Origin of the sequence: Thermobifida cellulosilytica TB100 (genome assembly GCF_001517975.1) — a bacterium.
In the GTDB taxonomy this organism is placed as follows: domain Bacteria; phylum Actinomycetota; class Actinomycetes; order Streptosporangiales; family Streptosporangiaceae; genus Thermobifida; species Thermobifida cellulosilytica.
Genome location: NZ_KQ950181.1, coordinates 18,023 through 75,693 on the forward strand (window position 1 = coordinate 18,023; position 57,671 = coordinate 75,693).

The 57,671-nt window shown below is 71.4% G+C and carries 52 protein-coding genes (1 of these 52 cut by a window edge); 34 read left to right on the top strand and 18 right to left on the bottom strand.

Annotated features, from left to right (window positions below):
* The 5 genes from AC529_RS06385 to AC529_RS06405 all read left to right on the top strand — a co-directional run.
* The coding region (locus AC529_RS06385) for a glycosyltransferase family 4 protein (protein WP_068754640.1) at positions 1-810 on the top strand (810 nt) is incomplete at its 5' end.
* A 294-nt stretch (positions 811-1,104) separates the two neighbouring features.
* Positions 1,105-2,118 carry a TerC family protein gene (locus tag AC529_RS06390; RefSeq protein WP_068754642.1) on the top strand — a complete coding sequence of 338 codons (1,014 nt, stop codon included), beginning with the start codon at positions 1,105-1,107 and terminating at the stop codon, positions 2,116-2,118.
* Positions 2,119-2,403: 285 nt separating this feature from the next.
* Positions 2,404-5,241 (top strand): excinuclease ABC subunit UvrA, encoded by a 2,838-nt coding sequence (gene uvrA, locus AC529_RS06395; RefSeq protein ID WP_068754644.1) that lies wholly within the window; start codon positions 2,404-2,406, stop codon positions 5,239-5,241.
* A gap of 201 nt (positions 5,242-5,442) precedes the next feature.
* Entirely contained in the window at positions 5,443-6,078 is a 636-nt protein-coding gene (locus tag AC529_RS06400) for an RDD family protein (protein ID WP_083948006.1), read from the top strand.
* An 88-nt stretch (positions 6,079-6,166) separates the two neighbouring features.
* Positions 6,167-6,583, top strand: coding sequence for a Rieske (2Fe-2S) protein (locus AC529_RS06405; protein WP_232306618.1), 417 nt, complete (start codon positions 6,167-6,169; stop codon positions 6,581-6,583).
* 14 nt (positions 6,584-6,597) lie between these two features.
* On the opposite strand, the gene AC529_RS06410 is transcribed toward AC529_RS06405, so the two are convergent.
* A complete protein-coding gene (locus AC529_RS06410) occupies positions 6,598-7,731 on the bottom strand; it encodes a mechanosensitive ion channel family protein (protein WP_068754651.1) in 1,134 nt (377 codons plus the stop codon).
* 187 nt (positions 7,732-7,918) lie between these two features.
* Here AC529_RS06410 and uvrC point away from each other — a divergent pair, with 187 nt between their 5' ends.
* The 13 genes from uvrC (at position 7,919) to AC529_RS06475 (ending at position 22,017) form a co-directional block, all read left to right on the top strand.
* Positions 7,919-9,916 (top strand): excinuclease ABC subunit UvrC, encoded by a 1,998-nt coding sequence (gene uvrC / locus AC529_RS06415; RefSeq protein ID WP_068754655.1) that lies wholly within the window; start codon positions 7,919-7,921, stop codon positions 9,914-9,916.
* On the top strand, positions 9,913-10,797 hold the full coding sequence (gene rapZ / locus AC529_RS06420; RefSeq protein WP_083948007.1) for an RNase adapter RapZ: 885 nt from the start codon (positions 9,913-9,915) through the stop codon (positions 10,795-10,797). Before uvrC ends, rapZ begins: the two co-directional genes overlap by 4 nt.
* Positions 10,798-10,870: 73 nt before the next feature.
* Positions 10,871-11,860: a gluconeogenesis factor YvcK family protein gene (locus AC529_RS06425; protein WP_394326433.1), complete on the top strand. Its 990-nt coding sequence runs from the start codon at positions 10,871-10,873 to the stop codon at positions 11,858-11,860.
* 172 nt (positions 11,861-12,032) lie between these two features.
* Positions 12,033-13,013 carry a DNA-binding protein WhiA gene (gene whiA, locus AC529_RS06430; RefSeq protein WP_068754659.1) on the top strand — a complete coding sequence of 327 codons (981 nt, stop codon included), beginning with the start codon at positions 12,033-12,035 and terminating at the stop codon, positions 13,011-13,013.
* Positions 13,014-13,424: 411 nt separating this feature from the next.
* The gene (gene gap, locus AC529_RS06435) at positions 13,425-14,432 is read left to right on the top strand and encodes a type I glyceraldehyde-3-phosphate dehydrogenase (protein ID WP_068754661.1); all 1,008 of its coding nucleotides are present in this window, start codon (positions 13,425-13,427) and stop codon (positions 14,430-14,432) included.
* A 105-nt stretch (positions 14,433-14,537) separates the two neighbouring features.
* A complete protein-coding gene (locus tag AC529_RS06440) occupies positions 14,538-15,725 on the top strand; it encodes a phosphoglycerate kinase (RefSeq protein WP_068754663.1) in 1,188 nt (395 codons plus the stop codon).
* 7 nt (positions 15,726-15,732) lie between these two features.
* Positions 15,733-16,518: a triose-phosphate isomerase gene (tpiA, locus tag AC529_RS06445; RefSeq protein ID WP_068754665.1), complete on the top strand. Its 786-nt coding sequence runs from the start codon at positions 15,733-15,735 to the stop codon at positions 16,516-16,518.
* A 226-nt stretch (positions 16,519-16,744) separates the two neighbouring features.
* Positions 16,745-16,981, top strand: coding sequence for a preprotein translocase subunit SecG (gene secG, locus AC529_RS06450; RefSeq protein ID WP_068755873.1), 237 nt, complete (start codon positions 16,745-16,747; stop codon positions 16,979-16,981).
* Between the two features lie 162 nt (positions 16,982-17,143).
* Positions 17,144-17,467 (top strand): RNA polymerase-binding protein RbpA, encoded by a 324-nt coding sequence (locus AC529_RS06455; protein WP_068754667.1) that lies wholly within the window; start codon positions 17,144-17,146, stop codon positions 17,465-17,467.
* Between the two features lie 224 nt (positions 17,468-17,691).
* On the top strand, positions 17,692-18,642 hold the full coding sequence (locus AC529_RS06460) for a ring-cleaving dioxygenase (protein WP_068754669.1): 951 nt from the start codon (positions 17,692-17,694) through the stop codon (positions 18,640-18,642).
* A 3-nt stretch (positions 18,643-18,645) separates the two neighbouring features.
* Positions 18,646-19,275, top strand: a complete 630-nt coding sequence (locus AC529_RS06465) for an alpha/beta hydrolase (RefSeq protein WP_068754671.1) — start codon at positions 18,646-18,648, stop codon at positions 19,273-19,275.
* Positions 19,276-19,570: 295 nt separating this feature from the next.
* Entirely contained in the window at positions 19,571-20,794 is a 1,224-nt protein-coding gene (locus AC529_RS06470) for an allantoate amidohydrolase (protein ID WP_068754673.1), read from the top strand.
* Between the two features lie 122 nt (positions 20,795-20,916).
* Positions 20,917-22,017 (top strand): GNAT family N-acetyltransferase, encoded by a 1,101-nt coding sequence (locus AC529_RS06475; protein WP_068755875.1) that lies wholly within the window; start codon positions 20,917-20,919, stop codon positions 22,015-22,017.
* Positions 22,018-22,026: 9 nt separating this feature from the next.
* Here AC529_RS06475 and AC529_RS06480 read toward each other — a convergent pair whose 3' ends face one another.
* The 3 genes from AC529_RS06480 to AC529_RS06490 form a co-directional block, all read right to left on the bottom strand.
* Positions 22,027-23,502, bottom strand: a complete 1,476-nt coding sequence (locus tag AC529_RS06480) for an amino acid permease (RefSeq protein WP_068754675.1) — start codon at positions 23,500-23,502, stop codon at positions 22,027-22,029.
* Between the two features lie 170 nt (positions 23,503-23,672).
* Complete coding sequence (locus AC529_RS06485) at positions 23,673-23,915, bottom strand: hypothetical protein (RefSeq protein ID WP_068754677.1); 243 nt, start codon at positions 23,913-23,915, stop codon at positions 23,673-23,675.
* A 224-nt stretch (positions 23,916-24,139) separates the two neighbouring features.
* The gene (locus AC529_RS06490; RefSeq protein ID WP_068754679.1) at positions 24,140-24,421 is read right to left on the bottom strand and encodes a zf-TFIIB domain-containing protein; all 282 of its coding nucleotides are present in this window, start codon (positions 24,419-24,421) and stop codon (positions 24,140-24,142) included.
* Positions 24,422-24,616: 195 nt separating this feature from the next.
* Between AC529_RS06490 and AC529_RS06495 the strand changes: the two genes are divergently transcribed.
* Entirely contained in the window at positions 24,617-26,884 is a 2,268-nt protein-coding gene (locus AC529_RS06495; protein WP_068754681.1) for a rhamnogalacturonan lyase family protein, read from the top strand.
* Between the two features lie 266 nt (positions 26,885-27,150).
* Positions 27,151-27,534 carry a hypothetical protein gene (locus AC529_RS06500; RefSeq protein WP_068754683.1) on the top strand — a complete coding sequence of 128 codons (384 nt, stop codon included), beginning with the start codon at positions 27,151-27,153 and terminating at the stop codon, positions 27,532-27,534.
* A 339-nt stretch (positions 27,535-27,873) separates the two neighbouring features.
* On the opposite strand, the gene pgl is transcribed toward AC529_RS06500, so the two are convergent.
* The 6 genes from pgl to tkt form a co-directional block, all read right to left on the bottom strand.
* Complete coding sequence (pgl, locus tag AC529_RS06505) at positions 27,874-28,662, bottom strand: 6-phosphogluconolactonase (protein WP_068754684.1); 789 nt, start codon at positions 28,660-28,662, stop codon at positions 27,874-27,876.
* On the bottom strand, positions 28,659-29,585 hold the full coding sequence (locus AC529_RS06510) for a glucose-6-phosphate dehydrogenase assembly protein OpcA (protein ID WP_068754687.1): 927 nt from the start codon (positions 29,583-29,585) through the stop codon (positions 28,659-28,661). The genes pgl and AC529_RS06510 overlap by 4 nt, the downstream gene beginning before the upstream one ends.
* Before the next feature lie 106 nt (positions 29,586-29,691).
* Positions 29,692-31,221 (bottom strand): glucose-6-phosphate dehydrogenase, encoded by a 1,530-nt coding sequence (zwf, locus tag AC529_RS06515; RefSeq protein WP_068754689.1) that lies wholly within the window; start codon positions 31,219-31,221, stop codon positions 29,692-29,694.
* Positions 31,222-31,324: 103 nt separating this feature from the next.
* The gene (locus tag AC529_RS06520) at positions 31,325-32,959 is read right to left on the bottom strand and encodes a glucose-6-phosphate isomerase (protein ID WP_068754692.1); all 1,635 of its coding nucleotides are present in this window, start codon (positions 32,957-32,959) and stop codon (positions 31,325-31,327) included.
* A 154-nt stretch (positions 32,960-33,113) separates the two neighbouring features.
* On the bottom strand, positions 33,114-34,220 hold the full coding sequence (gene tal / locus AC529_RS06525) for a transaldolase (RefSeq protein WP_068754694.1): 1,107 nt from the start codon (positions 34,218-34,220) through the stop codon (positions 33,114-33,116).
* A gap of 60 nt (positions 34,221-34,280) precedes the next feature.
* On the bottom strand, positions 34,281-36,401 hold the full coding sequence (tkt, locus tag AC529_RS06530) for a transketolase (RefSeq protein ID WP_068754695.1): 2,121 nt from the start codon (positions 36,399-36,401) through the stop codon (positions 34,281-34,283).
* 517 nt (positions 36,402-36,918) lie between these two features.
* Here tkt and AC529_RS06535 point away from each other — a divergent pair.
* Positions 36,919-37,896: a heme o synthase gene (locus AC529_RS06535; RefSeq protein ID WP_068754698.1), complete on the top strand. Its 978-nt coding sequence runs from the start codon at positions 36,919-36,921 to the stop codon at positions 37,894-37,896.
* Positions 37,897-38,085: 189 nt separating this feature from the next.
* The gene (locus tag AC529_RS06540; RefSeq protein ID WP_068754700.1) at positions 38,086-38,721 is read left to right on the top strand and encodes a class I SAM-dependent methyltransferase; all 636 of its coding nucleotides are present in this window, start codon (positions 38,086-38,088) and stop codon (positions 38,719-38,721) included.
* A gap of 21 nt (positions 38,722-38,742) precedes the next feature.
* Here the strand turns inward: AC529_RS06540 and AC529_RS06545 are convergent, their stop codons facing one another.
* From AC529_RS06545 to AC529_RS06555, 3 genes are all read right to left on the bottom strand, one after another.
* The gene (locus AC529_RS06545; RefSeq protein WP_332307042.1) at positions 38,743-39,609 is read right to left on the bottom strand and encodes an SAM-dependent methyltransferase; all 867 of its coding nucleotides are present in this window, start codon (positions 39,607-39,609) and stop codon (positions 38,743-38,745) included.
* 302 nt (positions 39,610-39,911) lie between these two features.
* Complete coding sequence (locus AC529_RS06550) at positions 39,912-41,087, bottom strand: acyl-CoA dehydrogenase family protein (RefSeq protein WP_068754702.1); 1,176 nt, start codon at positions 41,085-41,087, stop codon at positions 39,912-39,914.
* A 5-nt stretch (positions 41,088-41,092) separates the two neighbouring features.
* A complete protein-coding gene (locus AC529_RS06555) occupies positions 41,093-42,619 on the bottom strand; it encodes a long-chain-fatty-acid--CoA ligase (RefSeq protein ID WP_068754704.1) in 1,527 nt (508 codons plus the stop codon).
* A gap of 219 nt (positions 42,620-42,838) precedes the next feature.
* Between AC529_RS06555 and AC529_RS06560 the strand changes: the two genes are divergently transcribed.
* Positions 42,839-43,516 carry a TetR/AcrR family transcriptional regulator gene (locus tag AC529_RS06560; RefSeq protein ID WP_068754706.1) on the top strand — a complete coding sequence of 226 codons (678 nt, stop codon included), beginning with the start codon at positions 42,839-42,841 and terminating at the stop codon, positions 43,514-43,516.
* Positions 43,517-43,597: 81 nt separating this feature from the next.
* Positions 43,598-44,920 (top strand): PrsW family intramembrane metalloprotease, encoded by a 1,323-nt coding sequence (locus AC529_RS06565; RefSeq protein WP_068754708.1) that lies wholly within the window; start codon positions 43,598-43,600, stop codon positions 44,918-44,920.
* Here the strand turns inward: AC529_RS06565 and AC529_RS06570 are convergent.
* Positions 44,877-45,932, bottom strand: coding sequence for a COX15/CtaA family protein (locus AC529_RS06570; protein WP_068754710.1), 1,056 nt, complete (start codon positions 45,930-45,932; stop codon positions 44,877-44,879). The two genes, AC529_RS06565 and AC529_RS06570, sit on opposite strands and share 44 nt — an antisense overlap.
* 258 nt (positions 45,933-46,190) lie before the next feature.
* Between AC529_RS06570 and AC529_RS06575 the strand changes: the two genes are divergently transcribed.
* The gene (locus tag AC529_RS06575; RefSeq protein ID WP_068754713.1) at positions 46,191-46,640 is read left to right on the top strand and encodes a helix-turn-helix domain-containing protein; all 450 of its coding nucleotides are present in this window, start codon (positions 46,191-46,193) and stop codon (positions 46,638-46,640) included.
* Between the two features lies 1 nt (position 46,641).
* Entirely contained in the window at positions 46,642-47,196 is a 555-nt protein-coding gene (locus AC529_RS06580; protein ID WP_068754715.1) for a PIN domain-containing protein, read from the top strand.
* Between the two features lie 44 nt (positions 47,197-47,240).
* Here the strand turns inward: AC529_RS06580 and AC529_RS06585 are convergent, their stop codons facing one another.
* A complete protein-coding gene (locus AC529_RS06585; RefSeq protein WP_068754717.1) occupies positions 47,241-48,143 on the bottom strand; it encodes an EamA family transporter in 903 nt (300 codons plus the stop codon).
* Between the two features lie 134 nt (positions 48,144-48,277).
* On the opposite strand from AC529_RS06585, the gene AC529_RS06590 reads away from it, so the two are divergent.
* Both AC529_RS06590 and argF read left to right on the top strand, forming a co-directional pair.
* Positions 48,278-49,498, top strand: coding sequence for an arginine deiminase (locus AC529_RS06590; protein WP_068754719.1), 1,221 nt, complete (start codon positions 48,278-48,280; stop codon positions 49,496-49,498).
* Positions 49,499-49,585: 87 nt separating this feature from the next.
* Positions 49,586-50,587 (top strand): ornithine carbamoyltransferase, encoded by a 1,002-nt coding sequence (gene argF, locus AC529_RS06595; protein WP_068754721.1) that lies wholly within the window; start codon positions 49,586-49,588, stop codon positions 50,585-50,587.
* Between the two features lie 89 nt (positions 50,588-50,676).
* Here argF and AC529_RS06600 read toward each other — a convergent pair whose 3' ends face one another.
* The 3 genes from AC529_RS06600 to AC529_RS06610 are packed head-to-tail and all read right to left on the bottom strand — an operon-like array spanning position 50,677 to position 52,786.
* A complete protein-coding gene (locus tag AC529_RS06600; RefSeq protein ID WP_068754723.1) occupies positions 50,677-51,015 on the bottom strand; it encodes a hypothetical protein in 339 nt (112 codons plus the stop codon).
* Between the two features lie 53 nt (positions 51,016-51,068).
* Entirely contained in the window at positions 51,069-51,857 is a 789-nt protein-coding gene (locus AC529_RS06605) for an ABC transporter permease (protein ID WP_068754725.1), read from the bottom strand.
* Positions 51,857-52,786 carry an ABC transporter ATP-binding protein gene (locus AC529_RS06610; protein ID WP_068754727.1) on the bottom strand — a complete coding sequence of 310 codons (930 nt, stop codon included), beginning with the start codon at positions 52,784-52,786 and terminating at the stop codon, positions 51,857-51,859. Before AC529_RS06610 ends, AC529_RS06605 begins: the two co-directional genes overlap by 1 nt.
* 290 nt (positions 52,787-53,076) lie before the next feature.
* Between AC529_RS06610 and AC529_RS06615 the strand changes: the two genes are divergently transcribed.
* The 6 genes in view from AC529_RS06615 to AC529_RS06640 are tightly spaced (at most 17 nt apart) and all read left to right on the top strand, a layout consistent with a single transcriptional unit that may run on beyond the window.
* Positions 53,077-53,850, top strand: coding sequence for a helix-turn-helix transcriptional regulator (locus tag AC529_RS06615; protein WP_198156330.1), 774 nt, complete (start codon positions 53,077-53,079; stop codon positions 53,848-53,850).
* The gene (gene sufB, locus AC529_RS06620; protein ID WP_068754728.1) at positions 53,850-55,262 is read left to right on the top strand and encodes a Fe-S cluster assembly protein SufB; all 1,413 of its coding nucleotides are present in this window, start codon (positions 53,850-53,852) and stop codon (positions 55,260-55,262) included. The genes AC529_RS06615 and sufB overlap by 1 nt, the downstream gene beginning before the upstream one ends.
* 2 nt (positions 55,263-55,264) lie before the next feature.
* Entirely contained in the window at positions 55,265-56,425 is a 1,161-nt protein-coding gene (gene sufD / locus AC529_RS06625) for a Fe-S cluster assembly protein SufD (protein WP_068754729.1), read from the top strand.
* Positions 56,418-56,750 carry a non-heme iron oxygenase ferredoxin subunit gene (locus AC529_RS06630; protein WP_068754730.1) on the top strand — a complete coding sequence of 111 codons (333 nt, stop codon included), beginning with the start codon at positions 56,418-56,420 and terminating at the stop codon, positions 56,748-56,750. The genes sufD and AC529_RS06630 overlap by 8 nt, the downstream gene beginning before the upstream one ends.
* A gap of 17 nt (positions 56,751-56,767) precedes the next feature.
* The gene (gene sufC / locus AC529_RS06635) at positions 56,768-57,529 is read left to right on the top strand and encodes a Fe-S cluster assembly ATPase SufC (protein ID WP_068754733.1); all 762 of its coding nucleotides are present in this window, start codon (positions 56,768-56,770) and stop codon (positions 57,527-57,529) included.
* Positions 57,530-57,531: 2 nt separating this feature from the next.
* Positions 57,532-57,671: the 5' portion of a cysteine desulfurase gene (locus tag AC529_RS06640; protein ID WP_068754736.1), read on the top strand. 1,138 nt of this gene lie beyond the right edge of the window; the window shows 140 of its 1,278 coding nt (coding positions 1-140); the start codon lies at positions 57,532-57,534; its stop codon lies beyond the right edge, outside the window.

The following is a 57,671-nucleotide window of genomic DNA, read 5'->3' on the forward strand; positions in this document are numbered from 1 at the left end:
CTGGCCGCGCTGAGCCGCCCGGCCGCGCCGCTGGTGGCCACCCTGCACAACGCCCCGCCCGCGGGGGTCGGGGCGTGGCTGTTCGGGGTGCTGGAGCGGATCCTGGCCCGCCGCGCCGACCTGGTGCTGGGTGTCTCCGGCGACCTGGTGGAGCGGTCGCGTGCGCGGGGGGCGCGGCGGGTGGGGCGGGCCCTGGTGCCCGCGCCCGCCGCACCCCCCGCGGAGCGCAGCCCCGACCAGGTGCGCGCCGAGCTGGGAGTGGGGCCGGAGCGGCCGCTGCTGGTGACCGTGGCCCGGCTGGCCGAGCAGAAGGGACTGCCCCTGCTGCTGGACGCGGCCCGGGTGTGGGCGCGGCGCACCCCGCCGCCGCTGGTGGCGGTCGCCGGGGAGGGGCCCCTGCGCGGGCGGCTCGCCGCGCGGATCGCCGCGGAGCAGCTCCCGGTGCGGCTGCTGGGGCGGCGCGACGACGTGCCCTGCCTGCTGGCCGCGGCCGACGTGTTCGTCCTCGCCAGCGTGTGGGAGGGGCAGCCGCTGGTGGTGCAGGAGGCGCTGCGGGCCGGGACGCCCGTGGTGGCCACCGACGTGGGAGGCGTCGCGGAGCTGGTGGGGGACGCCGCGGTCCTGGTTCCTCCGGGGGACGCCGCCGCGCTGGCGGAGGGGGTGGCGCGGGTCCTGGACGACGCCGCGCTCGCCGCGCGGATGCGGCTGCGCTCCCGGGCCGCGGCGGCCGTGCTGCCGCAGCCCGGAGCCGACTGCGACCAGGTGGTCGGCTACTACACGGAACTCGTGGACCGCGGTGCGTGCCGGTGAGGCTAGGCTCACTCTGCGGAAGGACAGGAATGTCGGAGGCGATGGTTCTCCGCGCTCCGAAGCGGTGGCATCATAGAGCCGGTGCCGAAAGGCGGAATTTTTTCGGTTTCGCCTCGTTGCACCTTTCGGTAGGGGAGTATCCCTTCGCGGCGGCGTCGTCACCACGGAACGCAACGGCGCGGTCCCGGTGCCGTCGGTCCACGACCTGCGGGTTCGTGGGCGGGAGAGACCTCCGGTTCCTGACGTGTCCGCGCACAGAGAGCGGCCGCCGCAGCCGGAGGAGAGGATCCCCAAATGGACGTGCCCCTGTGGGTCTGGGTGGCGACCATCGTCGGCATCGTCGTTGTCCTGGCGGCCGACCTGGCCATCGTCGACCACCCGTGGAGCAAGAAGCGAGAGCCCAAAGAGCTCTCGATGAAGGAGGCCACCTGGTGGTCGGTCTTCTACATCGCCCTGGCGATCGCCTTCGGGCTCGGCATCTGGTACTTCGCCGGCGGGGAGAAGGCCGGTGAGTACTTCGCCGGGTACGTCACCGAGAAGAGCCTCAGCGTCGACAACCTCTTCGTCTTCTACCTGATCCTCACCTCCTTCGCGGTGCCCAGGAAGTACCAGCACGAGGTGCTGCTGATCGGGATCGTGCTGGCGCTGGCCATGCGCGGCGTCTTCATCGCCGTCGGCGCGCAGGCCGTCAACGCCTGGAGCGAGGTCTTCTACCTGTTCGGCGCGTTCCTCATCTACACCGCGGTCAAGATCGTCCGCGACAACATCAAGGGCTCCGAGGAAGAGGAGACCGACTACACCGACAGCTTCGCGGTGCGCATGGTCCGCAAGGTCTGGCCGGTCACCGACGGATACCACGGCTCCCGCCTGACCGCGAAGATCGACGGCCGCCGCCACGTCACCCCGATGCTCATGGTCATCGTCGCCGTCGGCGTCACCGACCTGATCTTCGCGGTCGACTCGATCCCGGCGATCTTCGGCCTCACCCAGGACGCCTACCTGGTGTTCACCGCCAACGCCTTCGCGCTGCTGGGCCTGCGGGTGCTGTACTTCCTGCTGGCCGGGCTCATGGACAAGCTGGCCTACCTCAGTTGGGGGCTGGCCGCGATCATGGTGTTCATCGGCGTCAAGATGCTGCTGCACGCGCTGCACGAGAACGGCGTGGCGGTCCCCGAGATCGGCATCGGCCTGTCGTTGACCGTCATCCTCGGTGTGATGACCGTCACGGTTGTCGCCAGCGTGCTGAAGTCCCGCAGCGACGCCAGGCGGCTGAAGTCCCGCACGGGCAGCATCGCGCCCGGCGAGTGATCGGGACACCCGGCCAGCGAAAGCACAACAATCGAACACGCGTACCCATAGAATGGGGTCCCGGTCGGAATGCCGCCGGGACTCCGCTGGTTACCGTGGACAGACCCCCGGCGGCGCGCGGAGCGGACAGGCGGCGCGCACCTGCGTACCTCCGACCCGCCCGAAGCAGCACCACAGGCCCGCGGCGCGGACACGACACGCACCGCCGCGGCCCGCACACCCCTCGACGAGGAAGGATGGAGCGCACCGGCGCCGGGGCGGCCCGGCGGCCACGCGCGAAGAGACATGGCCGATCGTCTGGTGATCCGCGGGGCACGCGAGCACAACCTCAAGAACGTCTCCCTGGACCTGCCCCGTGACTCGATGATCGTGTTCACCGGGCTGTCCGGCTCCGGCAAGTCCTCCCTGGCCTTCGACACCGTCTTCGCCGAGGGGCAGCGCCGCTACGTGGAGTCGCTCTCGGCCTACGCCCGCCAGTTCCTCGGGCAGATGGACAAGCCCGACGTCGACTTCATCGAGGGCCTGTCCCCGGCGGTGTCCATCGACCAGAAGTCCACCAGCCGCAACCCGCGCTCCACGGTCGGCACCATCACCGAGGTGTACGACTACCTGAGGCTGCTGTGGGCGCGCATCGGCAAGCCGCACTGCCCCCGCTGCGGGCGCGAGATCGCCCGGCAGACCCCCCAGCAGATCGTGGACCGGGTGATGGAGCTGCCCGAGGGCACCCGCTTCCAGGTGCTGGCGCCCGTGGTGCGCGGACGCAAGGGCGAGTACGCCGAGCTGTTCAAGAACTTGCAGGCCAAGGGCTTCACCCGGGCCAGGGTGGACGGCGCGCTGGTGCGGCTGGACGAGGCCCCCGAACTCAAGCGGTACGAGACGCACGACATCGCCGTCGTCGTCGACCGGCTCAGCGTCAAGGGCTCGGCCGTCAAGCGGCTCACCGACTCGGTGGAGACCGCGCTGCACCTGGCGGGCGGCACCATCCTGGTGGAGTTCGTGGACCTGCCCGAGGACGACCCCGAGCGGGAGCGCATCTACTCCGAGCACCTGTACTGCCCCTACGACGACCTGTCGTTCGAGGAGCTGGAACCGCGCTCCTTCTCCTTCAACTCGCCCTACGGGGCCTGCCCCGAGTGCACCGGACTGGGCACCCGCCTGGAGGTCGACCCCGACCTGGTGGTGCCCGACCCCGCCCGGACCCTCGCCGAGGGCGCCATCGCCCCGTGGAGCGGGAGCAGCCCCAGCGAGTACTTCATCCGCCTCGTGCAGGCGCTGGGCGAGGCGATGGGCTTCGACCTGGACACCCCCTGGGAGAAGCTGCCGAAGAAGGCGCGCAGGGCCCTGCTCGAGGGCTACGACGACCAGGTCCACGTCAGCTACCGCAACCGCTACGGCCGCCAGCGCGCCTACTACACCGACTTCGAGGGCGTGCTCAACTGGGTGCGCCGCCGCCACGCCGAGAGCGAGAGCGACTTCGTGCGCGAGAAGCTCGAAGGCTACATGCGGGTGGTGCCCTGCCCCGCCTGCCAGGGCAGCCGGCTCAAGCCGGAGGTGCTGGCGGTGACCGTCGGCGGGCGCTCCATCGCCGAGGTCAGCGCGCTGCCCCTGAGCGAGTGCGCGGAGTTCCTCGCCACGCTGGAGCTGTCCGAACGCGACCGGACCATCGCCGCCCAGGTGCTCAAGGAGATCAACGCCCGGCTGGGCTTCCTGCTGGACGTGGGACTCGACTACCTCAGCCTCAGCCGCGCCGCCGCGACGCTGTCCGGCGGCGAGGCGCAGCGCATCCGGCTGGCCACCCAGATCGGCTCGGGCCTGGTCGGGGTGCTCTACGTGCTGGACGAGCCGTCCATCGGACTGCACCAGCGCGACAACTTCCGGCTGCTGGAGACCCTGCGGCGGCTGCGCGACATCGGCAACACCCTGATCGTCGTGGAGCACGACGAGGACACCATCCGCGCCGCGGACTGGGTGGTCGACATCGGCCCCGGGGCGGGCGAGCACGGCGGCCGCGTCGTGGTCTCCGGAACGGTCCAGGAGCTGCTGGACAGCCCCGAGTCGGTCACCGGCCAGTACCTGTCGGGGCGGCGCGCGATCGAGGTGCCCGCCCGGCGGCGGCCCCGCGACCCCAAGCGGCAGCTCGTGGTCCGGGGGGCACGCGAGAACAACCTGCGCGACTTGGACGTCGCCTTCCCGCTGGGCGTGTTCACCGCCGTCACCGGCGTGTCCGGCTCGGGCAAGTCCACGCTGGTCAACGAGATCCTGTACAAGGCGCTGGCCAAGGAGCTGCACGGGGCGCGCGACGTCCCCGGACGGCACACCCGGATCAACGGCGTGCACCACGTCGACAAGGTCGTCCACGTCGACCAGAGCCCCATCGGCCGCACCCCGCGCTCCAACCCCGCCACCTACACCGGCGTCTTCGACCACATCCGCAAGCTGTTCTCGCAGACCACCGAGGCGAAGGTGCGCGGATACCAGCCTGGCCGCTTCTCCTTCAACGTCAAGGGCGGCCGCTGCGAGGCGTGCGCGGGCGACGGCACGATCAAGATCGAGATGCAGTTCCTCCCGGACGTCTACGTGCCCTGCGAGGTCTGCCACGGCGCCCGGTACAACCGGGAGACGCTCGACGTGCACTACAAGGGCAAGACCATCGCCGACGTGCTCGACATGCCGATCGAGGAGGCGCTGGAGTTCTTCGAGCCGATCAGCGCGATCCGCCGGCACATGCAGACCCTCACCGACGTGGGACTGGGCTACGTGCGCCTCGGTCAGCCCGCCACCACCCTGTCGGGAGGCGAGGCCCAGCGGGTGAAGCTCGCCGCGGAACTGCAACGCCGCTCCACCGGGCGCACCGTCTACATCCTGGACGAGCCCACCACCGGCCTGCACTTCGCCGACATCGAGAAGCTGCTGCACGTCCTGGGGCGGTTGGTGGACGCGGGCAACACCGTCATCGTCATCGAGCACAACCTCGACGTCATCAAGACCGCCGACCACATCATCGACATGGGGCCCGAGGGGGGAGCGCGCGGCGGCACGGTCGTGGCGACCGGCACCCCCGAGGAGATCGCCGAGCATCCGCAGAGCCACACCGGGCAGTTCCTCCGCAAGATCCTCAACTAGGACGGCCCCCAGGCCGGTCGGGGCGGCCGGTCGTGGCCACTGTGGGACACATCGGCGGGACGGGGCGGACGGAGGCCGCCCCCGACGGCGCCCCTCCGTAGGATCGGCAGCGGACGAATGGACAGCGGAACCCCGCGCAGCGCCCCGGCCCGCGTTCCGGGGCGCTGCGCGGCGTCCGTACCGACCCCGGAGGCCTCCCCCATGACCCACCCCCCGCCGTGGGACCCCCGAACGACCGTGACGCGCGGCCCCGGGCGGTGGCCGGTGCCACCGCCCCAGCCACCGCCCCGGCCGGGCGGCACGTTCCCGGCGCCCGGCCCGCCTCCCGGGCCGGGACCGTACCGTCCGGCCTCGTGGGGCCAGCGGGCCCTGGCCCGCCTGCTCGACTCCTTGTTCGTGAGCATTCCGCTGGGCACGGTCCTGTTCTTCGCCTGGCTGTTCTGGCTCTTCTTCGCGGTGCTGGCGGGCCGGACCCTGGAGGGGGCGGACACCGGCGCCATGATCTTCGCCAGCGTGTGCGGGTTCCTGGTCTGCACGGCCTACGACGCGGTCTGCCTGCGTGTCTGGGGGCGCACCCCGGGCAAGATGATCGTCAAGATCGTGGTGGTGCCCGACCCCGCGCCGGGACGGCCGGAGCGGATCCCCCTCGACGCGGTCATGGTCCGCGCCGCGCTGTACTGGCTCCCGCTCCTGGTCATGTGGACGCCCCTGTGGGTGCAGGTCCTGGTCAACGGAGTGTGGCTGGTGCCGATCGCGCTGTGGCCGCTGTGGGACCTGCCCAAGCGGCAGGCCGTCCACGACAAGATCGTCCGGACCGTGGTGCTGCGACGGGACTGAGTCGGCACCCCCACCCTGCGACGATCCACTCCCGCACCCGTACTACATTGCGTAGTAGTCCTGTTCGACCATTCCAGGGAGCCTTCTCATGACAACGGAGCCGTCACCGCGCGTCTGCCGGATGAGCCGCCGCACGATGCTGGCGGGTACGGGGGCCGCGGGAGCGGTGGCGCTCACCGCCGCGGCCTGCACCGCCGCACCGAAGCCGCAGGACGCGCTGCGCGGACAGGTGGTGGCGCAGACCACCGACGTCCCCGAGGGCGGCGGTCTGCTGGTGATCGACGCCAAGCTGGTGATCACCCAGCCCGAGCCGGGGAAGTTCCAGGCGTTCAGCGCCACGTGCACCCACGGGGGCTGCACCGTGCAGGAGGTCACCACCGAGATCCTCTGCCTGTGCCACCACAGCAAGTTCGGGCTCGACGGCGAGGTGCTCCAGGGGCCGGCCGTCGACCCGCTGGAGCCGTTCGAGGTGCGGGTGGAGGGCACCGACATCATCCTGGTCTGAGCCCGGCGGAGGGCTCAGCCGGACTCCGCGGTCTCCTCGCCGTTCCTGCGGGAGACGGGGGAGCGGCGGAACGCCGAGGCGGGCCACATCGCGGCGTACTGCTGCTCCTCGTCCATCCCGGTGAACTCGGTGCGGTTGCGCGGCAGCGCCTGGGGGAAGTTCTCGCGGATGTAGCCGAGCATGTGCTCACGCAGCTCGACCGTGAGCTTCCACCGGGCGCTGGAGTCGGCGGCGCTCACGGTCGCGCGCAGCTCGATCAGCCCGGAGTCCAGCATGTCGGTGACCTCCAGCGCCCAGTTGCGGCCGTCCCACAGGGGGTGGTTGGTCACGAACGACTCGACCTCGGCGCGCAACTGCTCCACCGGGACCTCCCAGTCGACGCGGAACATCACCACCCCGGTGATGCTGCTGCCGTGCTTGGTCCAGTTCTCGAACGGCCGGGTGGTGAAGTAGGACACGGGGAAGACCAGGCGGCGTTCGTCCCAGGTGCGCACGGTCACGTTGGTGAGCGTCAGCTCCTCGATGCGGCCCCACTCTCCCTCCACGACCACCACGTCGTTGATGCGCAGCGAGTCGCTGAACGCCAGTTGCAGGCCGGCGAACATGTTGCCCAGCGTGGCCTGCGCCGCCACACCGGCGATGATGCCGATCAGACCGGCGGACGCCAGGATCCCGGCGCCGAGCGCGGCGACGGCGGGGAAGGTGAACAGGATCGCCGCGACCGCCAGCAGGCCCAGCAGCGTGGCCGCGACCCGTCGCAGCAGCCGCACCTGCGTTTGCAGGCGGCGGGAGCGCCGGTCGGCGTCGCCGTTGCGCACCGACAGCCGGGCCAGCACGGTGTCGGTGACGGCGTAGGCCACGGTCAGCCCCAGCCAGGTCAGCGAGGCGATCATCGCGATGCGCATGCCGTGCTGGAAGATGGGGTACCAGAAACGGGGGTTCTCGAATCCGCTGGCGTTGGGAAGCGCGAGGTTCACCCCCAGTACGGTGGCCGCCGCGTACGCCGAATAGCGGCAGCGCCGGACCAGGTGCTCGGCTGCGCTCCACACCTTGGACAACTGGTGGGTCAGCAGCCAGTGCAGCACCGTGACCAGGAGCACCGAGACCGCGACGGCGACGCCCACCGCGATCCAGTTGCCGATCGACATCACTGGAGAGTCCCCCTTGCACGGAGTCGGAAGCGGAAAGTGGTGCAACGCAGATACAGGGACAACCTAGAACATCCCGCTACCGGACCGTGACGCTTGCGGAGGTGAGGAAGCGCATGGCCAGGAAGGCCCGGCCGGGCGTCCGGTGCTGGCACGCACTGTCCGATCCGGCGACCACAATGGGACCATGACCGTCCGCCCCACCCTGCGCCCCGAACCCGGATCGATCCCCACCGACCCCGGGGTCTACCGCTTCCGGGACGAGCACGGCCGCGTGATCTACGTTGGAAAGGCGAAGAACCTGCGCGCCCGGCTGTCCTCCTACTTCCAGGACTTCAGCGCGCTGCACCCGCGGACCCAGACCATGGTCTCCACGGCCGCCGAGGTGGACTGGACGGTGGTGGGCACCGAGGTGGAGGCCCTGCAGTTGGAGTACTCCTGGATCAAGGAGTACTCCCCGCGCTTCAACGTCCGCTACCGCGACGACAAGAGCTACCCCTACCTGGCGGTCACGCTCAACGAGGAGTTCCCCCGGGTCCAGGTGATGCGCGGGGCGCGGCGCCGCGGGGTGCGCTACTTCGGCCCCTACTCCTACGCCTGGGCCATCCGCGACACCGTGGACCTGCTGCTGCGGGTGTTCCCGGTGCGCACCTGCTCGGCCGGGGTGTTCAAGCGCGCCCGCTCCAGCGGTCGGCCCTGCCTGCTCGGCTACATCGACAAGTGCTCCGCGCCCTGCGTGGGGCGCGTCGACGCGGCCGAGCACCGCGCGCTCGCCGAGGACTTCTGCGCCTTCATGGCGGGCGAGACCGGCCGCTTCCTGCGGGCGCTGGAGGCCGAGATGAAGCAGGCCGCCGCCGAGCAGGAGTACGAGCGTGCCGCGCGCCTGCGCGACAACATCCAGGCGCTGCGCACGGTCATGGAGAAGCAGGCTGTGGTCCTCGGCGACGGCACCGACTGCGACGTCATCGCCATCGCCGAGGACCCGCTGGAGGCGGCCGTCCAGGTGTTCTACGTGCGCGGCGGGCGCATCCGCGGCGAGCGCGGCTGGGTGGTCGACAAGGTCGAGGAGGTCTCCACCGGCCAGCTCGTCGAGCAGTTCCTCGCCCAGACCTACGGCGCGGCCGAGGGCACGTCGGCCATCCCCCGCGAGGTGCTGGTCTCGGCCGAGCCCGCCGACCTCCCCGCCGTCACCGCCTGGCTGGCCGAGCGCCGCGGCGCGGCGGTGGACGTGCGGGTGCCCCGGCGCGGCGACAAGCGCGCCCTGATGGAGACCGTCGCCAAGAACGCCGAGCAGGCGCTGGCCCGCCACAAGAGCCAGCGCGCCTCCGATCTGACCACGCGCTCCCGGGCGCTCTCGGAGATCGCCGAGGCGCTGGGCCTGGCGGAGGCCCCGCTGCGCATCGAGTGCTTCGACATCTCCACCCTCCAGGGCGAGCACGCGGTGGCGTCCATGGTGGTGTTCGAGGACGGCCTGGCCCGCAAGTCCGAGTACCGGCGGTTCAGCATCCGCGGGGCGGCGGGCGCCGAGCACAGCGACGTCGCGGCGATGCACGAGGTCATCACCCGCCGCTTCACCCGCTACCTGGAGGAGAGCCAGCGCTCCGGAGAACTGGACACGCTGGGCGAGAGCGGCGCCCCGCCCGCCGCGGGCCGCGCCGCGCGGGGCGCCGCACCCCGGTTCGCCTACCCGCCCAACCTGGTGGTGGTGGACGGCGGCCGCCCCCAGGTCGCGGCCGCCCAGCGGGCGCTGGAGGAGCTGGGGATCGAGGACGTGGCCGTGTGCGGGCTGGCCAAGCGGCTGGAGGAGGTGTGGGTGCCCGACGAGGAGGACCCGATCATCCTGCCGCGCGCCAGCGAGGGGCTCTACCTGTTGCAGCGGGTCCGTGACGAGGCGCACCGGTTCGCGATCTCCTACCATCGACGCAAGAGGGCCGGGGCGCTCACCGCCAGTGCTCTGGACGACATTCCCGGCCTGGGGCCCGCCCGGCGCGCCGCGTTGATCAAGCACTTCGGGTCGGTGCGCCGCCTGGCGCGGGCCACGGTCGCCGAGATCGCCGAGGTGCCCGGGATCGGGGAGCGGATCGCTCGGACGGTCCACGAGCGGCTCGGCGGGGCCGGGGAGGAGCAGGGAGGGTCGGACGGCAGCGGTCCGGACAACCGAGAGCACAGGGGGAAGAAGACGTGACGACCAGTCGGGTAGACGGCCTCCCACCGGAGATCGTCGTGGTGACAGGCATGTCGGGAGCGGGGCGCAGCACCGCGGCGCGGGCGTTGGAGGACCTCGACTGGTTCGTCGTCGACAACCTCCCGCCGGGGCTGCTGCCCACCATGATCGACCTGGCCGGACGCACCCAGGGAGCGGTGTCGCGGGTGGCTGCCGTGGTGGACGTGCGCAGCATGGCCTTCACCGAGGACCTGCTGTCTTCCGTGAAGGATCTGCGCGGTCGCGGTATCGTCGCCCGCGTGGTGTTCCTGGAGGCATCGGACGAGACCCTGGTGCGCCGCTTCGAGAGCGTGCGGCGCCCGCACCCGCTCCAGGGTGAGGGGCGGCTGACCGACGGGATCAGCCGCGAGCGCGGTCTGCTGCGCTCCATCCGTGGCGAGGCCGACCTGGTCATCGACACCTCCCAGCTCAACGTGCACCAGCTCAAGGCGAAGATGGTGGGGTTCTTCGGGAAGGCCCGGGAGGCCCACCTGCGCGCCAACGTGGTCTCCTTCGGGTTCAAGCACGGCCTGCCGATCGACGCCGACCTGGTGCTGGACTGCCGGTTCCTGCCCAACCCGCACTGGGTTCCGGAACTGCGTCCGCTGACGGGGCAGGACGACCCGGTGCGCGACTACGTACTGGCCCAGCGCGGAGCCAAGGAGCTGCTGGACTCCTACACCGAGGTGCTGCGGCTGCTGGTCGCCGGGTACCAGCGCGAGGGCAAGCACTACATGACGCTCGCGGTGGGCTGCACCGGCGGCAAGCACCGCAGTGTCGCCATGTCCGAGCAGCTCGCCGCCCGTCTGCGCGACGAGGGGGTGGAGGTGAACATCATCCACCGCGACCTGGGGCGCGAATAGGCGGCGCGGGCCGCGGCACACGCCCCGGGACGTCCGGCGGACCGGGGGAGGGGAATGAGGGACGCGTAGACCGATGGCGGGTTACGAGGACTCTTGGGAGAGACCGCGCGGAGACGACGGGACCGCGCCGCCGCGCGTGGTCGCGCTGGGCGGAGGACACGGGCTGTACGCGTCGCTGTCCGCGCTGCGCCGGGTCACCACCGACGTGACCGCGGTGGTGACGGTGGCCGACGACGGCGGCTCCAGCGGGCGGCTGCGGCGGGAGCTGGGCGTGCTGCCGCCGGGCGACCTGCGGATGGCGCTGGCGGCGCTGTGCGGTGACGACGAGTGGGGCAGCACCTGGAGCGAGGTGGTGCAGCACCGGTTCCGCTCCGGGGGCGAGCTGCACGGGCACGCGGTGGGCAACCTGCTCATCGTGGCGCTGTGGGAGCTGCTGGGCGACTCGGTCGCGGCACTGGACTGGGTGGGGCAGCTCCTCGGCGCGCACGGCCGGGTGCTGCCGATGTCGTCGGTCCCGCTGGACATCGTGGCCGAGGTGGAGGGCGCCGACCCGGACCGTCCCGACGAGGTGGTGACCGTGCGCGGCCAGGTGGCCTGCGCCAGCACCCGGGGGCGGGTGCGGTCCATCTCGCTGATCCCGGACCGGCCGCCGGTGCCCAGCCAGGTGATCCGGGCGGTGCACGAGGCCGACTGGGTGGTGTTCGGCCCCGGGTCGTGGTTCACCAGCGTGCTGCCGCACCTGCTGGTTCCGGATCTGGCGCGGGCGCTGGTGACGACGCGGGCGCGGCGGCTGGTGGCGCTCAACCTGTCCCCGCAGCGGGGGGAGACCGACGGGTTCGCCGCGCACACCTATCTGGAGGTGCTCGCCGACCACGCGCCCGAGCTGCGGGTGGACGTGGTGCTGGCGGACCGCAAGGGCGTGGAGGACGCGGTCAGGCTGGAGCGGGTGGCGGCGGGGCTGGGAGCCCGGCTGGTGCTGGCCGACCTGGCCGTGGACGACGGGTCGCCGCGGCACGACCCGGACCGGTTCGCGGAGGCGTTCGATCAGGTATTCGCGGATTGAGCGGACCCGGCCGCAAAGGTTCGGGAAAGCGCCGGGCTGCCGGACCGGTCAAGGCAGCGGACACACGCTCGCGCGGCATGGAGTTGGCCGCGCGGGCAAGTAGTCTGCCACGAAGGGCGCTGCTTGGCCGCGGCGCGCAGTGTGCGTTCTACTGGGGGAAGGGGCCGCATCCATGGCGATGACCGGCGTGGTGAAGGACGAGTTGAGCCGACTGACCGTTCTCAAGCCATGCTGCCGCAAAGCGGAAGTCTCGACGATTCTGCGTTTCACCGGCGGACTGCACCTGGTCGGCGGGCGTATCGTGATCGAGGCCGAGCTCGACACGGGAGCGGCCGCACGCCGACTGCGCAAGGACGTCTCCGAGGTGTTCGGACACGAGTCCGAGGTGGTGGTCCTGGCCCCCAGCGGTCTGCGCAAGGGCAACCGCTACGTGGTCCGGGTCATCAAGGACGGCGAGAGCCTGGCCCGCCAGACCGGACTGATCGACAACTACGGCCGCCCGGTGCGCGGCCTGCCCCGCCACGTCGTGGCGGGCGGGGCGTGCGACGCGGAGTCGGCGTGGCGCGGCGCGTTCATCGCGCACGGCTCGCTCACCGAGCCCGGGCGGTCCATGTCGCTGGAGATCACCTGTCCGGGGCCGGAGGCGGCGCTGGCCCTGGTGGGCGCGGCCCGGCGGCTCAAGGTGCACGCCAAGGCCCGCGAGGTGCGCGGGGTGGACCGTGTGGTGGTGCGCGACGGCGACTCCATCAGCGCGCTGCTGACGCTGCTGGGCGCCCACCAGAGCGTGCTGGCCTGGGAGGAGCGGCGGATGCGCCGCGAGGTCCGGGCCACCGCCAACCGGCTGGCCAACTTCGACGACGCGAACCTGCGGCGCAGCGCCCGGGCCGCGGTCGCCGCGGGGGCCCGGGTGGAGCGCGCCCTGGAGATCCTCGCCGACGACGCTCCCGAGCACCTGGTGGCCGCGGGCAAGCTGCGCCTGGAGCACAAGCAGGCGTCGCTGGAGGAGCTGGGACAGCTCGCCGACCCGCCGCTGACCAAGGACGCCATCGCGGGCCGGATCCGGCGCCTGCTGGCCATGGCGGACAAGCGCGCGGCGGATCTGGGCATCCCCAACACCGAGGCGAACCTCACGCCTGACATGCTCGTTCCATGACGTGAGGAAGATCACAGAATGTGGCGTTCGGTGACCGTGCCGGAGCTGCGAGTCCGGGTTGGGGCACCCGGAGGCGGAGTCGGTGCCGCTGGTGCGCCAACAGCCCTCGTTAATGCGCTCGTAATAAAGTGTGAACGGTTCTCCCAAGGTGTCCACACTTTCACGAGCTGCGGAAACGATGGTGTGAGGGAGCGAAAAATACGGTCTAATGGTCTATACCTCTGGTGTGTAGAAGTGCCAGTATTGGCATCGGTGGGACAGCCCGCGCGCCGTGGCCGATCCGGCTCCGGTGGCTGAGGGCGCGGACGGTAGGCTCGCCCCAACCCAACGCACACTGTTTTCCGCATCCGGCGCGTGTTGCGTCGGAGCCAGCGTCGACGACGCAGACGACACGTGAGGAGAATGGTTTCCGTGACCATCCGCGTAGGCGTGAACGGATTCGGACGAATCGGCCGCAACTTCTGGCGGGCGGTCCAGGCCGCCGGAGGCAGCGACGTCGAGATCGTGGCCGTCAACGACCTCACCGACAAGGCGACCCTGGCCCACCTGCTCAAGTACGACACCGTCCTGGGCACCCTGCCCGGCGAGGTCGAGGTCGGCGAGGACAGCATCACGGTCGGCGGCACCACCATGAAGGCGCTCGCCCAGCGCGACCCGGCCCAGCTCCCCTGGGGCGACCTGGGCGTCGACGTCGTCATCGAGTCCACCGGCTTCTTCACCAAGGCCGAGGACGCCAAGAAGCACCTCGACGCCGGCGCCAAGAAGGTCATCATCTCCGCCCCGGCCAAGGGCGAGGACCTGACCGTCGTCATGGGCGTCAACGACCACAAGTACGACCCGGCCAACCACCACATCCTGTCCAACGCCTCCTGCACCACCAACTGCGTGGCGCCGATGGCCAAGACGCTGCTGGAGAACTTCGGCATCGTCAAGGGCCTGATGACCACGGTGCACGCGTACACCAACGACCAGGTCATCCTGGACTACCCCCACAAGGACCTGCGTCGGGCCCGCGCCGCCGCGCAGAACATCATCCCCACCACCACCGGTGCCGCCAAGGCCACCGCGCTGGTGCTGCCCGAGCTGAAGGGCAAGCTCGACGGTCTGGCCATGCGGGTCCCGGTGCCCGACGGCTCCGTCACCGACCTGGTGGTCACCCTGGAGCGCGAGGTGACCAAGGAAGAGGTCAACGCCGCGTTCAAGGCCGCCGCCGAGGGGCCGCTCAAGGACGTCCTGGTCTACACCGAGGACCCCATCGTGTCCTCCGACATCGTCGGCACCCCGGCCTCCTGCACCTTCGACGCCAGCCTCACCATGGCCTTCGGCAGCCAGGTCAAGGTCGTCGGCTGGTACGACAACGAGTGGGGCTACTCCAACCGCCTGGTCGACCTGGTCAAGCTGGTCGGCTCCAACCTCTGAACCGCGCCGCCCACGGCACCGGCGACGCCCTCGCACCCGGCACCTCCGCGCCGGCAGGGGGCGTCGCCGCCCATGTAGACCGCTTCCAGAAAGAGAAGTAGAGACATGCGGACGATCGAGGACCTCGACGTCGCGGGCAAGCGTGTTTTTGTCCGGGCCGATCTCAACGTGCCGCTCGACGGTGAGCGCATCACCGACGACGGCCGCATCCGGGCCAGCCTGCCCACCATCACCAGGCTTCGCGAGCGGGGCGCGCGCGTGATCGTCGGCGCCCACCTGGGCCGCCCCAAGGGCAAGGTCGACCCCGCCTACTCGCTGCGCCCCGTCGCCGCCCGGCTGGGCGAGCTGCTGGGCACCGAGGTGCGCTTCGCCACCGACACCGCGGGCGAGTCCGCCCTCGCGGTCAGCCGCGAACTCGCCGACGGCGAGGTCGCCCTGGTGGAGAACCTGCGCTTCGAGCCGGGCGAGACCAGCAAGGACGACGCCGAGCGCGGCGCGTTCGCCGACCGGCTGGCCGCGCTGGCCGAGCTGTACGTCGGCGACGGCTTCGGTGCGGTGCACCGCAAGCACGCCAGCGTCTACGACCTGCCCAAGCGCCTTCCGCACGCCGCGGGCGGACTGGTGTTCACCGAGGTCGACGTGCTGCGGCGGCTGACCGAGTCCCCGCAGCGCCCCTACGTGGTGGTGCTGGGCGGCTCCAAGGTCTCCGACAAGCTGGGCGTCATCGACAACCTGCTCAACACCGCCGACCGCATCCTCATCGGCGGCGGCATGGCCTACACCTTCCTCGCCGCCAAGGGCTACGAGGTCGGCAACAGCCTGCTGGAGCGCGACCAGATCGAGACGGTCAACGGCTACCTGCGCCGCGCCGAGGAGCGCGGGGTGGAGTTCGTGCTGCCCGTCGACGTGGTGGCCGCGGAGAAGTTCGCCGCCGACGCCGCCCACGACGTGGTCAGCGTCGAGCAGATCCCCGCCGACCGGATGGGCCTGGACATCGGCACGGCCTCGGCCAAGCTGTTCGCCGAGAAGCTGGCCGACGCGGCCACGGTGTTCTGGAACGGCCCGATGGGCGTGTTCGAGATGGAGCCGTACGCCAACGGCACCCGCGCGGTGGCCCAGGCGCTGGCCGACTCCGACGCCTTCACGGTGGTCGGCGGCGGCGACTCGGCGGCGGCCGTGCGCGCGCTCGGATTCGACGAGAAGGCGTTCGGGCACATCTCCACCGGCGGCGGCGCCAGCCTGGAGTACCTCGAAGGCAAGACCCTGCCCGGTATCGCGGCACTGGAGGACTAGGACGACCATGGCAACCGCCGAACGCAAGCCGCTGATCGCGGGCAACTGGAAGCTGCACAACAACCACCTCGAGGCCATCGCCCTGGTGCAGAAGCTGGCCTTCGCCCTCAACGACGCCGACTACGACGCGGCGGACATCGCGGTGCTGCCGCCGTTCACCGCCATCCGCAGCGTGCAGACGCTGGTGGAGGGCGACAAGCTGCGGATCGCCTACGGCGCCCAGGACATCTCCCAGCACGAGAAGGGCGCCTACACCGGCGAGGTGTCCGGCCCGATGCTGGCCAAGCTCAACTGCTCCTACGTGCTCGCCGGGCACTCGGAGCGGCGCGAGTACCACCACGAGGACGACGCGATCGTCAACGCGAAGGTCCGGGCGGCCTTCGCCAGCGGCATCACGCCGATCCTGTGCCTGGGCGAGGGGCTGGACGTCCGCCGCGAGGGGCGCCAGGTCGAGTACACCCTGGCCCAACTGGAGGGCGCGCTCAAGGGCGTGACCGAGGAGCAGGTCCGCGAGCTGGTCATCGCCTACGAGCCGGTGTGGGCGATCGGCACCGGGGAGGTCGCCACCCCCGAGGACGCCCAGGAGGTGTGCGCCGCGCTGCGCGGCCGGATCGCCGGGCTGTACTCCGCCGAGGCCGCGGGGCGCACCCGCATCCTCTACGGCGGCTCGGTCAAGAGCGGCAACGTCGCGGCGATCATGGCCCAGCCGGACGTCGACGGCGCGCTGGTGGGCGGGGCGAGCCTGCAGGCCGACGAGTTCGTCGCCCTGATCCGCGCCGCGGTGCAGGGCTGAGTCCCGGTTGTCGGCGGGCTGCGCCGGAGGCGGCGGCCCGCCGACACGCGGTTCCGGGGGTTTCGCTCAGGAGCGGCTCTGGGGCCTACTGTGTCGGGGGTAAAATCAGGTAATGTTCCCGATACCCTGTCCGGGTTCTCGCTTTCTCGCAGGTGTGCGGGTCTGGACGGGAGTTCTGGTCGTTCGGATTCCCCCTCGTCGGGGTTGAGTGACGGGTGAGCGTGTGATTATCGTCGGTCTTTCCATTGCCCTGATGATCGTCAGCGTCCTGATGATCATGCTGGTGCTGCTCCACAAGGGCAAAGGCGGTGGCCTCTCCGACCTGTTCGGCGGCGGCGTCACCTCCTCCCTCGGAGGATCCTCGGTGGTCGAGCGCAACCTCGACCGGCTGACCGTTGCCACCGGTCTGGTGTGGACCGTCGGCATCGTCGCGCTCGGCCTGCTCATCCTCCGTCAGGGCTAGTCCACAGCATCGCGATCCTGCGCCCGCAGGCCCCGGGCATGCGCGCTCGGTGCTGTGCGTTCCGCGGAGCGTGCGACAGCGTCCCCGGGGCACATCACGCTGAAGGAGTTTTTCGTGGGTAGTGGCAGTGCCATCCGCGGTAGTCGTGTCGGTGCCGGCCCGATGGGCGAGGCCGAGCGCGGTGAGGCGGCGCCGCGGATTCGTGTCGCGTTCTACTGTGCCAACAAGCACGAAGTGGTTCCGAGCTTCTCGCACGAGGCTCAGGTCCCGGACGAATGGGACTGCCCCCGTTGCGGTTTCCCCGCGGGTAAGGACCCGGAGAACCCCCCGGCTCCCCCGAAGACCGAGCCCTACAAGACCCACCTGGCCTACGTGAAGGAGCGGCGCAGCGACGCCGACGGCCAGGCCATTCTGGAAGAGGCGCTGGCCAAGCTGCGTGCCGAGCGAGCCGCGATGTCGGCCGCCTTCAAGCCTCTGAACGACTGAAGCTCCGGTGAGGAAGCCCTCGCCGGAGGGTGACGGCCCGGGCGGCCTGCCCGCCTCCCCTCCCGCGTGGAGCACAGCACCACGGCGAAGCCCCCGCGTATCGGACGCGGGGGCTTCGCCGTGTCCGGAGCCGGTCACGGGAGGGGTGGAGCATTGCCGGAATAAAGTTTAAATTTCAACTGTTTGTGCGGTGTAGACAGGCCGCCCGGACCAGGAGGAGCGCCATGAGCGTACGCCCCGCAGGAATCCACCACGTCACCGCGATCGCCGGAGACCCGCTCGCCAACGCCGACTTCTACCGCAACGTGCTGGGCATGCGGCTGGTCAAGCAGACGGTCAACTTCGACTCGCCCGACACCTACCACCTGTACTACGGCGACCGCGCGGGCAACCCGGGCACCGTCATGACGTTCTTCCCCTGGCCGGAGGCGCCCCGGGGACGGCTCGGCGCGGGCCAGGCCACCGTCACCTCCTTCTCCGTGCCCGAAGGATCGCTCGGCTGGTGGCAGCGGCACCTGGCGGCACTGGGGGTGCCCGCCAGCCGTCCCGCCGAGCGGATCGGGGAGGACGTGCTGAGCCTGCGCGACCCCGACGGCCTCGTCCTCGAACTGGTGGCCAGCCCCGACCACCACGACACCGACCCCTGGGACGGCGGCGGCGTCCCGGCCGAGCACGCCGTCCGCGGCATCCGCGCGGTCACCCTCACCGAACGCAACCCCGAGCCCACCGCCGCCATGCTCCAGGAGCAGCTCGGCTTCACCCTGACCGAGGAGGAGGGCGACCGCCTGCGCTTCCGCACCGGCGCCGCGGGGGAGGCCGTCGGCACCGTCCTGGACGTCGTCGCCGCGCCCACCGCCCGCATCGGGGAGGTCGCCGTGGGCACCGTGCACCACGTCGCCTACCGCGCCCCCGACCAGCAGGTCCAGCTCGACTGGCGGCGGGAGCTGCTGGAGGCGGGCGTGCGCGTGACCGAGGTACGCGACCGCTCCTACTTCACCTCGATCTACTTCCGCGAACCCGGAGGGGTGCTGCTGGAGATCGCCACCGACGGCCCCGGGTTCGACTACGACGAGCCGCTGCTGGAGCTGGGCCGCAGGCTCCGGCTGCCGCCGTGGCTGGAGCCCCGGCGCGACCAGATCCTGCGGGCCCTGCCCGAACTGACGATCCCGGAGTGACCGTTGACCGATCTCGGCTTCACCCACGTGTTCCGCCCGGCAACGCGGCCCGGCGCGCCCACCCTGCTCCTGCTGCACGGCACCGGAGCCGACGAGTACGACCTGCTGGGCCTGGGACACTCCCTGGCCCCCGGCGCTGCGCTGCTGTCGCCGCGCGGCCGGGTCGACGAGAACGGCGCCGCCCGCTGGTTCCGCCGCCTGCGCGAGGGCGTCTTCGACGTCGACGACGTCGTCGCCCGCGCCGCCGAACTGGCCGGTTTCGTGCGCGCGGCCACCGCCGCCTACGACCTGGACCCCGCGTCCGTGACCGCCGTCGGCTTCTCCAACGGGGCGAACATGGCCGCGGCGACCCTGCTGCTCCACCCGGGCCTGCTGCGCCGGGCGGCCCTGTTCGCGGCCGCCGCGCCGTTGCAGGGACGCCCGCTCCCCGCGGCCGACCTCACCGGTGTCCAGGTGTTTCTCAGCGCGGGGGCAGCCGATTCCCTCACGCCCCTCGAACAGGCTCGCCTCTTGGCCGAACAACTGCGACAATGCTCAGCGGTCGTGCAGATGCACGAGCACCCGGGTGGGCACGGCCTCCCCCCGGAGGCTCTGCACCGGGCCCGGCAGTGGTTCGCCGCGACCACGAGGTAGACCTTTCTCACACTGTGCGTGTCCGTCCCACGCACACCGGCGGGCGCCCACCGAATCCGTCCTGGTGGGCGCCCGCCGCGCTGCGGGGCACGGAGCCGGGGAGGGGAGTGCGGCAGTGCGCCTCGCAAGGCGAGGTGCTACGACTGGAGGGGGGCGCCCGAAAGAGCGGAGAACCGTAGCGGCGCGGCCGGTACGGGAGCTCGCTTTCCCGGAGTGACCGGTTCGGGAGACTTGGGGAGGCGGTGCACGCCGCCCAGCCCGACAGTCAGAACCCAGTGACGATGAGGAGCGACCCGTGAGCGACACCTTCGACCGGTTGTGGGCCGGTCTCGCCCCGCTGGGACGCGACCGCACCACAGGCGGCTACCGGCGCCTCTCCTGGACGCCGGTCGACGCCGAGCTTCGGGCCTGGTTCGCCGGAGAGGCCGACGCCCGGGGGATGACCGTGGAGACCGACCGCAACGGCAACCTGTGGGCCTGGCTGGGCGAGCCCGGCCCCGACGCCGTCGTCACCGGGTCGCACCTGGACTCGGTCCCCAACGGGGGAGGATTCGACGGCCCCCTCGGCGTGGTCAGCGCACTGGCCGCCGTCGACGAGCTCAACCGGCGCGGACTGCGCCCCCGGCGCCCCCTGGCCATTGTCGTCTTCGTCGAGGAGGAGGGCGCCCGCTTCGGCGTGCCCAGGCTCGGATCGCGCCTGCTCACCGGGGCCATCACCGCCGACCGTGCCCGCGGCCTCACCGACTCCGACGGCGTCACCTGGGCGCGGGCCATGGCCGATGCCGGCCTGGACCCCGACCGCATGGGCGCCGACCCCGACCGCCTCTCCCGTATCGGCGTCTTCGTGGAGCTCCACATCGAGCAGGGGCGCTCCCTGGCCCGCCACGGCGCCCCGGTGGGGGTGGCCGCCACGGTCTGGCCGCACGGCCGGTGGCGCCTGGACTTCTCCGGCCAGGCCGACCACGCCGGGACCACCCGCATCGCCGACCGCAACGACCCCATGCTGCCGTTCGCGGAGACGGTCGCCGCGGTGCGCCGCGCCGCCGTCGAGCACGACGCCGTGGCCACCATCGGCCGGGTGTGGCTGAGCCCCAACACCAGCAACTCGATCCCCTCCAGGGTGCGCGCCTGGCTGGACGCGCGCGCCCCGCAGGAGGCCGCACTGCGCGCGGTCGTCGCCGGGGTGGACACGGCGGCCCGCCTCGCCGCGGCCCAGCACGGGGTCAGCCTGAGCAACTTCCAGGAGTCCTTCTTCCCCCGCGTGGACTTCCCCCGCGACCTGTGCCACCGGCTGGCCGCCCTCGTCGGAGGGGAGGACACGCCCGCACCCCTGCTGTCCACCGGGGCCGGACACGACGCGGCCATCCTCGCCTCGGCGGTGCCCGCCACCATGCTCTTCGTGCGCAACCCCACCGGCATCTCCCACGCCCCCGAGGAGCGCGCCGACCCCGCCGACTGCCATGCCGGGGTCACCGCGCTCACCGAGGTCCTCGCCGACCTCACCGACGCCAAGAGTTGACGGCCCCCGTCGGCGGGCGCGCAGCCGAGCTTCGCCCGCCTCTTACACCCGTGTAGTGCGTCGGAAACATCCGCTGCCGAGACTGGGCGACCGAGGCTGGAAGGGTCCAGGGGGTGGTGGAGATGAGTCTGTGGCGCATCCGCGTGGCGGTCGACGACCGTCCCGGCGAGCTGGCCAGGATCGTCCAGGTCATGGCCGACCACGGGGGCAACGTCGCGGGGGTGTCCATCCACACCGATGCTGTCGGAGCGGTCGACGAGTTCATCGTCGACGTTCCCGGATCCCACCACCGCCTGGTCGCCGACCTCGCCGCGCGCAGCCGCGACGGCGACGTCCTGGCGGTGCCCGCCGCCCCCCGCGACGTGGGCGACGACGTCACCCGTTCGCTGCTGCTCACCGCACGGCTGCGCTCGGAGCCGAACCGGCTGCCCGAGGCGCTGCGGGAGCTCCTGGGCGCCGACGAGGCCCGCTGGACCACCCTCGGCACGCCCGTCCCCGACTTCCCCGAGGAGCCCGAGAGCGTCCTGCTGGTCCCGGTGGGACCGCTGCGCGCGGTCCGCCTGCGCCGCGTGGACCGCCCCTTCACCTGGACGGAGTCGGCCCGCGCCGACGCCCTGGTGCGGTCGGTGCTGCCGCCCACCGGGCCGGCGCCCACCCGGGGGACGGTCGTCACCCACCGCGGCACCGAGCTGTTCGTCTGGCAGGTCGGCCCGGAGGACTCCGAAGCGCTGCAACGCCTGCACCGGCGCTCCTCCGCCGAGACGAAGCGCCGCCGCTACCTGTCAGCGGTCGACGAGCTGAGCGCCCGGCTGCTCAACGTCTTCTGCGACCGGGAGCGCGGACTCACCCTCGCCGCCCGGCCCATGAACGGGGACCAGCCGGTCGCGCTGGCACACCTGATGTACACGATGGACCCGGGCGTCGGCGAGATCGCGTTCCTGGTGGAGGACGTCTGGCAGGGCAACGGCATCGGCACCTGCATGGCCCGGGTGCTCACCGCCATCGCCGCCGACTGGGGGCTGGCCGAGGTGCGCGCCGAGACCCTGCCCGGCAACGAGCCGATGCAGCGGATCATGCGGCGGCTGGGTGCGACCGTCTCCCCGCCCCGCGGCGGCGTCGTCCAGGCCCGCATGCCGGTCGCGGGCACTGTGCCGTCCCGGCGGCCGGGACGGCTGATGACGCTGCTCGGCCAGGCGGGCGCTCCGGGCAACACGTACCTGTAGGCGAGCCGCTCACACCCCCTCGGTCCGGGGCCGGGAGAGCTCGGCGAGCCGACTGCGGCGCATGCCGTAGCAGAAGTAGACGGTCACGCCCAGCGCCATCCACACCGCGAACCGGATCCAGGTGAGCGCGGTCAGGTTCAGCATCAGCCACAGGCAGGCCAGCGCGGCCAGGAGCGGCAGGACCGGGACCCACGGCACCCGGAAGGCGCGCGGCAGGTCGGGGCGGGTCCGGCGCAGCACCACCACGCCCACCGACACCACCACGAACGCGAACAGGGTGCCGATGTTCACCATCTCCTCCAGGGCGCCGATGGGGACCAGGCCGGCCAGCAGCGCCACCACGGCGGTGGTCAGCAGCGCCGTCACGTACGGCGTGCCGAACCGGGGGTGGGTGCGCGACAGCGCGCGCGGCAGCAGTCCGTCGCGGGACATGGCGAACGCCACCCGGGACTGGCCCATCAGCAGCACCAGGATGACGGTGGTGATGCCGACGACGCCGCCCAGGGAGATAAGCGACGCGGCCCAGTCGGCGCCCACCGACCGGAAGGAGTCGGACAGGGGCGCCTCCACGTTCAGGTCCGGGTAGGGGCGCATCCCGGTGACGACCGCGGCCACCGCCATGTACAGCACGGTGACCACGATCAGCGCCCCGAAGATGCCCACGGGCATGTCCCGTTTGGGGTTGCGGGTCTCCTCGGCGGTGGTGGCGACGATGTCGAAGCCGATGAAGGAGAAGAACACCACGGAGGCGGCGGAGATCACCCCCCACAGGCCGAAGGAGGTGGGCTCCAGGCCGAGCAGGAGCTGGGTGAGCGGGATGTCGCTCGCACCCGACCCCGCGCTCCCGGCGGGCACGGGTTCGGAGGGGGGCACGAACGGCGTCCAGTTGGCGGGGTCCACGTAGGTGAGGCCCGCGACGATGATGAACAGCACGATGCCGACCTTGACCGCCACGACGGCCGCGGTGACCCGCCCCGACAGCTTGGCGCCCAGCATGCCGACGACCCCCAGGACCACCGCGACGGCCATCGCGCCGAGGTTCACCGGATAGCCCGCCACCGGCACGGACAGGGGGAACCCGGCCAGGTCGCCCGCGTACTCCGACCACCCCACCGACACCACGGAGGCCGCCAGGGTGAACTCCAGGATCAGGTCCCAGCCGATGACCCAGGCGACGAACTCGCCGAGGGTGGCGTAGCCGAACGTGTAGGCGCTGCCCGCCACCGGCACGGTGGAGGCGAACTCGGCGTAGCACATGGCCGCCAGCGCGCACACCGCCCCGGCGATGAGGAAGGACAGCACGATGGCGGGTCCGGCGTTCTCGGCGGCCTGCCGCCCGGTGACCACGAAGATGCCGGTCCCGATGATGACGCCGATGCCGAAGACGACCAGGTCGAAGCCGTTCAGGTCGCGGCGGAGGCGGTGGCCGGGTTCGTCGGTGTCCCTGATCGACTGCTCGATGCTCTTGGTGCGCCAGATGCTCAAGTGCTCTCCAGTCCCGTCTGCCCGCCCGGCACCGCCGGGCGGTCGGCCTGCTACCCGGGAACGGGGCGGAGAATTCCCCTGATACGACAAAGGCGGCCGGAGCCGCGGAGAGCGGCCCCGGCCGCGTGGCACAGCCGAGGGGTGCGCTGGAGTGTGGGGCGCGAGGCCGGTCAGCCTTCGACGGGGGCGTCGGTGGACTCGGCCTTCTTGACGGTGCGGCGCTTCTTCACCGGGCGGGAGTAGTCCAGCAGCGGCTCGAACCTGGTGTCGTAGTCCTTCTTGCACTCCTCGCAGGCGTCCACCTCGCGGACCACGCCGTCCCAGGCGAACTGGATGACCTCGGTGGCCTCGACCTTCTCGCCGTTGACGGCGTGCGGGTCGCAGTACTTACGGGTGAAGACCTCGGTGACCACGATGCGGCTCCCCTTCGGTAGCGGTACGGGTACTGGCACCGTGATCATACACGTGTTCGAATGCCGTCCTGGGTCTTCGTGCAGGCCCGGGGCGGGGACGCAGTCCCCAAGAGACTAGCGGAGTCCGGCGCCCGTTGTGTCGGTTCTTCCCGGTTCGGGGTGGCCCTGCCGGGCGCGGCGCACGGGCGGAGCCCCCGCCGTGCGCCGCGCCCGGCGGGAGGGCGTCATTCGAAGATCTCGTCCAGGAAGCTCTGCTGACGCTTGCGCCGCTCCCCCTGGTAGTCCTTGTCGTGGTCGTCGTCGGAGTCGTCGGTGCGGCGGCGCCGCCCTCCGGTGTAGCCGCCCTCGAAGCCGCGGGTCCAGCGGTGTTCGGCCTCCAGCAGCTCCTCCAGTTCGCCGCGGTCGAGGAAGAGCCCTCGGCACTGGGAGCACTTCTCCACCGTCACTCCGGCGAGGGTCTGCCGTACGAGGATGCCGGGGCACTTGGGACAGGAGATCCCGGTCATACCCCTTCAGATCCGGCGCGCGACCGGTCGGTTCCCGCCTCAGGGGGACTTCCCTCCGGGGTTCCGGGCTGCGGCGCAGGGTTTGGAAAACCTTTTCCCCAGTGTGTTCGGTGTGTTACTTTCTGTGCACACGTCGTTTTGGGAGCGATCCCAAACACGAGTTCCTCCTGACACCAATCCCCACCGGGAGTCCTCGTGCAGCATCTTCCCCCCGGGACCCGGCGGCGCGGCTCCACGTGCGCCCTCGCGGTCCTCACCGCTCTCACCCTGGGCGTCACCGGCGCCGCCGTGCTCAGCGGCCCGGCCCACGCCGCCGCCGGATGCAGCGTCGACTACACCGTCAACCAGTGGAACACCGGGTTCACCGGCAACGTCACCGTCACCAACCTCGGCGATCCCGTCAACGGCTGGACCGTGCGGTGGACCTTCCCCTCCGGAGAACGCCTCAGCCAGGGCTGGAACGCCGAGTTCAGCACCTCCGGAGCCGAGGTCACCGCCGCCAACACCGCCTGGAACGCCGCCATCCCCACCGGCGGCACGGTCAGCTTCGGCTTCAACGCCACCCACAACGGGACCGTCGGCATCCCCGCCTCCTTCACCCTCAACGGCACCGTCTGCACCGGCCAGACCGACCCCGGCGGCCCCCAGAACCCCGAACAGCCGGAACAGCCGGAGGAGCCGGGGACGTCCGACCCCCAGCCCGACCCCGGCGGCACCCGCCAGGCCGAACGGCTCGACCGCGGCCTGATCAGCGTGCGCAGCGGCAACGGCAACCTGGTGAGCTGGCGGCTGCTCGGGTCCGACCCGCGGAACGTCGCCTTCAACGTCTACCGCGGCTCCACCCGGCTCAACTCCACCCCGCTCACCTCCGCCACCTCCTACTACGACTCCGGAGCCCCGGCGAACGCCTCCTACACGGTGCGCCCGGTCGTCGGCGGCGTCGAGCAGGCCGCCTCGCCCGCCTCCCTCAACTTCACCGACGGCTACCTGGACGTGCCGCTCCAGCGCCCCCAGGGCGGCAGCGTCAACGGCTCCTCCTACACCTACGACGCCAACGACGCCAGCGTCGGCGACCTCGACGGCGACGGCCGCTACGAGATCGTCCTCAAGTGGGAGCCCACCAACGCCAAGGACAACTCCCAGTCCGGCTACACCGGCCCGGTGCTCATCGACGCCTACGAACTCGACGGCACCCGGCTGTGGCGCATCGACCTGGGCCGCAACATCCGCGCCGGCGCCCACTACACCCAGTTCCAGGTCTACGACTACGACGGCGACGGGCGCGCCGAGGTCGCCATGAAGACCGCCGACGGCACCCGCGACGGTGCGGGCACGGTCATCGGCTCGGCCTCCGCCGACTACCGCAACTCCTCCGGCTACGTGCTGTCCGGCCCCGAGTACCTCACCGTCTTCGACGGGCGCACCGGCCGCGCCCTGGACACCGTCGACTACGTGCCCGCCCGCGGCACCGTGTCGTCGTGGGGCGACTCCTACGGAAACCGGGTCGACCGCTTCCTCGCCGGAACCGCCTACCTGGACGGGCGGCGGCCCAGCATGATCTTCTCCCGCGGCTACTACACCCGGACCGTCATCACGGCGTGGGACTTCCGCAACGGGCGGCTGAGCAGGCGCTGGACCTTCGACACCAACAGTTCCACCAACGTCGGACGCGGCTACGACGGCCAGGGCTTCCACTCCCTGTCCATCGCCGACGCCGACGGCGACGGCCGCGACGAGGTCATGTTCGGCGCGATGGCCGTCGACGACAACGGAAACGGCATGTGGACCACCGGGTACGGGCACGGCGACGCCCTGCACGTCGGCGACTTCGTGCCCAACCGTCCCGGACTGGAGGTCTACGGCGTCTCCGAGAGCACCTCCCAGCCCGATGCGTGGCTCGCCGACGCGCGTACCGGGTCCACTCTGTGGCGCACCGCCCCCGGCAGCGACAACGGCCGCGGCGTCGCGGGGGACATCTGGGCGGGCAGCCCCGGGGCGGAGTTCTGGTCCTCCAGCGTCAGCGGCCTGCTCAACACCTCCGGGAGCAACGTCGGACGCAAGCCGAGCTCGACCAACTTCCTGGTCTGGTGGGACGGCGACCCCAGCCGGGAACTGCTCGACCAGACCCGCATCGACAAGTACGGCCCGAGCGGCGACACCCGACTGCTCACCGGCAGCGGCGTGGCCTCCAACAACGGCACCAAGGCCACCCCGGCGCTGTCCGGCGACATCCTCGGCGACTGGCGCGAAGAGGTCATCTGGCGCACCAGCGACAACTCGGCGCTGCGCATCTACGCCAGTCCGCACCCGACCGACCTGCGTATCCCCACCCTGATGCACGACACCCAGTACCGGGTGGCGATCGCCTGGCAGAACACCGCCTACAACCAGCCGCCGCACCCGTCCTTCCACATCGGCGACGGCATGGCCACACCGCCGTGGCCCGACATCTACTACCCCTGACCGGCAGGCAGACCGAAGGCGGGCCGCCGTGCGGCGGCCCGCCCCCAGTAGGCCTCGCCCCGCCGCCGACACGTCGTCGGCCGACGCCGCGCGGCGCGCCCGGATGCCGGGGGACAGCCGGTCGGCCTGGCCCGCCTCTCGGACATTCCAGGCCGCGGGGTTTCGGCGCGGCCCGAACCCGCTTTGCCGTGTTGTCCGAGAGGGACAGGAGACCTTTTGCGTTTCGTGTGGCCCCTGGCCCGCACCCACGGTGAGAGAGAACCCGGATGCCGCTGCTCAACCTGACACCGCACGAGGTGACGGTCCTCTCCGACGACGCTCGGGTGATCGGGCGCTACCCCGCCGCGGCCCGGCCGGTGCGGGTGCCGGTGGTCCGGGTGCGGGTCGGCGAGGTCGACGGGGTCCCCCTGGTCCGCCAGTACCACGGGCGCACCGTACTGCCGGAGGAGCGCCCGGGGACCTGGTACATCGTCTCCACCCTGGTCGCCGCGGCCCACCCGGGGCGCCGCGACCTGCTGGTCCCCACGGACCTGGTGCGCTCCGCCGACGGCACGGTCGTCGGGTGCCGTGCGCTCGACTGCCACACCGGACCGGAACTGCGCCGAATGGTGTGCGAAGAGCCGGGAGCGGGAGAGGTAACGGAACCGTAGTTGCAGAAATAAATCAGAAAATAAAGCCTTAACCCTTTTCCCTGTTGTGTTTGTCATGTTACTCTCTGTTCTGATCGGTGCTGGAAAACGCTGATCCGACCACTCTGCGTGTTGCCCGCGCCGACAACGCCGTGCCCCGACCGGCCCGCAGTTCTCCCGGCGTGCGGCACCGCGGGCCGTCCCGGCGGCCACAAGCCTGATACCGCACCCCTCAGCCGACACCAGCTTCGCCGCACCGTTGCTGCCGACCACCGCCGGGATGGGAGGAGAAGAGGGGCGGACGACCGCGGTCGTCCGCCCCCTTTCCCGTTCGGCCCCGACAGCGCCGCCCCCGCGGCGTCACGCCGTGCCGGGAACGGAGAAGCCCGGCGGCAGCGCCCCCGCCGCCGCCCGGTCCAGCAGGAACAGGGTGCGGGAGCGGCCCCGCGCGCCCGCCGCGGGCACCTGCACCGGCCCGGCCTTGTCCAGCGCCAGACGCACCGCATGGGCCTTGGCCTCCCCCGCGGCGAGCAGCCACACCTCGCGGGCCGAACGGATCGCGGGCAGCGTCAGCGAGATCCGCACCGGCGGCGGCTTGGGCGATCCGTGCACCGCGACCACGGTCCGCTCGGTCTCGTACATCGCGGGCCGCTCCGGGAAGAGCGAGGCCACGTGCGCGTCCGGCCCCACCCCCAGCAGGCACACGTCGAACACCGGCACCGGGTCGCCGTACTCGGCGGCCTCCCGCAGCTCGTCGGCGTAGCGGCGCGCCCCCGCCTCCGGGTCGTCGCCGTCCGCCCCGTCCGACGCCGCCATCGGGTGCACCCGCTCGGCGGACACCGGCACGTGGTCCAGCAGCGCGCGGCGCGCCTGCGTCTCGTTGCGGTCGGCGTGGCCGGACGGCAGGAACCGCTCGTCACCCCACCACACGTCCACCCGCGACCAGTCGACGGCGTCGCGCGCCGGGGAGAGCGCCAACTGCTCCAGGACCGCGATGCCGATGCCGCCGCCGGTCAGCACCACCGACGCAGTGCCCCGCAGCGCCTGGGCGTCCACCAGACGGGTGACCAGGCGCGCCGCAGCGGCCTTGGCGAGCAGGTCCGCGTCGGGCTGCACCACCACGGTGGGCGGGGTGACGATCCGGCTCACGACGGCACCTCCGCTTCGCTCAACCGCTCCACCATGGCCTTCGCCGCGGCCTCGTACATCTCGTCGGAATCCAGGCGGCGCAGCTCCTCGGCGAGGTACTCGGCGGTGCGGCGCCGCGACAGCGCCACCGTCTGCGCCGGACGGCCCGGGCGGTGCAGGGTGGCCACCCGGCCGTCCTTGCGGCTGATGGTGATGGGGCCGTCCTCGGTGTACAGGACCGCCTCGGTGATGCCGGGGCCGGTGGAGACGCGGCGCCGCGCCGGGACCTCCAGTTGCCGCGCCAGCCATGCGGCCAGCAGGTCGGCGCTGGGCAGGTGCGCCTCGGCGGCGACCTCCACGCCGGTGATCCAACTGCACGGCTGGTCCATGGTGGAGGCCAGCAGGGAGCGCCACGGCGTGGTGCGGGTCCAGGACAGGTCGGTGTCGCCGGGATGGTAGTGGCGGACGCGCTCCACCAGGTCGGCGACCGGGTCGGCGGCGCGGTGGGAGTCGGTGATGCGCCGGTTGGCGAGCCGCCCCACCGGGTCGGCCACCGGATTGGCGGGGCCGACGCCCGGCCACCACGCCACCACCGGGGAGTCGGGCACCAGCAGCGGCGTGACCACCGAGTCGGCGTGCTCGGCGAGCGGCCCGTACAGCCGCAGCAGCAGGGTCTCGCCCGGACCGGACGTGCCGGGGCGGCGGATCTCGGCGTCGATCGCCGGTTCGGTGTCGGGATCGCGCAGGATCAGCGCGATCACCCGGCTGGGGTGTTCGCGCCCGGCCTCGGTGGCGGCCTGCACCGCGTCGTAGTGGTCGGCCTCGTCGGTGACGATGACCAGGGTGAGGACGAGGTTCATCGCGCCGCCGCCGACACTGCGCCGCTCGGCGGCCAGCTCCTCGACGATCTGCGCGGTCGTGGTTCGCGGAAGATACAGGGTCAACGGTCCTCCCCGGAACGGGTGGTCGCCCGCGGGCGGCCGACGGGCAGCGGGCGCAACGGCCGCCCCGCGTCCCGGACCCGGCCCGGGACGCGCGGCCTGTCCCGCGTCACGGCCTGCGCCACTGGCGGCCGTCGCGGGCCAGCAGTTCGTGTCCGGACCTGGGCCCCCAGGTGCCCGCCTCGTACGGTTCGGGACGGCCGCTCTTGGCCCAGAACTCCTCGATGGGGTCGAGAATCCGCCACGACAGCTCCACCTCCTCCTGGCGGGGGAACAGCGGCGGGTCGCCGATGAGCACGTCCAGGATCAGCCGCTCGTACGCCTCGGGGCTGGCCTCGGTGAAGGACGCGCCGTAGCTGAAGTCCATGCTGACGTCGCGCACCTCCATGGTGGGGCCCGGCACCTTGGAGCCGAACCGCAGGGTCACGCCCTCGTCCGGCTGGATCCGGATCACCAGCGAGTTCGCGCCCTGCTCCTCGGTGACGACGTGGTCGAACACCTGGTTGGCGGTGCGCTGGAAGATCAGCGCGACCTCGGTGACCCGCCGTCCCAGCCGTTTGCCGGTGCGCAGGTAGAACGGCACGCCCGCCCAGCGGCGCGTGTTCACGCCCAGCTTCACCGCCGCGTAGGTCTCGGTGGTGGAGTCGGGGGAGATGCCCTCCTCCTCCAGGTAGCCCACCACCCGTGCGCCGCCCTGCCACCCGGCGGCGTACTGGCCGCGCGCCGTGCCGGTGGCCAGGTCCTCGGGCAGCCGCACCGCGGAGAGCGCCTTGACCTTCTCGGCGCGGATCGCGTCCGCGGTGAACGACAGCGGCTCCTCCATCGCCACCAGCGCCAGCAGTTGCAGCAGGTGGTTCTGGATGACGTCACGCGCCGCGCCGATGCCGTCGTAGTAGCCGGCCCGTCCGCCCACCCCGATGTCCTCGGCCATCGTGATCTGCACGTGGTCGATGTAGGACCGGTTCCAGATCGGCTCGAACAGGGTGTTGGCGAACCGCAGCGCCAGCAGGTTCTGGACGGTCTCCTTGCCCAGGTAGTGGTCGATGCGGAACACCTCGTGCGGCGGGAAGACGTCGTCGACGATCGCGTTCAGCTCCTGGGCGCTGGCCAGGTCGTGGCCGAACGGCTTCTCGATGACGACGCGCCGCCAGGAGTCGCCGGTGCTCTGCGCCAGCCCGCACCGCTTCAACTGGGTGAGCACCGTGGGGAACAGCTTCGGAGGCAGCGACAGGTAGAACGCGTAGTTGCCGCCGGTGCCCCGGACGGCGTCCAGCTCCCGCACGGACCGTGCCAGCGCGTCGAACGCCTCGTCGTCGTGCAGTTCTCCCGGCACGAACCGGAAGCCCTCGCTGAGCTGGCGCCACACGTCCTCGCGGAACGGGGTGCGCGAGTAGGTGCGCACGGCGTCGTGGGCGACCTGGGCGAAGTCCTGGTCGGCCCAGTCGCGGCGGGCGAAGCCCACCAGGCCGAAGCCGGGCGGCAGCAGACCCCGGTTGGCCAGGTCGTAGATGGCGGGCAGGAGTTTCTTGCGGGACAGGTCGCCGGTCACCCCGAACAGCACCAGCACACTGGGGCCCGCGATACGCGGCAACCGCCGGTCCAGCGCGCTGCGCAGCGGGTTGGGGACCGCCCCCGGCATCACCGGTTCTCTCACGTCGCCGTCCTCCTGTCGGGTTGGGATCGCGGCCGGTCCGGCGGGCGCCGCCGCGGCCGCGGACCGCGGCGGCGCCGGAGCGTACGGGTCAGGGCCGAAGGTCGCCCAGCGCCCGGGTCAGCGCCTCCAGGCCCGCGGCCCGGTCGCGCAGGTGCAGGCGGACCGTGGGACGGGAGCGTTCGGCCAGCGCGTTGAAGTCGCCCAGCGCCTGGGCCAGTTGCAGGCGGGAGAACGAGTACGGCTTGCCGGCGATCGCCAGGTCGTCGGCGACGTCCCCGGTGATCTGCACGAACACCCCGTTGGCGGGGCCGCCCTTGTGGTACTGCCCGGTGGAGTGCAGGAAACGCGGACCCCACCCGAAGGTGACCGGGCGCGGGGTGAGCGCGGCCAGGGCGGAGCGCAGCGCGGCGGCGTTCCCGTCGCCCGCCGCGTCGCGGTCGAGGTAGGCCATCACCGCGAGGTAGCCGTCCTCGGGCACCGACCGCAGCAGGGACTGCAACACCGAGGAGAGGTCCTTGGCGTCGGCGAGTCCGGCCGCCTCGGAGGCGTACACCTCGACCGCGCCGTCGGTGAGCAGCGGGGTCCCGGTGGGCAGGTCGCCGCTGCCGGACGACTCCAGCAGGGCCTTGGTGTTGTCCTTGGACTCCTGCACGTTGGGCTGGTCGAACGGGTTGATGGCGAGCAGGCGGCCCGCCACCGCGGTGGCGTACTCCCAGGCGAGGAACTGGGCGCCGAGCGGGCCGGTGACGACCGTGTCGGCGGTCTCGGGCGCCTGCGGCTCGGTCTCGCCGTAGACCACCAGGTGGGTGTCGGGGCCGGGGGTGAAGCCGGGCGCGGAGGTGCCCTCCACGACCACCGGAAGCAGGCCGACGCCGTCCTTGCCGGTGGACTCGGCGACCAGTTGCTCGATCCAGTCGCCCAGGCCCACCGGGGTGTCGCCGGCCAGCACCACCTTGTCGTGGCCGCCGAAGCCGCCCAGGGCCGCGCCCAGCACCAGCGCCGGGTTGGTGTCCTCGGCGAGCGTGGCGGCGAGGGCGGCGGCCTCGTCCAGCAGGGCGGCGACGTCCACTCCGGCCAGCGCGCTGGGCACCAGGCCGAACGCGCTGAGCGCGCTGTAGCGGCCGCCGACGTTGGGGTCGGCCAGCACCGTCGGGTAGCCGCGCTCGGCGGCCAGCTCGGCCAGCGGCGAGCCCGGGTCGGTGACCACGACGATCCGCTCGACCGGGTCGATGCCGGCGTCGGTGAAGGCCTGCTCGAAGGCGCGGCGGTGGCTGTCGGTCTCGATGGTCCCGCCGCTCTTGGAGGCGACCACCACGACCGTGCGCTCGAGGTCGGTCTCGATCGCGCGGCGAACCTGCTGGGCGTCGGTGGTGTCCAGGGTGACCAGGCGGGCTCCCCGGCTCGCGGCGATCACCTCGGGGGCCAGGGAGGAGCCGCCCATGCCGGCCAGCACCACCCGGTCCAGTCCGGCCTCGCGCTTGGCCCGCGCGATCTCGTCGATCTGCGGCAGCAGAGCCCGCGAGCGCTCCGGCAGGTCCACCCAGCCCAGCCGGATCGACGCTTCGGGCTCGGCCGCGGGCCCCCACAGGGTGGCGTCCTTGGCGGCCAGCCGGGACGCCACCCTGTCGGCCCGCAGCTTCTCCAGCGCGCTCTGGGCCGCGTCGCGCACCGCGCCGCGCAGGGTGACGGTGAGGCCCCCGGCCTGTACCTGATCGCTGCTCAAGGCGATTGGTCCTTCCTCTTCTCGCACACGGTCACTGCAATTGTTGCCGTCCGCGGCACCGAATGGAATTCGGAGAGAGGGGATGGGCGGGGGCTCCGTCGCCCCGTTCCGGCAAAAAGGCTGATGGCGGTGGAACGGAGGAGAAAGTGAATTCTCAGGAGTGCGCGGCGAGCTGCTGGGAGACGCGCTCCAGCAGCTCCTCCCAGGACGTGACGAACTTGTCGACGCCCTCGGCCTCCAGTTTCTCCACCACGTCGGCCAGGTTCACGCCGACCGCCTCCACCGCGTCCAGGTGGGCGCGCGCTGCCTCGTAACTGCCGCGCACCGTGTCGCCGGTGATCCGGGCGTGGTCGGCCACCGCCTCCAGCGTGGCCCGCGGCATGGTGTTCACCGTGCCGGGGGCGACCAGCTCGGTCACGTACAGGGTGTCCGGCAGCTCCGGGTCCTTCACGCCGGTGGACGCCCACAGGGGGCGCTGCGGACGCGCCCCGGCCGCCGCCAGCGCGGCCCACCGCTCGCCGGAGAAGACCTCCTCGTAGGCGGCGTAGGCGAGCCGGGCGTTGGCCAGCGCGGTCTTGCCGCGCAGCGCCACCGCCTCCTCGGTGCCGATCTTCGCCAGCCGCGCGTCCACCTCGGTGTCCACCCGGCTGACGAAGAACGACGCCACCGAGTGGATCGAGGACAGGTCGCGGCCGGCCTCGCGGGCCTGCTCCAAGCCGGCGAGGAACGCCTCCATCACCGCCCGGTAGCGCTCCAGCGAGAAGATCAGGGTCACGTTGACGCTGATGCCCTCGGCCAGGGCGGCGGTGATGGCGGGCAGGCCCTCGACCGTCGCGGGGATCTTGATCATCAGGTTGGGCCGGTCCACCAGCCACCACAGCGCCCGCGCCTCGGCGAGGGTCCGCTCGGTGTCGCGCGCCAGGCGGGGGTCGACCTCCAGCGACACGCGGCCGTCCACGCCGCCGCTGGCCTCGTAGACCGGGCGCAGCACGTCCGCACCCCAGCGGATGTCGTAGGCGGTGACGGAGCGCACCGCCTCCTCCACCGACACCCCGCGCACCGCCAGGTCGCGCAGTTGGGAGTCGTAGGCGTCGCCCTCGGACAAGGCCTTGGCGAAGATCGTGGGATTGGAGGTGACCCCCACGACGCCGCGTTCGGCGACCAGCGCGGCCAGGCCGCCGCTGCGCAGTTGCTGCCTGCTGATGTCGTCCAACCAGACGGACACGCCTGCGTCGGAGAGCTGCTGAAGTGGGCTGCCCATCGCTTCTCGTACTCCTCGAAGATGCGGGGAGGGCCGCATGCGGCGACCCTCCCCGAACGGTCAGTTGCCGGTCGTCGATCCCCGGTCGCCGCCGAGCTTGGCGATGCTGGCGTGGACCGCCGCCACCACCCGGTCGGGGGTGATCCCGAACTGCTCGTACAGGGTCGCGTAGGGCGCCGAGGCGCCGAAGTGCTCCAGGCTCACCGACTCGCCCGCCTCGCCGATCAGGTCGCGCCAGCCCAGGGCGAGCCCGGCCTCCACCGAGACGCGCACCCGGACCGACGGCGGCAGCACCTGCTGGCGGTAGGCGTCGTCCTGTTCGTTGAACCACTCCAGGCACGGCATCGACACCACACGGGTGGGCGTACCCGACTCCTCCAGCCGGGAACGCGCCTCCAGTGCGATCTGCACCTCACTTCCGGTGGCGATGATGATCGCCTGGGGCCGTCCGTCGCTCGCCTCGGCCAGCACGTAGCCGCCGCGGGCGGTCAGCTCCGCCGATGCCAGCTCGGAGCGGTCCAGGACCGGCACCGCCTGGCGGGTCAGCGCCAGCGCGGCCGGGCCGTCGCCGCGCTCCAGGATGGTGCGCCAGGCCACCGCCGTCTCGTTGGCGTCGGCGGGGCGCACGACCGCCAGGCCGGGGATGGCGCGCAGCGACCACAGGTGCTCCACCGGCTGGTGGGTGGGGCCGTCCTCGCCCAGGCCGATGGAGTCGTGCGTCCACACGTAGGTCACCGGCAGCTTCATCAGCGCCGCCAGCCGCACCGACGGGCGCATGTAGTCGCTGAACACCAGGAACGTGCCGCCGTAGGGGCGGGTGGGGCCGTGCAGCGCGATGCCGTTGAGGATCGCGCCCATGCCGTGCTCGCGCACGCCGAAGTGCAGCACCCGGCCGTAGCGGTGCCCGGAGAACGCCTTGGTGGAGCGCTCCTCGGGGATGAACGACGGCTCGCCCTTGGGCGTGGTGTTGTTGGAGCCGGCCAGGTCCGCCGAACCGCCCCACAGCTCCGGCAGCACCGGCGCGATCGCGCTCAGCACGCTGCCCGAGGCGCTGCGGGTGGCCACGCCCTTGCCGCCGGGCTCGAAGGTCGGAATGGCCTTCTCCCAGCCGTCGGGCAGGGTGCCCGCCGACAGCCGGTCGAACAGCGCGGCCCGCTCGCCGGCGCCCTCACGCCACTTGGCCAGGGCGCCCTCCCATTCCTGGCGGGCGGCGCGTCCCCGCGCCACCGCGCCGCGGGCGTGCTCCAGCAGCTCGTCGGGGACGTCGAAGCGCGCCTCGGGGTTGAGGCCCATCACCCGCTTGGTGGCGGCGACCTCCTCGGCGCCCAGCGCGGCGCCGTGGATGCCGCCGGTGTTCTGCTTGTTCGGCGAGGGCCAGCCGATGATGGTGCGCAGCCGGATGAAGGACGGGCGCTCGGTCTCGGCCTGGGCCGCGAGGATCGCGTCGTACAGCGCCGCGACGTCCTCGTGGTAGCCGTCCTCGCCGACCCAGTCGACCTCCTGGACGTGCCAGCCGTAGGCGGCGTAGCGGGCGACCACGTCCTCGGTGAACGCGATCTGGGTGTCGTCCTCGATGGAGATCCGGTTGTCGTCCCAGATCACGATCAGGTTGCCGAGCTTCTGGGTGCCGGCCAGGGCGCTCGCCTCGTGGCTGACGCCCTCCTGGACGTCGCCGTCGGAGCACAGAGCGTAGATGTAGTGGTCGAAGGGGCTCTCCCCGGGGGCCGCGTCGGGGTCGAACAGGCCCCGCTCGCGGCGTGCGGCCATGGCCATGCCGACCGCGTTGCCGATGCCCTGCCCCAGGGGGCCGGTGGTGGTCTCCACCCCGGCGGTGTGCCCGTACTCGGGGTGGCCGGGAGTGAGGCTGCCCCACTGGCGCAGCCGCTTGATGTCGTCGAGGCTCAGACCGTAGCCGGCCAGGTAAAGCTGGATGTAGAGGGTCAGGCTGGAGTGGCCGCAGGACAGCACGAAGCGGTCCCGGCCGACCCAGGTCGGCTCGCTCGGATCGTGCCGCATCACCTTCTGGAACAGCAGGTAGGCTGCGGGAGCCAGGCTCATCGCGGTTCCGGGGTGGCCGGAACCCGCCTCCTCGACCGCATCCATCGCCAGGGCGCGGACCACGTCGACGGTACGCCGGTCCAGCTCCGACCATTCCAAGGTCTTCGGGGTGCCGATGTTCACGCGGGCTTCAGGGCTCCTTTCGCGCATCCAGGCCAGTGCGCAGACATGGTGGCCGGAAGAACAAGGGTGGGTTCACCGTGACCCGCACCCGAAGGTCCGCGGGGCGGTCACACCGCACACAGGGATGCGTGTCGCGGTGACGGACACCCGAGGGCTGGTGACTAACCCAGACCCTATCGTCGAAACCCCCGCGTCGAATCACTGGCCTAGGGAGTCGGCGCTGCGCGGTGTAACGGCCCCGGTGAGAGCCCGTCGAGGCCTAGCACTACACTCTGTCGTTGACGGTATCGTGCGCCTTTGCCAGGTGCGCGAGGGGTCACCAGCGCCGCACCGCGACGCGCGTCCCGTGGTGAGCAGCCATGAACAACTGATGCCCTGACTCCCAGTTCTTTCGAGGTTTGAGCGTGTCTGTGTCCGTAGAACGGGTGGAGGCCGTGCGTTCCGCGCCGCACGGCCGGCGACCCGAGCAGCAGCCGAGAACGGCGAAGTGGCGCGCGGCCTGGATACGGCGGCGGCCATGACGCTTCTCGACCGCTCCTCCGCCGCCCCCGGCACCGACGCGGCAACCGACGTTCCCGAGGCCGCGCCCCGCTCCTCCTCGTTCGGCGCCTACGTGCGCGCCTACGTCGCGCTGTCCAAGCCGCGGGTCATCGAACTGCTGCTGATCACCACCATCCCGGTGATGTTCGTGGCGGCCCAGGGGGTCCCGCCGCTGGGCACCGCCCTGGCCACGCTGGTGTTCGGCACCATGTCGGCGGCCAGCGCCAACGCCATCAACTGCTACATCGACCGCGACATCGACCGCGCGATGCGGCGCACCCGCCGCAGGCCCACGGCCATGCAGCAGGTCACCCCGCGCGGCACGATGATCTACGGGCTGGTCATGGCGGCGCTGTCCACGATCGGCTTCGTGGTGTTCGTGAACTGGCTGGCGGCGGCGCTGTCGCTGTTCGCGATCGCGTTCTACATCTTCGTCTACACCCTGCTGCTCAAGCGCCGCACCGCCCAGAACGTCGTGTGGGGCGGCATCGCGGGCTGCATGCCGGTGCTCATCGGCTGGGCGGCGATCACCGAACGCCTCGACTGGGCGCCGTTCATCCTGTTCCTGGTGGTGTTCTTCTGGACGCCGCCGCACACCTGGGCGCTGGCCGTGCGCTACCGCGAGGACTACGCCGCCGCGAACGTCCCCATGCTGCCGGTGGTGGCCAGCGACCGCCGGGTGATGCTGGAGTGCGTCCTGTACTCGTGGGCGACCGTGGCGGTCTCGCTGCTGCTGTGGCCGGTCGCCGACACCACGCTGCTGTACCCGGCGGCCGCCGCGGTGCTGGGCGCGGTCCTGCTGGCCCAGGCGCACCGCCTCTACCACCAGGTCCGCTGTGGCGTGACCGGGGCCAAGCTCAAGACGATGGGCTTCTTCCACCTGTCCAACGCCTACCTGGCCCTGCTGTTCGTCGCGGTGACGGTGGACCCGCTGCTGGCCAACGCCCTCGGCTGAGCCGACTGCCGACACGGCGACGGGAGGCCTCCGGGCCTCCCGTTTCCGTGTGCGCTCCCGGGCGGCCCAGGCGGGCCCGGTCCGCCTGAGCCGGCAGCACCAGCGTCCGCGTCTCTGCCTCCGCGGGTCGGTCGGCGGAGGAGGCCACCTGCTCGGGCGCTGGCGGCACACGGCTGAGAGGCTGGGGCCATGAGACGGATCACCCGATGGGAGGCCCGGGTCCGGGAGAATCCCGGGCATTCCCGCTGGTATGTGGAGCGTTTCCGGGCCATGGCCGCGCAGGGGCGGGACCTGGCGGGCGAGGCCCGACTGCTCGACGCGATGCTGGAACGCGGGTCGCGGGTCCTGGACGCGGGGTGCGGACCGGGGCGCGTGGGCGGCGAGCTGGCCGTGCGCGGTCACCGCGTGGTGGGCGTGGACATCGACCCCTACCTGATCGCCGCGGCGCGCGAGGACCATCCGGGCGCCGACTGGCGGGTCGGCGACCTGGCAGAACTCGACCTGGTGGAACAGGGCGAGGAGCCCTTCGACGCGGTGGTCTGCGCGGGCAACGTGATGACCTTCCTGGCACCCGGCACCGAGGTGGAGGTACTGCGCAGGATGGGCGCCCAGGTGCGGGCGGACGGCCGGGTGGTGGTGGGCTTCGGCGCGGGCCGCGGCTACCCGTTCGACCGGTTCTTCGCCGACGCGGCGGAGGCCGGGCTGGTCGTCGACCTGCGGCTGGCCACCTGGGACCTGCGTCCCTTCACCGCGGACTCCGACTTCCTGGTGGCCGTGCTGCGGCGGCCCGCCGCAGGCCCGGAGGACACGGCCCCGGCCGGGTGACCGGACGGGGCCGGGACGGCGTCAGGGCTTGACGGCCACGCCTGCGTGCTCCCAGATCTTCTGGTCCGGGTCCGCGGGGCGGGGGGTCGGGGCGGCGTCCTCGTTGCGCCAGGTGTGGCAGTCCACCGGCATCGGGGCGACCGAGTCGTCGACGGCGGGGGAGAGCAGCTCCAGGCCGGCGAAGAGGCGCTCCACGTCTGCGGGGCTGCGCACGTGCCCCCACGGCATCCCCAGCTCCCGGATGCAGGTGGTGAGCGACTGGGCCGCCGCGTCGTCGTCGGAGGCCAGGTGGGACAGGATCAGCACCGATCCGGGGACGAGCCGGTGGAAGTAGCGGCACACCAGCCCCCACGGGTCGTCGGAGTCGGGAATGCAGTGCAGCAGGCTGACCAGCATGAGGCAGACCGGCCGGTCGAGGTCGAGCAGCCGGTTGACCTCGGGGCAGCCCAGGATCCCGTCGACGTCGCGGACGTCGCCGGAGGCGGCCGTGGTCAGCACGTGGTCGGCCAGCAGCGCGTGGCTGTGGGCGAGGACGATCGGGTCGGTGTCGACGTAGACGACCCGCGCGTGGGGGAGGTGGCGCTGCGCGATCTGATGGGTGTTCTCCATGGTCGGCATGCCCGACCCCACGTCGATGAACTGGTCGATGCCCAGGACCCCCGCGACGTGCCCCACCGCGCGGGACAGGAATCTGCGGCTCTGGCGGACCAGGACTTTTGCCCACGGATTGATGGATTCGATGATCTGCGCCGCCATGCGGTCGGCTTCGAAGTTGTCCTTTCCGCCCCGTAGCGCATCGTAGGTGCGTGCCACCGTGGGAACGCTCAGATCGATGTCCGGAATAGGTTCAGTTTCCTGAGAGTACCCGAAGAAGGCGTGGTCTGCCACGGGGTCTTGTCCTCCAGAGTGCCCTGTCCGCAGAGATTCTCCTATGACCGACATTGACTATACGGACAGGACGGAGGAATGGTCGGGAAAACCAGGTATTTGAAGAAGGGAATGGCTCTGGGGCGGGCTTCTGGGGGCAGAAATTCCGAAGTCTTCGTTTCGGGTAAAGAATTTTATTCCCTGGATTCTCTGGTGTCCCCTATGGGGAGTATGTCATTGTTTTTGGCGGTTTGTGGACTGCGGGGTTCCCGTGACGGAAGGCCGGAGGGGCGGCCCCGTGCGGCCGCCCCTCCCGCCCTCGCTCAGCCCAGCGTGGCACCCACCTTCACGTATCCCTTGAGCAGGTCGCGTGCGATGGTGCGGCGCTGGATCTCGTCGGTCCCCTCGTAGATGCGCAGCAGCCGCAGCTCCCGGTACCAGCGCTCGATGGGGAGTTCGCGGGTGTAGCCCATGCCCCCGTGGATCTGCAGCACCCGGTCGACGATCTCGTTGGCCTTCAGACCGCCGTACAGCTTGGCGATGGACTGGGCGTGCCGGGAGTCCCGGTTGTTGTCCACCTGCCAGGCGGCGTTGAGCACCAGCAGGCGCAGCGCCTCGATCTCCACCTGGGAGTCGGCGATCATCCACTGGATGGCCTGGCGCTCGGCGATCGGCTTGCCGAAGGTCTCGCGCGTGTTGGCGTAGTCGATGGCCATGGTCAGCAGCCGCTCGCAGGCGCCCAGGGCGCGCGCCGGAAGCAGGTAGCGGCCCCGGCCGATCCACTGCATCGCCAGCGCGAAGCCCTGGCCGACCTCGCCGAGCACGTTGGACTCGGGCACCCGGACGTTGTCGAAGACCAGGGAGGCCGGACCCCACTCGCCCATGGTGGGGATGGGCTCGGAGCGCCATCCCGCCTCGCGGTCCACCAGGAAGCAGGTGACCCCGCCGTCGGCGCTCTTCTCCGGGTCGGTGACGGCGAACACCATCGCGAAGTCGGCCTCGTTGCCGCCGGTGATGAACGTCTTCTCCCCGTTGATCACCCAGTGGTCGCCGTCCTTGTGCGCCCGGGTGCGGATCGCCTTGGCGTCCGACCCCGCGCCCGGCTCGGTGATGGCGAAGCAGGACCTGCGCTCCCCCGCGATCGTGGGCAGCAGGTAGCGCCGCTTCTGCTCCTCGTTGGCGTGGTAGAGGATGTTGTCGGCGCTGCCGCCGAAGCTGAACGGCACGAACGTGCGCCCCAGCTCGATCTCCACCAGTGCCGTGGTGACCGCGTCCAGCCCCATGCCCCCGTACTCGACGGGGGTCTGGATCCCCCAGAAGTCGGACTTCTTGGCGAGCTGGCGGAGGTCGTGCAGCTCCTGGGGGGTCAGCCCGTGCCCCTCACCGGTGCGCTCGCGGCGCAGCACCTCCTGTTCGAGCGGCATGAGCTCGCGCTCGACGAAGGTGCGCACCCAGTTGCGGATCTCCCGCTGTTCCTCGGTCAGTGCGAAGTCGACCATGTCCCCTAACTCTTTCCCCCGAAGCGCTTACGCAGCTCGCGCTTGAGTACCTTGAGGCTCGGACCCAGTGGAAGCTCGGCCACGACCTCCACTCTGCGCGGGTACTTGTGCTTGCCCAGGCGCTCGCGTGCCCAGGACTGGAGCTCCGCGGGGTCGACGGCGCCCTCCTGCTCGGGCACCACCACCGCGCAGACCTCCTCACCCAGTTCGGCGTCGGGCACCCCGATCACCGCCACCTGGGAAACCCCCGGGAACCGCAGCAGGACCTCCTCCACCTCGCGCGGGTAGACGTTGAAGCCGCCGCGGATGATCAGGTCCTTCTTGCGGTCCACGATGTGGATGAAGCCGTCGGCGTCGATGAAGCCGATGTCGCCGGTGCGGAACCAGCCGTCCACCATCGCCTCCGCGGTGGCCTCGGGACGGTTGAGGTAGCCGGCGAAGACGTTGTGGCCGCGGATCACGATCTCGCCCCGCTCGCCCCGGGGCAGCAGCTCGATCCGCCCCTCGACGTCGGGGCGGGCGATCTCCACCTCCACGCCCCAGATGGGGTGGCCGACCGAGCCGACCCGGGCGCCGTAGAGCATCTGGTTGGTGCTGGCCGTGGGCGAGGTCTCCGACAGGCCGTACCCCTCGTAGATGGTGGTGGAGAACGCCTTCTCGAACCGGCTCAGCACCGCCCCGGGCAGGGAGGCGCCGCCGGAGACGCAGAACCTCAGGGAGGGCAGCTCGGTGTGGTGGGCCGCGGCCTCGGCCAGGCGGACGAACATGGTGGGCACGCCGTCGAAGATGGTGGCGCCGTACTCGTGCATCATCCGGATCGCCTGGTCCGGGTCGAAGCGCTCCTGCAGGATCAGGGTGGCGCCGACCCGGAAGGTGGTGTTGAGGGCCACCGACTGGCCGAAGGTGTGGAACAGCGGCAGGGAGCCCATGACGACGTCCTCGCCGCTCATGGGGTGCACGTCGAAGGCGTTGACGGTGGCGTTCATCACCAGGTTGAGGTGGGTCAGCAGGGCGCCCTTGGGAACGCCGGTGGTGCCGCTGGTGTAGAAGATCACGGCGATGTCGTCGGGGGAGCGGGAGACGTAGGAGGGCAGCGGCTCGCTGGAGGAGACGAGCGGCTCCAGGGCGTCGGGGCGGTCCGGCGCCCCGACGGTGCGCACCTGGGCGCCGCCCTCCGCGACGGCGGCCTCGGCCAGTCCGGCGAACAGGCCCTGTGCCAGGACCAGGCGCGCCCCGGTGTCGGCGAGGAGGAAGGAGACCTCCTTGGGGCTGAGCATCGGCGGGATGGTCACCACTGTGGCGCCCGCGGCGAGGATGCCGTAGTAGCAGCGCACGAAGTCGGCGACGTTCCCGGCGAGCAGGGCGACCCGGTCGCCGGGGGACACGCCCAGGGAGTGCAGGGCGGCGGCGTGGCGCAGGGAGTCCTGCCACAGGTCGGCGTAGGCGATTCGGGTGCCGTCGGCGATGAGCGCGGTCCGTTCGGGGTGGCGACGCGCGGCTTCGGCCAGGATCGTGGCGAGTGAGAGTCGCATGGGGGTGCTCCTTCGGTACGGCTGGCCCTCGGGTGCGGCGGGAGACACCGCAGACCGGGTGATGGGGAGTCGCACGTCACATTTAATCTAACAGTGTTCGGTTTGTGAAGACCGACCGGGATGCCGTCCCGTCCTCGTTCCTGGCCGATACTTGAGGCGATCCGAGCTGAGCGCCCACACGGGGGAGCGCCGGTCACGAGGGGAAGGACGGGGTTTGCTGTGGCTCGACCCAGGACACCGCTGCTGAGTCGGATGCGCATCCAGGAGGCCGCGCTGGTCCTGGTCGACCGCGACGGCCTGGAGGGGCTGTCCATGCGCAAGCTCGCCCAGGAGCTCGGTGTCCAGGCCCCGTCGCTGTACAGCCACTACAGCACCAAGGAGGAGCTGCTCAACGACGTCGTCGACCGCATCACCGAAGGCATCGACGTCTCCGGCTTCAAGGACGGCGACTGGAAGCGCGGGCTCACCGTGTGGGCGCGCTCCTACCGCGACGCCCTGGCCGCCCACCCCAACATGGTCGCCTTCATCGCCTCCGGGCCGGGCCGCCGCGAAGAGGCGCTGCGCCGCGCCGACGCGATCCACGGCGGCCTCGTCTCCGCGGGCTGGCCCGCCCGGCTGGCCACCATGATCGGCGCGTCCATCCGCTACCTGGTGGTCGGCGCCGCGATCAACTCCTTCGCCCGCGGCTTCGACGCCGACGCCCGCGTCTACCAGGACCGCTACCCGAACCTCTCGCAGGCCCACCGCCTGCCCGAACTCGCCGCCCGGATCGACCGCGACAGCTTCGAACTGGCCCTGAACGCGTTCCTCACCGGACTGGAGGCGCTCTACCCCCGGAAGAGGACCGACTCCGGGCCCGTCCCCCCGGGGCCGGACGGCGCCGACGGCGGGGAGTGACGGCCGCCGGGCGGACCGGAAGCGGTCTCACCTGCTCCCGCCTCTCGGCACCGTCGCCTCCAGCGGTTACGCTCCAATACCATGCGCCCCCTAGACACCAAAGCGATCCTGGAAGGTCGCACGCCCGGACGCCACTCCGTCGGGCTGATCGTCGGCATCGTGGTCAGCATCCTGTGCATGGTGCTGATGCTCGGCTACCTGCTGCTCAGCGGCTTCGCCGGGGCCGGGAGCGCGGGAGTGACCGCATTCCTGGTCAGCCTGGCCGCGGCCGTCATCCCCGTCGCCGTCCTGGTCCCCCTCATCCTGCTGCTGGACCGGCTGGAGCCGGAGCCGGCCTCGGTCCTGCTGTTCGCCTTCCTGTGGGGCGCCGGCGTGGCCGTGTTCTCCTCGTTCGTGCTCAACACCCTGGGCATGGAGCTGTACACCGTACCGGTGTTCGGAGAGGACCTGGGCGGCTACCTGAGCGCCGCCGTGGGGGCGCCGCTGGTGGAGGAGAGCGCCAAGGGGCTGGCCCTGCTGTTGCTGCTGTGGCGGCGCCGCAACGAGATCGACACGGCCACCGACGGCATCATCTACGCGGCCATGGTCGCCACCGGCTTCGCCTTCGTGGAGAACGTCTCCTACTTCCTCGACGCCCTGTTCACCGAGGGGGCCGCCGGGTTCGCCCTCACCTTCGTGCTGCGCGGCGTCATCGCGCCGCTGGGCCACCCCCTCTACACCGCGATGACCGGGCTGGGGGTCGCCTACGCCGCCACCCACGCGGGCGGGGTGGGCCGCCTGTTCATGCCGGTGCTCGGCTGGACCGGCGCGGTCGTGCTGCACGCGCTGTGGAACGGCTCCACCGCGTTCGGCTGGACCGGGCTGGGGGTGGTCTACGCGCTGCTGTTCTGCGTGCTGGTGGCGCTCATCGTGGTGGCAGTGCGCGACCGTCACCGCCAGGTCGCGGCCATCGCCACCTACCTGCCCCCCTACATCCCCACCGGCCTGGTCACCCCGGCGGACATCCAGATGCTCAGCACCATGGGGGGACGCAAGCGGGCACGCGCCTGGGCCCGGCACGCCGCCGGGAGCCGGGGACGCCGGGCGATGGAGGACTACCAGTTGGCCGCCACCGAACTCGCCCTGCTGCACCGGCGGCTGGACCGCGGCGTGGCGGTACCCGCCTGGTGGGAGCGGCGCGACGCCATCCTGGCGCTCATGCACATGGCCCGCGAGGCGTTCCTGGGCCGCGCCGCCCGTCCCGTGGCGCCCGCCTGGGCGCCGCAGCCCACCGACTCCGGGTTCCTGCGGCGGGCGGACTTCCAGCACGTCATCGCCCAGGCGCACGCCCAGCGCGGCGGCCTGCCGCAGCAGCCCCCCGTTACGGGGTCGCAGCAGGGGCCGCCGCAGCGGCCCGGCTGGTGACGGCCACCCGCTCGGCGGTGGCGTAGTACAGCCGCAGGATCGCCGTCCAGGTCAGCAGCGAACCCAGCACGTGCAGCACGACCATCCAGGCGGGCAGGCCCAGCAGGTACTGTGCGTAGCCGAGCGCGCCCTGGGCGAGCAGCACGGCCAGCAGCAGCCACGCCTGGACGCGCACCGGGCGGGGCGCCGCCGAGCGCAGCGCCATGACGAGCACCGCCACGGTCAGCGCGGTGGTGAGCCACGCCAGGAGCGAGTGGACGCGGGTCACCGACTCCAGGGGGAAGTCCCAGCGGGGAGCGGCGGCGTCGCCGCCGTGCGGACCGGTTCCGGTGACCACGACACCGGCGACGATGAGGACCAGGCCCACCGGCACCAGCGCGGTGGCGGTCAGGCGCAGCAGCGGCCCCACGGTGGGCCGCAGCCTCCCCTGCGGCTCGCGGCAGCGCACGTAGTAGGCCATCGTGAGGATCACCACGAGGACCGACAGCACGAAGTGCGCGCCCACCGAGGCCGGGTGCAGGTCGCTCCAGACCGTGATGCCGCCGACGACCGCCTGGCCGAACACGCCGACCGGCACCAGGGCGGCCATGACGAGCAGGTCGCGCCTGCGCGGCCGCATGCGCACCGTCGCCACCAGCACGATCACTCCGACGGCGAGCACCAGGAACGTCAGGGTGCGGTTGCCGAACTCGATGGCCGCGTGGAACGCCGAGTGGCCGGTGCCCACCGGCACGAAGCTCTCCGGGGTGCACTTGGGCCACTCCGAGCAGCCCAGTCCCGAGGAGGTGACGCGCACCGTCGCCCCGGTCACCGCGATCCCGGAGTTGACGACGACGTTGCCCAGCGCCCACCAGCGCAGCGACGCGGTCGTGGGATGCCAGATCGTGCGGGCCAACAGCGCCAGCGCCACCACGCCGACGACGCAGAACGCCACCTGCCACGCCCACAGCGGCAGGTTCAGGATCGTGATGTCGTCCGCCGCGAGCGCGACAGACCGGGGAGAGGCTGTCATACGACAGATCGTAGTAGAGGGCCGGCGAGGCTTCGGCCGGGGTCCGTACCAGCGGTGAGCTGCTGCGACACGGGACCCCTCGGGCGGGCTCAGGCCCGCGCGGAGCGGGTCGCGCCCACGCTGGCCTCGGGGCCTGGGCAGGGGGCGTCGGCAGCTGAGGAGGCGGAAAGGTGACGCACGCTGTTGCGTTTACTTCGTCTGTTTCGGATAATGCGTTTACAGGGGATGGTTGGTCACCTGATCGGGTGAGGAGGAAGCATGGTCGCGCTGTCGTCCCGCCCCGGAGCGGATGACGTACGAATCGCTCGGAACGCCCTGCCCCGTGTCCGCCGGTATCTGCAGGACCATCCGGAGAATCCGTCGATCGTTCCGGTTGTCGTCGAGGACGACGGTGAGAAGTTGGTCCTGCCCCGTGCGGCGCTGGAACTGCTGGCCGGGGTGCTCGCTCACATGGCGGCCGGACGGGGGGTCTCCATCGTTCCCGCACACGCCGAGTTGACCACCCAGGAGGCGGCAGACCTGCTGAACGTTTCGCGGCCGCACCTCATCGGTCTGCTCAACGCCGGAGAGATCGAGTACCGGAAGGTGGGGACACATCGTCGGGTGCGGGCCGACTCCCTGTTGGACTACATGCGCCGTGACGACCAACGGAGACGCGAGGCCGCTGACGAGCTGTCGGCCTTGAACAGGGAGTTGGGGCTCGACTGACATGGCCTTCGTCGTGGTCTACGACGCCAGCGTCCTCTATCCGAGCACACTGCGTGATCTTCTCATCAGAGTGGCTCAAGCCGGTCTCGTCCAAGCCAAGTGGACTCACCAGATCCTCGACGAGGTCTTCAGGAACCTTCGGAGAGACAGACCGGACATCCCGCCGGAGGCACTCGATCGCACGCGTACACTCATGCTCGCCGCGGTCCGGGACTGCCTTGTCACCGGCTACGAGCCACTGATCGAGTCACTGCAGCTTCCCGATTCCGATGACCGGCATGTTCTCGCTGCGGCGATCCGGGCACGTGCCCAGGTCATTGTCACGTCGAATCTCCGCGACTTCCCTCGGTCTGTACTGGCGGACTGGGACATTGAGGCCAAGAGCCCCGACGACTTCGTCGTCGACCAGATCCACCTGGACCGGAAAGTCGTCTGGTCCTGTGCCCAGCAGATCGCTGACTCCTGGCGCAATCCCCCCGGAACCGTCGGTGACGTCCTGTCCCGCCTCGAACGCAGCGGACTGGTCCAGGCCGTCGCGGAACTCCGTTCGGAATAGGGGCTGCCCCGCCGCTGTCGGAAGGGCCACGGACTCGGGCGGGCTCAGGCCCGCGCGGAGCGGGTCGCGCCCACGCTGGCGGCGACCACGCAGGCCACCGCGGCCCACTGGGCGGCGGTGAGGAACTCGCCCAGCACCACCAGGCCCACCAGCGCGGCGGCGGCCGGTTCCAGGCTCATCAGGATGCCGAACACCCGCGGCGGGATGCGGCGCAGCGCCCGCAACTCCAGGGAGTAGGGGATCGTCGAGGACAGCAGACCCACGACCAGCCCGAACAGCAGCACCTTCGGTTCGAGCAGGTCCGCGCCCCCCTGGCCGATCCCGATCGGGGCGATCAGCAGCGCGCCGACCACGGAGGCCGCGGTCAGTCCGGAGGCGCCGGGGAAGCGGCGGCCGGTGGCCGCGCTGAGCAGGATGTAGGCGGCCCAGGCAGCCCCCGCCAGCACCGCGAACGCCGCCCCCGCGAGGGTCACCCCGCCCTCGCCCCAGCCCAGCAGCGCCACTCCCGTCCCGGCCAGCGCCACCCACACCAGGTCGCTCCAGCGGCGCGACCCGGCCACCGCCACCGCCAGCGGCCCCAGGAACTCGATGGTCACCGCCACGCCCAGGGGGATGCGGGCGAACGACTCGTAGATGGCGTAGTTCATGGTGGCCAGCGACGCCCCGAAGCCGACCGCCACCAGCCAGTCGGAGCGGCTGCGGCCGCGCAGCGCGGGCCGGGCGAGAGCCAGCAGCACCAGGGCGGAGGCGAGCAGGCGCAGCCAGACCACGGCGCCGGGCGGCAGCACCGCGAACAGGTTCTTGGCCACGCCCGCGCCGAGCTGCACCGACAGGATGCTCACGCCGACCAGCCAGGTCGGGGGGACGGCACCGCCCGCGGTGCGGGCCAGCGCCGCGGTACGGGCGAGCGGCCCCGGCGCGGAACGTCGAAGGGAGTCGCCGGTCATCCAGTCATCCTACGAGGGCGGGGGCGGGAGTGGGGGAAGGGACTGGAGGGAAGGCATTCGGTGCGTGGTCGAATCGCGTCGTGTGGTCCGGAACGCCGGCGACGGCCCGAGATCCGGACGGTGAGGAGGCAGTCGTGGCTTTCCGTGTCGACTCCGAGATCGGCCGCCTGCGCCAGGTCCTGGTGCACCGGCCGGACCTGGAACTGCAGCGTCTGACCCCGAGGAACAAGGACGCGCTCCTCTTCGACGACGTGCTGTGGGTGGAGCGCGCCCGGGAGGAGCACGACCTGTTCGTCCAGCACCTGCGCGACCGGGGCGTGACCGTGCACGTGTTCGGCGATCTGCTGGAGGAGACCCTGCGCGTGCCCGAGGCCGAGACCTTCATCCTCGACCACGTGCTGGACGAGCGCTTCTACGGCCCCATGGCCCTGGACGCCATCCGCGACTGCCTGGACGCGATGGACGCCGCCGAGCTGCGCCACTTCCTCGTCGGCGGCATCACCAAGCGGGAGCTGCTGGACCGGGTCCCCGAACCCCGGTCGGTGTGGTTCCACACCCTCGACCTGGACGCGTTCGTGCTGCCGCCGCTGCCCAACCTCATCTTCACCCGCGACACCTCGAGCTGGATCGGCCGCGGGGTGTCCATCAACGTCATGCGCAGACGCGCCCGCATGCGCGAGACCACCCTCTACGAGGCGGTCTACCGGTGGCACCCGATGTTCGCCGAGGCCGACTTCGAGGTGTGGAACCCGGGGGTGGCCTGGGCCCCCGCCACCATCGAGGGCGGCGACGTCATGCCGGTGGGCAACGGCTCGGTGCTGGTCGGGCTGAGCGAGCGCACCCGGCCCCAGGCGGTGGAGCTGCTCGCGCGGGAGCTGTTCGCCCGCGGCGGCGCCCGGCGCATCCTGGGCATCTGGATGCCCAAGGCGCGTGCCGTCATGCACCTGGACACCGTCATGACCAACGTGGACCACGGGGTCTTCACCAAGTACGCGGGGCTGGGCATGCTGCCCTCCTACACGATCGAGCCGGGCGACAGCGACAAGGAGCTGAAGATCACCGACCACGCGCCCGAGGACATGCACCGCGCCATCGCCGCCGCGGTGGGGGTCGACGACATCAAGGTGCTCACCCCCACCCAGGACGTCTTCTCCTCCGAGCGCGAGCAGTGGGACGACGGCTGCAACGTCTTCGCGCTGGAGCCGGGCGTGGTGCTGGCCTACGAGCGCAACGTCTCCTCCAACGCCTACCTGCGGGCCAACGGCGTCGAGGTCATCACCACCCCGGGCAACGAACTGGGCCGCGGGCGCGGCGGGCCGCACTGCATGACCTGCCCGCTGGAGCGGGACGGCTGAGCACCGCCTCCGCACTCCGAATGAGTATTCGGTACGATGAATATCTTTCCGGCAGTGTTGGTGTGACGGACAGGAGAGCCAGCCGCGATGGCGTTCAACCTGCGCAACCGCAGTTTCGTCAAGGAACTCGACTTCACCCCCCAGGAACTGGTGTTTCTGATCAGGCTGGCAGCCGACCTGAAGGCCGCCAAGTACGCGGGGACCGAGCAGCCACGGCTCAGGGGCAAGAACATCGCCCTGATCTTCGAGAAGACCTCCACCCGGACCCGGTGCGCCTTCGAGGTGGCCGCCCACGACCAGGGCGCCCACGTCACCTACCTGGACCCGGCGGGATCGCAGATCGGCCACAAGGAGTCCATCAAGGACACCGCCCGCGTCCTGGGGCGGATGTTCGACGGCATCGAGTACCGCGGCTCCAGCCAGGAGCTGGTGGAGGAGCTCGCCGAGTACGCGGGCGTGCCGGTGTGGAACGGCCTCACCGACGAGTGGCACCCCACCCAGATGCTCGCCGACTTCCTCACCATCACCGAGCACACCGACAAGCCGCTGCGCGAGGTCACCCTCGCCTACATGGGCGACGCCCGCAACAACCTCGGCAACTCCCTGACCGTCACCGGGGCCATGCTCGGCCTGGACGTGCGCATGGTCGCCCCCCGCGAACTGTGGCCCGACGAGGAGAGGGTGGCCGCGCCCGCCCGCGCGATCGCCGAGACCACCGGGGGCCGCGTCACCTTCACCGAGGACGTGGCCGAGGGCCTGGCCGGGGCCGACTTCGTCTACACCGACGTGTGGGTGTCGATGGGCGAGCCCGCCGAGGTGTGGGACGAGCGCATCCGCCAGCTCCTGCCCTACCAGGTCAACGCCGAGGCGCTCAAGGCCACCGGCAACCCCGACGTCAAGTTCCTGCACTGCCTGCCCGCCTTCCACGACCTGGGCACCCAGGTCGCCCGCGACATCCACGCCCGCACCGGACTGAGCGAGCTGGAGGTCACCGACGAGGTGTTCGAGTCGCCCGCCTCCGTGGTCTTCGACCAGGCCGAGAACCGGATGCACACGATCAAGGCGCTCATGGTCGCCACGCTGGGCTGAGCCGCGACGGGAGCGGCCCGCCCCGCGCGGCGGGCTACCCGCTCCACGGCGGGGGAGCAGGGCCGGCGGAGGGGAGGGACCGGGACCGGTCAGCGCGCCGTCCGGTCGTCGGCGACGGCGTGCCCCGTGGCCTCCCCCGCCGTGACGGCGACCAGCAGCAGCATCCAGGCGGTGAACGAGACCAGCGGTTGCAGCCCGGTCATGACGAGTCCGGCGGCGCTGCTCGTGCCCAGACCGGTGGCCGTCTGCAGGGCGATCCACAGGAAGGGGAGCGCTGCGGCCAGCAGGTTCACGCACAGCGCGGCGACGACCAGGCCCCTGCGCGGGGGCCTGCGCCACCGCACCAGTACGCCGCCGACGACCAGCAGCACCAGGGGCGGGCCGAGGTGGCGCACCAGGACGAACCAGGGGACACCGAGGGATTCCACGGGGGGAGTCTAGTGTTCCGGGCGGGCCGGGCGGCCGGTGCCGCGTCGGGGACTCACTCCCAGCGGAAGAACCGGCCGGCCAGGACCGTGCCGACCGCGGCCCAGGCGAGCAGCACCAGCACGGGGCCGAGCGGCAGCGCCGCCCCGTCGGCCAGGACCGTGCGCAGCCCCGTCGACAGGGCGGTGATGGGCAGGGCCTCGACCAGGGACAGCAGCGCCGCGGGGAAGCGGTCGACGGGGAAGACCACCCCGCCCAGTCCCAGCAGCACCACGTAGACCAGGTTGGCGGCGGCCAGCGTGGCCTCGGCGCGCAGGGTCCCGGCCATCAGCAGGGCCAGGGAGCTGAACGCGGCGGTGGCCAGCACCATGAGCAGCGCCGCGCTCAGCGCACCGCCCGGGCCGCCCTCGGGGGACCAGCCCAGGGCCAGCGCCACCGCGCAGATGACCGCGGCCTGCAACACCTGGACCGCCAGCACCGCCAGGGTCTTGGCGGCCAGCAGCCCCGGCCGCGACAGGGGGGTGGCTCCCAGGCGTTTGAGCACGCCGTAGCTCCGCTCGAAGCCGGTGCCGATGGCCTGTCCGGTGAACGCGGTGGACATCGTCGCCAGTGCCAGCACGCCCGGCGCCAGGAAGTCCACCCGGGAGCCGGAGCCCAGGTCCAGCAGCGGGACGGTGCCGAAGCCGACCAGCAGGATCACCGGGATGACGAGGGTCAGCAGCAACTGCTCGCCGTTGCGCAGCAGCAGCCGCAGCTCCAGGTCGGTCTGGGCGAGCACCCGGCGGAGGGGCGGGGCCGCGCCCGGGCTGGGGGTGAAGTCGATCGGTGGGGTGGAGGTGGACATCAGTTGCGCAGATCCCGGCCGGTGAGTTCGAGGAAGACGTCTTCGAGGGTACGGCGGTGCACGCGCAGGTCCTCGGGGATGACGTCGTGGGCCGCACACCAGGTGGTCACGGTCGCCACCAGACCCGGGCTCGGTCCGGCGGGGTCGGCGCAGGTCACCGTGTAGTGGCCGGCGCCGTGCTCGGCGACGGCGCAGCCCGCGGGCAGCGCCGCGGCGAGGGCGGACACGTCCAGCCCCGTCCTGGTGCGGAAGCGCAGCTCCTGGCCGCCGCGGGTGAGGTCGGAGGTGGGCCCGTCGGCGACCACCCGGCCGTGGTCGATGATGACCACGTGGTCGGAGAGCCGTTCGGCCTCCTCCATGTAGTGGGTGGTCAGCACCACGCCCACGCCCGCCGCGCGCAGGTCGCCGATCAGCTCCCAGGTGGCCATGCGGGCCTGCGGGTCCAGGCCGGCGGTGGGCTCGTCCAGGAACACCAGCTCGGGGCGGCCGATGACGGCGGCGGCCAGGGACAGGCGCTGCTGCTGGCCGCCGGACAGCCGCCGGAAGGGGGTGCGCTCCACCGCGGACAGGCCCAGCCGCTCCAGCAGTGCTTCGGGGGGGACGGGACGGGCGTGCAGGGCGGCCATCAGGCGCAGCCACTCGCCCGCGCGCACGCCGGTGGGCACCCCTCCGCTCTGCGGCATGACGCCGACCCGGGGCTTGAGCGCCCGGGAGTCGCGGACCGGGTCGAGGCCGAGGACGCGGACGCGGCCCGCGTCGGCGCGGCGGAACCCTTCGCAGATCTCGATCGTCGAGGTCTTGCCCGCGCCGTTGGGGCCCAGCAGCGCGGTCACCGCCCCCCGGGCGGCCGTGAACGACAGTCCGGCCACCGCGGTGACGTCGCCGTAACGCTTGACCAGGTCGGTGACCTCGACGGCAGGGGTGTCCATGGCAAAGAGTCTACGGCCGTGTCACCGGGCGGGCGCACGGGGTCGCCGGGGCGCCGGACGGCCCGGGGGCCCGCGCAGAGTGTTTCACTCTATGAGAAAGAATTCTTGTCATATGAGACGCCGGAAGCGGGTGCGGGGTAAGGTCCGGCTGTCGTCGCGGTCAGGTTGTCCATGAAAATCCCTGTAAGGGAAGGCTAACTTGTGTGGCCTACCGCACTCGACGTGGTTTGCTCAATGGGACGCAATTAGGCCACACTGATGTTGTGAAAAACACGGGCGGGGAACAGCGTGTGAAGGGGACGGTCGGCATCGGCAAGTCCCGGACGCCCGCTGCCCACGATCTGGGCGCCGAGACCGGCACCCGGGCACGGGTCGCCCGGCTCATACTCGAACATGGTCCGATCACCGCGTCCGCGTTGGGAGAGCGGCTCGGGCTGACGTCGGCGGCCATCCGCCGCCACCTCGACCACCTGGTCGGCGAGGGCATGGTCGAGGCCCGTGACGCCTCGCCGGTCGGACGGCGCCGCAGAGGCCGGCCCGCCCGAGTCTTCGTGATCACCGGGGCCGGACGGGACGCGTTCGTGCACGGCTACGACGACCTCGCGGCCAGCGCACTGCGCTTCCTCGCCGAGAAGGCGGGGCCGCAGGCCGTCGCCGAGTTCGCGCGCCGACAGGTCGCCGACCTGGAACACCGGTACCGGCCGGTGCTCGCCGCCGCACCTCCGCAGCAACGGGTGCGGCTGCTCGCCGAGGCGCTGTCCAACGACGGCTACGCCGCCTCGTCGGGGTCGGCCCCGGCCGGGGGAGAGCAGTTGTGCCAGCACCACTGCCCGGTCGCCCACGTGGCGGCGGAGTTCCCCGAGCTGTGCGACGCCGAGGTCGAGGCGTTCGCCCGCTTACTGGGCACACCGGTGCGCCGCCTCGCCACCATCGCGCACGGCGACGGCGTCTGCACCACCCACGTCAGCTCCCGAGACATCGGCTCCCTGGGGACCGGGACCCGCACCCGGCGGGAACCGGAACCGGGCCACAACAGGACGTCCTGTCCAGGAGGATCCGCGTAATGACGTCTACCGCGCACCCCGAGCTCGAAGGGCTCGGTACCTATGAGTACGGCTGGGCCGACCCCGACGTGGCCGGCGCCTCGGCGCGCCGCGGCCTCGACGAGGAGGTCGTCCGTGACATCTCCAGCAAGAAGAACGAGCCCGAGTGGATGCTGGACCTGCGCCTGAAGGCGCTCCGGCTGTTCACCAAGAAGCCGCTGCCGAACTGGGGTGCCGACCTGTCGAAGATCGACTTCGACAACATCAAGTACTTCGTGCGGTCCACGGAGAAGCAGGCCACCTCCTGGGAGGAGCTGCCCGAGGACATCCGCCGCACCTACGACAAGCTGGGCATCCCCGAGGCCGAGAAGCAGCGCCTGGTCGCCGGGGTGGCCGCGCAGTACGAGTCCGAGGTCGTCTACCACCAGATCCGCGAGGACCTGGAGGCCCAGGGCGTCATCTTCCTGGACACCGACACCGCGCTCAAGGAGCACCCCGAGCTGTTCCAGGAGTACTTCGGCACCGTCATCCCGCCCGGCGACAACAAGTTCGCCGCGCTGAACACCGCGGTGTGGAGCGGCGGCTCCTTCGTCTACGTGCCCAAGAACGTGCACGTGGAGATCCCGTTGCAGGCCTACTTCCGGATCAACACCGAGAACATGGGCCAGTTCGAGCGGACGCTGATCATCGTGGACGAGGGCGCCTACGTCCACTACGTCGAGGGCTGCACCGCGCCGATCTACAAGTCGGACTCGCTGCACTCCGCGGTCGTCGAGATCATCGTCAAGAAGAACGCCCGCTGCCGCTACACGACCATCCAGAACTGGTCGAACAACGTCTACAACCTGGTCACCAAGCGCGCCGTCGCCTACGAGGGCGCCACCATGGAGTGGATCGACGGCAACATTGGCTCCCAGGTCACCATGAAGTACCCGGCGGTCTACCTGATGGGCGAGCACGCCAAGGGCGAGACCCTGTCCATCGCCTTCGCCGGGGCGGGCCAGCACCAGGACACCGGCTCCAAGATGGTGCACTGCGCGCCGCACACCTCCTCGACCATCGTCTCCAAGTCGGTGGCCCGGGGCGGCGGCCGCACCTCCTACCGCGGACTGGTCCAGATCCAGGAGGGCGCCGACCACTCCAAGTCCAACGTGGAGTGCGACGCGCTGCTGATCGACACGATCAGCCGCTCCGACACCTACCCGTACGTGGACGTCCGCGAGGACAACGTGGAGATGGGCCACGAGGCCAAGGTCTCCAAGGTCAGCGAGGACCAGCTCTTCTACCTGATGAGCCGGGGCCTGGCCGAGGAGGAGGCGATGGCGATGATCGTCCGCGGCTTCGTCGAACCCATCGCGCGGGAGCTCCCCATGGAGTACGCGCTGGAACTGAACCGGCTCATCGAGCTGCAGATGGAAGGAGCGGTCGGCTGACCATGGCCACCCCTAACCTCGGAATCAAGGAGCACAGCCACGGCGGCGGCCTCCCCGTTTCCAAACTCGACGTCCACGGGTCGTTCGACCCCAACGACTTCCCCAAGCCCACCGGGCGCGAGGAGGAGTGGCGCTTCACCCCGCTGCGGCGGCTGCGCGGCCTGCACGACGGCCGCAACATCGCCGACGGCGTGGTGAAGGTCGAGATGAGCGCGCCCGAGGGGGTCACCGTCGAGACCGTGGGCCGCGACGACGAGCGGCTGGCCCGCTCCTTCCTGCCCACCGACCGGGTCAGCGCCCTGGCCTACCAGTCCTTCACCGAGGCCGTCGTCGTCACGGTGGGCAAGGACACCCGGGCCGACGAGCCGGTGTTCATCAGGGTCACCGGCACCGAGCAGGGCGACGCCTACGGCCACGTCCTGGTCCGGGCCGAGCAGTTCAGCTCCGCCACCGTGGTCCTGGAGTACGCGGGCACCTCGATCTACGCCGACAACGTCGAGTTCGTCGTCGACGACGGCGCCCGGCTCGACGTGGTCAGCCTCCAGGACTGGGACCGCGACTCCGTCCACGTGTCGCACCAGTACACCAAGGTCGGCCGCGACGCCCACTACCGCAGCGTCGTGATCACCCTCGGCGGCGACCTCGTGCGGCTGTCGCCCAAGGTGGGCTACACCGGCCCCGGCGGCAACGCCGAGCTGTACGGCCTGTACTTCACCGGCGCCGGCCAGCACCACGAGCACCGCTCGCTGGTCGACCACAACGTCTCCCACACCCGCAGCAGGGTCGACTACAAGGGAGCGCTCAGCGGCGAGGACGCCCACTCGGTGTGGATTGGCGACGTGATCATCGGCGAGGACACCAAGGGCACCGACTCCTACGAGAACAACCGCAACCTGGTGCTCACCGACGGCGCCCGCGTGGACTCCGTGCCCAACCTGGAGATCTTCAGCGGTGAGGTCGAGGGGGCGGGGCACGCCAGCACCAGCGGACGCCTCGACGACATCCACCTCTTCTACCTCCAGTCGCGCGGCATCCCCGCCGACGAGGCCCGGCGGCTGGTGATCCGCGGCTTCTTCGCCGAGATCATCAACCGGATCGAGGTTCCCGAACTGCGTCAGCGCATCACGGACGAGGTCGAGGAGAAACTGGCGTTCCATGACTAGCGAAGGCGCCTACACCAGGGTCTGCTCGCTCGGCGACCTCCCAGAGGAGGGCGCGCTGAGCGTGGAGATCGGCGACACCCCGGTGGCGGTGGTGCGCAGCGAGGGCCAGGTGTACGCGATCAGCGACATCTGCTCGCACGCCGAGGTGAACCTGTCCGAGGGCGAGGTCGAGGACGGCACCATCGAGTGCTGGCTGCACGGCTCGTGCTTCGACCTGCGCTCGGGCAAGCCGCTCAACCCGCCGGCGACCCAGGCGGTCCCCACATACGCTGTGAAGATCGACGGTGACGACGTGCTCGTCTCGTTGGACCCCACGAACCCGTAGAGGCTGAAGAAAAGACCATGACCACATTCGAGATCCGCGGTCTGCGTGCCGACGTCATCATCAGCGAGGACGAGCGCAAGGAGATCCTCAAGGGCGTCGACCTGACGATCAACTCCGGTGAGACCCACGCCATCATGGGGCCCAACGGCTCCGGCAAGTCCACCCTGGCCTACGCCGTCGCCGGGCACCCCCGCTACGAGATCACCGAGGGCGAGGTCCTGCTCGACGGCGAGAACGTGCTGGAGATGGAGGTCGACGAGCGGGCCCGCGCCGGACTCTTCCTCGCCATGCAGTACCCGATCGAGGTGCCCGGCGTGTCCATGTCCAACTTCCTGCGCAGTGCCGTCACCGCGGTCCGCGGAGAGGCGCCCAAGCTGCGGGCCTTCTCCAAGGAGTTGCAGGAGGCCATGAAGGCGATGGCCTTCGACTCCTCCTTCGCCGCCCGCGGCGTCAACGAGGGCTTCTCCGGCGGCGAGAAGAAGCGCCACGAGATCCTGCAACTGGAGCTGCTCAAGCCGAAGGTGGCCATCCTCGACGAGACCGACTCCGGCCTCGACGTCGACGCCCTCAAGATCGTCTCCGAGGGCATCAACCGGGCCAAGGAGGCCAACGGGATGGGCGTCATGCTCATCACGCACTACACCCGCATCCTCAACTACGTGAAGCCCGACTTCGTGCACGTCTTCGCGGGCGGTCGGGTCGCCGAGTCGGGCGGCCCCGAGCTGGCCGAGACCCTGGAGGCCGAGGGCTACGAGCGATTCGTGAAGGTGGGCGCCTAACCGTGACAGCACGCGAGCTGGACGTCGAGACGATCCGGGCCGACTTCCCGATCCTGGCGCGGACCGTACGCGACGAGCGTCCGCTGGTGTACCTCGACTCCGGAGCGACCTCGCAGAAGCCCCGGCAGGTCCTCGACGCCGA

Coding starts and splice junctions, on each gene's coding strand:
- AC529_RS06610 (WP_068754727.1), bottom strand. CDS start 52,786: ATGGACACCCCTGCCGTCGAGGTCACCGACCTGGTCAAGCGTTACGGC.
- sufB (WP_068754728.1), top strand. CDS start 53,850: ATGACGTCTACCGCGCACCCCGAGCTCGAAGGGCTCGGTACCTATGAG.
- AC529_RS06565 (WP_068754708.1), top strand. CDS start 43,598: ATGCGCCCCCTAGACACCAAAGCGATCCTGGAAGGTCGCACGCCCGGA.
- whiA (WP_068754659.1), top strand. CDS start 12,033: ATGGCGATGACCGGCGTGGTGAAGGACGAGTTGAGCCGACTGACCGTT.
- AC529_RS06405 (WP_232306618.1), top strand. CDS start 6,167: ATGACAACGGAGCCGTCACCGCGCGTCTGCCGGATGAGCCGCCGCACG.
- AC529_RS06455 (WP_068754667.1), top strand. CDS start 17,144: ATGGGCGAGGCCGAGCGCGGTGAGGCGGCGCCGCGGATTCGTGTCGCG.
- AC529_RS06400 (WP_083948006.1), top strand. CDS start 5,443: ATGACCCACCCCCCGCCGTGGGACCCCCGAACGACCGTGACGCGCGGC.
- AC529_RS06500 (WP_068754683.1), top strand. CDS start 27,151: ATGCCGCTGCTCAACCTGACACCGCACGAGGTGACGGTCCTCTCCGAC.
- AC529_RS06490 (WP_068754679.1), bottom strand. CDS start 24,421: ATGACCGGGATCTCCTGTCCCAAGTGCCCCGGCATCCTCGTACGGCAG.
- AC529_RS06440 (WP_068754663.1), top strand. CDS start 14,538: ATGCGGACGATCGAGGACCTCGACGTCGCGGGCAAGCGTGTTTTTGTC.
- tal (WP_068754694.1), bottom strand. CDS start 34,220: ATGGGCAGCCCACTTCAGCAGCTCTCCGACGCAGGCGTGTCCGTCTGG.
- AC529_RS06535 (WP_068754698.1), top strand. CDS start 36,919: ATGACGCTTCTCGACCGCTCCTCCGCCGCCCCCGGCACCGACGCGGCA.
- AC529_RS06390 (WP_068754642.1), top strand. CDS start 1,105: ATGGACGTGCCCCTGTGGGTCTGGGTGGCGACCATCGTCGGCATCGTC.
- AC529_RS06475 (WP_068755875.1), top strand. CDS start 20,917: ATGAGTCTGTGGCGCATCCGCGTGGCGGTCGACGACCGTCCCGGCGAG.
- AC529_RS06550 (WP_068754702.1), bottom strand. CDS start 41,087: ATGGTCGACTTCGCACTGACCGAGGAACAGCGGGAGATCCGCAACTGG.
- zwf (WP_068754689.1), bottom strand. CDS start 31,221: ATGCCGGGGGCGGTCCCCAACCCGCTGCGCAGCGCGCTGGACCGGCGG.
- AC529_RS06605 (WP_068754725.1), bottom strand. CDS start 51,857: ATGTCCACCTCCACCCCACCGATCGACTTCACCCCCAGCCCGGGCGCG.
- uvrA (WP_068754644.1), top strand. CDS start 2,404: ATGGCCGATCGTCTGGTGATCCGCGGGGCACGCGAGCACAACCTCAAG.
- AC529_RS06575 (WP_068754713.1), top strand. CDS start 46,191: ATGGTCGCGCTGTCGTCCCGCCCCGGAGCGGATGACGTACGAATCGCT.
- AC529_RS06410 (WP_068754651.1), bottom strand. CDS start 7,731: ATGTCGATCGGCAACTGGATCGCGGTGGGCGTCGCCGTCGCGGTCTCG.
- AC529_RS06540 (WP_068754700.1), top strand. CDS start 38,086: ATGAGACGGATCACCCGATGGGAGGCCCGGGTCCGGGAGAATCCCGGG.
- AC529_RS06555 (WP_068754704.1), bottom strand. CDS start 42,619: ATGCGACTCTCACTCGCCACGATCCTGGCCGAAGCCGCGCGTCGCCAC.
- AC529_RS06580 (WP_068754715.1), top strand. CDS start 46,642: ATGGCCTTCGTCGTGGTCTACGACGCCAGCGTCCTCTATCCGAGCACA.
- tpiA (WP_068754665.1), top strand. CDS start 15,733: ATGGCAACCGCCGAACGCAAGCCGCTGATCGCGGGCAACTGGAAGCTG.
- sufC (WP_068754733.1), top strand. CDS start 56,768: ATGACCACATTCGAGATCCGCGGTCTGCGTGCCGACGTCATCATCAGC.
- uvrC (WP_068754655.1), top strand. CDS start 7,919: ATGACCGTCCGCCCCACCCTGCGCCCCGAACCCGGATCGATCCCCACC.
- sufD (WP_068754729.1), top strand. CDS start 55,265: ATGGCCACCCCTAACCTCGGAATCAAGGAGCACAGCCACGGCGGCGGC.
- AC529_RS06425 (WP_394326433.1), top strand. CDS start 10,871: ATGGCGGGTTACGAGGACTCTTGGGAGAGACCGCGCGGAGACGACGGG.
- argF (WP_068754721.1), top strand. CDS start 49,586: ATGGCGTTCAACCTGCGCAACCGCAGTTTCGTCAAGGAACTCGACTTC.
- AC529_RS06630 (WP_068754730.1), top strand. CDS start 56,418: ATGACTAGCGAAGGCGCCTACACCAGGGTCTGCTCGCTCGGCGACCTC.
- AC529_RS06585 (WP_068754717.1), bottom strand. CDS start 48,143: ATGACCGGCGACTCCCTTCGACGTTCCGCGCCGGGGCCGCTCGCCCGT.
- AC529_RS06460 (WP_068754669.1), top strand. CDS start 17,692: ATGAGCGTACGCCCCGCAGGAATCCACCACGTCACCGCGATCGCCGGA.
- AC529_RS06570 (WP_068754710.1), bottom strand. CDS start 45,932: ATGACAGCCTCTCCCCGGTCTGTCGCGCTCGCGGCGGACGACATCACG.